This is a genomic window from Nocardiopsis sp. LDBS1602 (genome assembly GCF_035818715.1).
GTDB lineage: Bacteria > Actinomycetota > Actinomycetes > Streptosporangiales > Streptosporangiaceae > Nocardiopsis > Nocardiopsis alba.
The window spans coordinates 573,497-630,190 of sequence record NZ_JAYLVW010000003.1 but is presented as its reverse complement, the minus strand read 5'-3'; the positions used below and the strand labels follow the sequence as shown (position 1 = coordinate 630,190).

General features: G+C 70.1%; 56 protein-coding genes (2 of these 56 only partly in view). 35 read left to right on the top strand and 21 right to left on the bottom strand.

Annotated elements, in window-relative coordinates:
* From U9J66_RS14840 to U9J66_RS14795, 10 genes are all read left to right on the top strand, one after another.
* A protein-coding gene (locus U9J66_RS14840) for an aminotransferase-like domain-containing protein (RefSeq protein WP_326337949.1) crosses the window boundary here: on the top strand, positions 1-1,030 show its 3' portion. It extends 284 nt beyond the left edge of the window; the window shows 1,030 of its 1,314 coding nt (coding positions 285-1,314); the start codon falls outside the window, past its left edge; the stop codon is at positions 1,028-1,030.
* The gene (locus U9J66_RS14835) at positions 1,027-2,280 is read left to right on the top strand and encodes an ATP-grasp domain-containing protein (RefSeq protein WP_161111159.1); all 1,254 of its coding nucleotides are present in this window, start codon (positions 1,027-1,029) and stop codon (positions 2,278-2,280) included. The genes U9J66_RS14840 and U9J66_RS14835 overlap by 4 nt, the downstream gene beginning before the upstream one ends.
* A gap of 51 nt (positions 2,281-2,331) precedes the next feature.
* The gene (locus U9J66_RS14830; protein WP_326337948.1) at positions 2,332-3,444 is read left to right on the top strand and encodes an LLM class flavin-dependent oxidoreductase; all 1,113 of its coding nucleotides are present in this window, start codon (positions 2,332-2,334) and stop codon (positions 3,442-3,444) included.
* 66 nt (positions 3,445-3,510) lie between these two features.
* Positions 3,511-4,068 carry a flavin reductase family protein gene (locus tag U9J66_RS14825; protein WP_017534601.1) on the top strand — a complete coding sequence of 186 codons (558 nt, stop codon included), beginning with the start codon at positions 3,511-3,513 and terminating at the stop codon, positions 4,066-4,068.
* Between the two features lie 16 nt (positions 4,069-4,084).
* A complete protein-coding gene (locus tag U9J66_RS14820) occupies positions 4,085-5,773 on the top strand; it encodes a GH3 family domain-containing protein (RefSeq protein ID WP_326337947.1) in 1,689 nt (562 codons plus the stop codon).
* Entirely contained in the window at positions 5,770-6,666 is an 897-nt protein-coding gene (locus U9J66_RS14815; protein WP_161111157.1) for an alpha/beta hydrolase, read from the top strand. Before U9J66_RS14820 ends, U9J66_RS14815 begins: the two co-directional genes overlap by 4 nt.
* Positions 6,659-7,876 carry a mandelate racemase/muconate lactonizing enzyme family protein gene (locus U9J66_RS14810; protein ID WP_161111156.1) on the top strand — a complete coding sequence of 406 codons (1,218 nt, stop codon included), beginning with the start codon at positions 6,659-6,661 and terminating at the stop codon, positions 7,874-7,876. The genes U9J66_RS14815 and U9J66_RS14810 overlap by 8 nt, the downstream gene beginning before the upstream one ends.
* Positions 7,876-8,730 (top strand): fumarylacetoacetate hydrolase family protein, encoded by an 855-nt coding sequence (locus tag U9J66_RS14805; protein WP_042282248.1) that lies wholly within the window; start codon positions 7,876-7,878, stop codon positions 8,728-8,730. Before U9J66_RS14810 ends, U9J66_RS14805 begins: the two co-directional genes overlap by 1 nt.
* Before the next feature lie 536 nt (positions 8,731-9,266).
* Complete coding sequence (locus U9J66_RS14800) at positions 9,267-10,025, top strand: hypothetical protein (RefSeq protein WP_326337946.1); 759 nt, start codon at positions 9,267-9,269, stop codon at positions 10,023-10,025.
* 287 nt (positions 10,026-10,312) lie between these two features.
* Positions 10,313-10,960: a hypothetical protein gene (locus tag U9J66_RS14795; protein WP_014910622.1), complete on the top strand. Its 648-nt coding sequence runs from the start codon at positions 10,313-10,315 to the stop codon at positions 10,958-10,960.
* 81 nt (positions 10,961-11,041) lie between these two features.
* Here the strand turns inward: U9J66_RS14795 and U9J66_RS14790 are convergent, their stop codons facing one another.
* Positions 11,042-11,536, bottom strand: a complete 495-nt coding sequence (locus U9J66_RS14790) for a hypothetical protein (RefSeq protein ID WP_161111153.1) — start codon at positions 11,534-11,536, stop codon at positions 11,042-11,044.
* 526 nt (positions 11,537-12,062) lie between these two features.
* Here U9J66_RS14790 and U9J66_RS14785 point away from each other — a divergent pair.
* The 4 genes from U9J66_RS14785 (at position 12,063) to U9J66_RS14770 (ending at position 15,381) form a co-directional block, all read left to right on the top strand.
* Positions 12,063-12,824, top strand: coding sequence for an IclR family transcriptional regulator (locus U9J66_RS14785; RefSeq protein ID WP_161111152.1), 762 nt, complete (start codon positions 12,063-12,065; stop codon positions 12,822-12,824).
* A 5-nt stretch (positions 12,825-12,829) separates the two neighbouring features.
* Positions 12,830-13,768: a formimidoylglutamase gene (gene hutG / locus U9J66_RS14780; RefSeq protein WP_234305771.1), complete on the top strand. Its 939-nt coding sequence runs from the start codon at positions 12,830-12,832 to the stop codon at positions 13,766-13,768.
* Positions 13,765-14,964, top strand: a complete 1,200-nt coding sequence (gltS, locus tag U9J66_RS14775; RefSeq protein WP_161111151.1) for a sodium/glutamate symporter — start codon at positions 13,765-13,767, stop codon at positions 14,962-14,964. Before hutG ends, gltS begins: the two co-directional genes overlap by 4 nt.
* A 156-nt stretch (positions 14,965-15,120) precedes the next feature.
* Positions 15,121-15,381 carry a heavy-metal-associated domain-containing protein gene (locus tag U9J66_RS14770; RefSeq protein WP_014912668.1) on the top strand — a complete coding sequence of 87 codons (261 nt, stop codon included), beginning with the start codon at positions 15,121-15,123 and terminating at the stop codon, positions 15,379-15,381.
* A gap of 92 nt (positions 15,382-15,473) precedes the next feature.
* Here the strand turns inward: U9J66_RS14770 and U9J66_RS14765 are convergent, their stop codons facing one another.
* From U9J66_RS14765 to U9J66_RS14755, 3 genes are read right to left on the bottom strand one after another with little or no spacing between them, the layout of a single operon-like run.
* A complete protein-coding gene (locus U9J66_RS14765; protein WP_378757031.1) occupies positions 15,474-16,415 on the bottom strand; it encodes an ArsA family ATPase in 942 nt (313 codons plus the stop codon).
* Positions 16,406-16,687, bottom strand: a complete 282-nt coding sequence (locus U9J66_RS14760; RefSeq protein WP_014911971.1) for a cory-CC-star protein — start codon at positions 16,685-16,687, stop codon at positions 16,406-16,408. The genes U9J66_RS14765 and U9J66_RS14760 overlap by 10 nt, the downstream gene beginning before the upstream one ends.
* Before the next feature lie 4 nt (positions 16,688-16,691).
* Entirely contained in the window at positions 16,692-18,461 is a 1,770-nt protein-coding gene (locus U9J66_RS14755) for a carbon starvation CstA family protein (protein ID WP_326337943.1), read from the bottom strand.
* A 141-nt stretch (positions 18,462-18,602) separates the two neighbouring features.
* Between U9J66_RS14755 and U9J66_RS14750 the strand changes: the two genes are divergently transcribed.
* Positions 18,603-19,415, top strand: coding sequence for a hypothetical protein (locus U9J66_RS14750; protein WP_161111148.1), 813 nt, complete (start codon positions 18,603-18,605; stop codon positions 19,413-19,415).
* Between the two features lie 59 nt (positions 19,416-19,474).
* On the opposite strand, the gene U9J66_RS14745 is transcribed toward U9J66_RS14750, so the two are convergent.
* The 4 genes from U9J66_RS14745 to U9J66_RS14730 all read right to left on the bottom strand — a co-directional run bounded on the left by U9J66_RS14745 (position 19,475) and on the right by U9J66_RS14730 (position 23,607).
* The gene (locus U9J66_RS14745; protein ID WP_326337941.1) at positions 19,475-20,839 is read right to left on the bottom strand and encodes a CoA transferase; all 1,365 of its coding nucleotides are present in this window, start codon (positions 20,837-20,839) and stop codon (positions 19,475-19,477) included.
* A 166-nt stretch (positions 20,840-21,005) separates the two neighbouring features.
* Complete coding sequence (locus U9J66_RS14740; protein ID WP_042282271.1) at positions 21,006-21,737, bottom strand: DUF6882 domain-containing protein; 732 nt, start codon at positions 21,735-21,737, stop codon at positions 21,006-21,008.
* A 9-nt stretch (positions 21,738-21,746) separates the two neighbouring features.
* A complete protein-coding gene (locus tag U9J66_RS14735; RefSeq protein ID WP_042282273.1) occupies positions 21,747-22,412 on the bottom strand; it encodes a TetR/AcrR family transcriptional regulator in 666 nt (221 codons plus the stop codon).
* A 31-nt stretch (positions 22,413-22,443) separates the two neighbouring features.
* Positions 22,444-23,607, bottom strand: a complete 1,164-nt coding sequence (locus U9J66_RS14730; RefSeq protein ID WP_326337939.1) for an acyl-CoA dehydrogenase family protein — start codon at positions 23,605-23,607, stop codon at positions 22,444-22,446.
* A gap of 168 nt (positions 23,608-23,775) precedes the next feature.
* On the opposite strand from U9J66_RS14730, the gene U9J66_RS14725 reads away from it, so the two are divergent.
* Positions 23,776-24,594 carry a TIGR03084 family metal-binding protein gene (locus tag U9J66_RS14725; protein ID WP_326337938.1) on the top strand — a complete coding sequence of 273 codons (819 nt, stop codon included), beginning with the start codon at positions 23,776-23,778 and terminating at the stop codon, positions 24,592-24,594.
* Positions 24,595-24,625: 31 nt separating this feature from the next.
* On the opposite strand, the gene U9J66_RS14720 is transcribed toward U9J66_RS14725, so the two are convergent.
* From U9J66_RS14720 to U9J66_RS14710, 3 genes are all read right to left on the bottom strand, one after another.
* A complete protein-coding gene (locus U9J66_RS14720) occupies positions 24,626-25,768 on the bottom strand; it encodes a hypothetical protein (RefSeq protein ID WP_326337937.1) in 1,143 nt (380 codons plus the stop codon).
* Positions 25,769-25,868: 100 nt separating this feature from the next.
* Positions 25,869-27,068, bottom strand: a complete 1,200-nt coding sequence (locus U9J66_RS14715; RefSeq protein WP_326337935.1) for a DUF418 domain-containing protein — start codon at positions 27,066-27,068, stop codon at positions 25,869-25,871.
* A complete protein-coding gene (locus U9J66_RS14710) occupies positions 27,065-27,700 on the bottom strand; it encodes a TetR/AcrR family transcriptional regulator (protein ID WP_042282283.1) in 636 nt (211 codons plus the stop codon). The genes U9J66_RS14715 and U9J66_RS14710 overlap by 4 nt, the downstream gene beginning before the upstream one ends.
* A gap of 213 nt (positions 27,701-27,913) precedes the next feature.
* Between U9J66_RS14710 and U9J66_RS14705 the strand changes: the two genes are divergently transcribed.
* From U9J66_RS14705 to thiD, 3 genes are all read left to right on the top strand, one after another.
* A complete protein-coding gene (locus tag U9J66_RS14705; RefSeq protein ID WP_161112418.1) occupies positions 27,914-29,146 on the top strand; it encodes a flavin monoamine oxidase family protein in 1,233 nt (410 codons plus the stop codon).
* 34 nt (positions 29,147-29,180) lie between these two features.
* Positions 29,181-30,356 (top strand): amidase, encoded by a 1,176-nt coding sequence (locus U9J66_RS14700; RefSeq protein ID WP_326337934.1) that lies wholly within the window; start codon positions 29,181-29,183, stop codon positions 30,354-30,356.
* A gap of 105 nt (positions 30,357-30,461) precedes the next feature.
* Entirely contained in the window at positions 30,462-31,265 is an 804-nt protein-coding gene (thiD, locus tag U9J66_RS14695; protein ID WP_042282286.1) for a bifunctional hydroxymethylpyrimidine kinase/phosphomethylpyrimidine kinase, read from the top strand.
* Between the two features lie 64 nt (positions 31,266-31,329).
* Here the strand turns inward: thiD and U9J66_RS14690 are convergent, their stop codons facing one another.
* Together U9J66_RS14690 and U9J66_RS14685 are read right to left on the bottom strand one after the other, a co-directional pair.
* Entirely contained in the window at positions 31,330-32,400 is a 1,071-nt protein-coding gene (locus tag U9J66_RS14690; protein WP_042282289.1) for a ferric reductase-like transmembrane domain-containing protein, read from the bottom strand.
* A gap of 75 nt (positions 32,401-32,475) precedes the next feature.
* Positions 32,476-32,976, bottom strand: coding sequence for a MarR family winged helix-turn-helix transcriptional regulator (locus tag U9J66_RS14685; protein WP_017534577.1), 501 nt, complete (start codon positions 32,974-32,976; stop codon positions 32,476-32,478).
* 124 nt (positions 32,977-33,100) lie between these two features.
* On the opposite strand from U9J66_RS14685, the gene U9J66_RS14680 reads away from it, so the two are divergent.
* The 3 genes from U9J66_RS14680 (at position 33,101) to galK (ending at position 36,355) form a co-directional block, all read left to right on the top strand.
* Positions 33,101-34,057: an EamA family transporter gene (locus U9J66_RS14680; protein WP_326337932.1), complete on the top strand. Its 957-nt coding sequence runs from the start codon at positions 33,101-33,103 to the stop codon at positions 34,055-34,057.
* Positions 34,058-34,148: 91 nt separating this feature from the next.
* Complete coding sequence (gene galT / locus U9J66_RS14675; RefSeq protein WP_014912293.1) at positions 34,149-35,180, top strand: galactose-1-phosphate uridylyltransferase; 1,032 nt, start codon at positions 34,149-34,151, stop codon at positions 35,178-35,180.
* Positions 35,177-36,355 (top strand): galactokinase, encoded by a 1,179-nt coding sequence (gene galK / locus U9J66_RS14670; protein WP_326337931.1) that lies wholly within the window; start codon positions 35,177-35,179, stop codon positions 36,353-36,355. Before galT ends, galK begins: the two co-directional genes overlap by 4 nt.
* A 100-nt stretch (positions 36,356-36,455) precedes the next feature.
* On the opposite strand, the gene U9J66_RS14665 is transcribed toward galK, so the two are convergent.
* Positions 36,456-36,719 carry a GlsB/YeaQ/YmgE family stress response membrane protein gene (locus U9J66_RS14665; RefSeq protein WP_014912612.1) on the bottom strand — a complete coding sequence of 88 codons (264 nt, stop codon included), beginning with the start codon at positions 36,717-36,719 and terminating at the stop codon, positions 36,456-36,458.
* 248 nt (positions 36,720-36,967) lie between these two features.
* Between U9J66_RS14665 and U9J66_RS14660 the strand changes: the two genes are divergently transcribed.
* A complete protein-coding gene (locus U9J66_RS14660; RefSeq protein WP_042282298.1) occupies positions 36,968-37,366 on the top strand; it encodes a helix-turn-helix domain-containing protein in 399 nt (132 codons plus the stop codon).
* A gap of 64 nt (positions 37,367-37,430) precedes the next feature.
* Here U9J66_RS14660 and U9J66_RS14655 read toward each other — a convergent pair whose 3' ends face one another.
* The 3 genes from U9J66_RS14655 to U9J66_RS14645 all read right to left on the bottom strand — a co-directional run bounded on the left by U9J66_RS14655 (position 37,431) and on the right by U9J66_RS14645 (position 39,457).
* Complete coding sequence (locus U9J66_RS14655; RefSeq protein ID WP_017534572.1) at positions 37,431-38,042, bottom strand: ATP-dependent Clp protease proteolytic subunit; 612 nt, start codon at positions 38,040-38,042, stop codon at positions 37,431-37,433.
* Positions 38,039-38,686, bottom strand: a complete 648-nt coding sequence (locus U9J66_RS14650) for a ClpP family protease (RefSeq protein ID WP_026125006.1) — start codon at positions 38,684-38,686, stop codon at positions 38,039-38,041. The genes U9J66_RS14655 and U9J66_RS14650 overlap by 4 nt, the downstream gene beginning before the upstream one ends.
* Positions 38,687-38,962: 276 nt before the next feature.
* Positions 38,963-39,457 carry a MarR family winged helix-turn-helix transcriptional regulator gene (locus U9J66_RS14645; RefSeq protein WP_014911389.1) on the bottom strand — a complete coding sequence of 165 codons (495 nt, stop codon included), beginning with the start codon at positions 39,455-39,457 and terminating at the stop codon, positions 38,963-38,965.
* Positions 39,458-39,705: 248 nt separating this feature from the next.
* Here U9J66_RS14645 and U9J66_RS14640 point away from each other — a divergent pair, with 248 nt between their 5' ends.
* The 6 genes from U9J66_RS14640 to mnhG are packed head-to-tail and all read left to right on the top strand — an operon-like array spanning position 39,706 to position 46,477.
* The gene (locus U9J66_RS14640) at positions 39,706-42,660 is read left to right on the top strand and encodes a Na+/H+ antiporter subunit A (RefSeq protein WP_326337991.1); all 2,955 of its coding nucleotides are present in this window, start codon (positions 39,706-39,708) and stop codon (positions 42,658-42,660) included.
* Positions 42,657-43,487 carry a Na(+)/H(+) antiporter subunit C gene (locus U9J66_RS14635; protein ID WP_161111140.1) on the top strand — a complete coding sequence of 277 codons (831 nt, stop codon included), beginning with the start codon at positions 42,657-42,659 and terminating at the stop codon, positions 43,485-43,487. The genes U9J66_RS14640 and U9J66_RS14635 overlap by 4 nt, the downstream gene beginning before the upstream one ends.
* A gap of 2 nt (positions 43,488-43,489) precedes the next feature.
* Positions 43,490-45,148: a Na+/H+ antiporter subunit D gene (locus U9J66_RS14630; protein ID WP_187294558.1), complete on the top strand. Its 1,659-nt coding sequence runs from the start codon at positions 43,490-43,492 to the stop codon at positions 45,146-45,148.
* The gene (locus tag U9J66_RS14625; RefSeq protein ID WP_326337930.1) at positions 45,145-45,756 is read left to right on the top strand and encodes a Na+/H+ antiporter subunit E; all 612 of its coding nucleotides are present in this window, start codon (positions 45,145-45,147) and stop codon (positions 45,754-45,756) included. The genes U9J66_RS14630 and U9J66_RS14625 overlap by 4 nt, the downstream gene beginning before the upstream one ends.
* Complete coding sequence (locus tag U9J66_RS14620) at positions 45,753-46,070, top strand: monovalent cation/H+ antiporter complex subunit F (RefSeq protein WP_014911308.1); 318 nt, start codon at positions 45,753-45,755, stop codon at positions 46,068-46,070. Before U9J66_RS14625 ends, U9J66_RS14620 begins: the two co-directional genes overlap by 4 nt.
* Complete coding sequence (mnhG, locus tag U9J66_RS14615) at positions 46,067-46,477, top strand: monovalent cation/H(+) antiporter subunit G (protein ID WP_042282322.1); 411 nt, start codon at positions 46,067-46,069, stop codon at positions 46,475-46,477. Before U9J66_RS14620 ends, mnhG begins: the two co-directional genes overlap by 4 nt.
* 88 nt (positions 46,478-46,565) lie before the next feature.
* Here the strand turns inward: mnhG and U9J66_RS14610 are convergent, their stop codons facing one another.
* The 3 genes from U9J66_RS14610 to U9J66_RS14600 all read right to left on the bottom strand — a co-directional run bounded on the left by U9J66_RS14610 (position 46,566) and on the right by U9J66_RS14600 (position 49,883).
* Entirely contained in the window at positions 46,566-46,943 is a 378-nt protein-coding gene (locus U9J66_RS14610) for a DUF779 domain-containing protein (RefSeq protein ID WP_026125005.1), read from the bottom strand.
* A complete protein-coding gene (exaC, locus tag U9J66_RS14605) occupies positions 46,943-48,466 on the bottom strand; it encodes an acetaldehyde dehydrogenase ExaC (RefSeq protein ID WP_042282323.1) in 1,524 nt (507 codons plus the stop codon). Before exaC ends, U9J66_RS14610 begins: the two co-directional genes overlap by 1 nt.
* A 112-nt stretch (positions 48,467-48,578) precedes the next feature.
* Positions 48,579-49,883, bottom strand: coding sequence for a GAF domain-containing protein (locus U9J66_RS14600; RefSeq protein ID WP_042282325.1), 1,305 nt, complete (start codon positions 49,881-49,883; stop codon positions 48,579-48,581).
* Between the two features lie 468 nt (positions 49,884-50,351).
* Between U9J66_RS14600 and U9J66_RS14595 the strand changes: the two genes are divergently transcribed.
* The 6 genes from U9J66_RS14595 to U9J66_RS14570 all read left to right on the top strand — a co-directional run bounded on the left by U9J66_RS14595 (position 50,352) and on the right by U9J66_RS14570 (position 56,456).
* Complete coding sequence (locus tag U9J66_RS14595; RefSeq protein ID WP_238543895.1) at positions 50,352-51,281, top strand: hypothetical protein; 930 nt, start codon at positions 50,352-50,354, stop codon at positions 51,279-51,281.
* A 93-nt stretch (positions 51,282-51,374) separates the two neighbouring features.
* Positions 51,375-52,031, top strand: coding sequence for a hypothetical protein (locus tag U9J66_RS14590; RefSeq protein ID WP_326337929.1), 657 nt, complete (start codon positions 51,375-51,377; stop codon positions 52,029-52,031).
* 155 nt (positions 52,032-52,186) lie between these two features.
* Positions 52,187-53,239 (top strand): methyltransferase, encoded by a 1,053-nt coding sequence (locus U9J66_RS14585; protein ID WP_326337928.1) that lies wholly within the window; start codon positions 52,187-52,189, stop codon positions 53,237-53,239.
* 141 nt (positions 53,240-53,380) lie between these two features.
* Positions 53,381-54,559 (top strand): beta-1,3-glucanase family protein, encoded by a 1,179-nt coding sequence (locus U9J66_RS14580; RefSeq protein ID WP_326337927.1) that lies wholly within the window; start codon positions 53,381-53,383, stop codon positions 54,557-54,559.
* Between the two features lie 155 nt (positions 54,560-54,714).
* The gene (locus tag U9J66_RS14575; protein WP_326337926.1) at positions 54,715-55,857 is read left to right on the top strand and encodes a sensor histidine kinase; all 1,143 of its coding nucleotides are present in this window, start codon (positions 54,715-54,717) and stop codon (positions 55,855-55,857) included.
* Positions 55,854-56,456 (top strand): response regulator, encoded by a 603-nt coding sequence (locus U9J66_RS14570; protein ID WP_042282333.1) that lies wholly within the window; start codon positions 55,854-55,856, stop codon positions 56,454-56,456. The genes U9J66_RS14575 and U9J66_RS14570 overlap by 4 nt, the downstream gene beginning before the upstream one ends.
* Before the next feature lie 23 nt (positions 56,457-56,479).
* Here the strand turns inward: U9J66_RS14570 and U9J66_RS14565 are convergent, their stop codons facing one another.
* A protein-coding gene (locus U9J66_RS14565) for a hypothetical protein (protein WP_326337925.1) crosses the window boundary here: on the bottom strand, positions 56,480-56,694 show its 3' end. It continues 265 nt past the right edge of the window; 215 of the gene's 480 nt are visible here — the last part of the coding sequence; its start codon lies off the right edge, out of view; its stop codon occupies positions 56,480-56,482.

Sequence of the window (56,694 nt, the reverse complement as noted above, 5' to 3'; positions counted from 1 at the left end):
GAAGCAGGACGAGGACATCGACGTTCCGCCCGAGGCCGTCATGATCACGCACGGGTTCCAGGAGGCGGCCCTGGTCGCCCTGCGCGGCCTGATCACCTCGGCCGACGACGTCCTGCTGTCGGTCTCGCCCGCCTACGTGGGCATCCGAGGCGCGGCGCGCATGCTCGACGTCCCCGTGCACGGGATCCTCGAGGGCCCGGACGGGCTCGACCCCGAGGCGGTGGCCGAGGCCGCCCGCCGGGTGCGGTCCGAGGGCCGAAGGGCCGTGGCCCTCTACCTGGTGCCCGACTTCTCCAACCCGTCCGGCACGGTGGTCCCCCTCGCGGCCCGCCGCCGGCTGCTGGAGGTGGCCGCCGAAGAGGACCTCGTGATCCTGGAGGACAACCCGTACGGGCTCTTCGCCGCCGAGGGCGCCGCGCTCCCCACACTGAAGTCCCTGGACACCGATCGTCGGGTCGTCTACCTGGGCTCCTTCGCCAAGTCGACCTTCCCCGGGGCCCGCCTCGGCTACCTGGTCGCCGACCAGGAGGTCATCGATTCCGAGGGGAACACCCGTACCCTCGCCGAGTCCCTCTCCCCGGCCAAGGCCATGTTCACGGTCGGCTCCTCCACCCTCTCCCAGGCCGTGGTCGGCGGGATCCTCGTGGAGAACGGCTACGACCTGCGCTCCGCCACCCGTGAACTCGCCGCGATCTACCAGGAGCGACTGAGGGCGGCCCTGGACGCCCTGGCCGAGCACTTCCCCGACGGCGGTGACCACGGGGTCACCTGGAACACCCCGAGCGGCGGGTTCTTCCTGGTCCTCAAGGTCCCCTTCATCGCCGACCTCGCGGCCATGGAACGTTCGGCCCGTGACCACGGGGTGAGCTGGGCCCCCATGAGCATGTTCCACCTCGACGACGACGGCGGGCGTCGTGAGATCCGCATCGGCTTCAGCAACCTCGCCCCCGACGCGATCCGCGAAGGGATCGCGCGGTTGGCCGGCTTCATCGAGAAAACCCCGCACGACACACCTGAGGAACGGTCTTGAACCCCGAAGCGCCCACCGCCGTCGTCGTCGACGGCTACTCGGCAGGAAACTTCTACCCGGGGGCCTTCGCCTCCGTCGGCGCCCGGGTGGTCCATGTACAGAGCACCCCGGAACTCATCCCGACCATGCGCGCCCCCGAGCTCTCCGCCTACGCGGAGAACATCGTCTGCTCCGACGAGGAACGACTGGTCGAACTCCTGCGGCCCTACGATCCGATCGCCGTGGTCCCGGGTCAGGAGTCCTCGGTACGGGTGGCCGACCGGCTCAGCGCAGCCCTCGACGTGAAGTCCAACGGCACGGCGCTCTCCCCCGCCCGTCGCGACAAGTACGAGATGATCGAGACGCTGCGCCGGGCCGGGGTGCGCTGCGCCGACCAGATCAAGAGCGACGATCCCGAGCTGCTCGTCAAGTGGGCGCGGGACCGCGGCGCCTGGCCCGTGGTGGTCAAGCCGGTCGGTTCGGCCGCCTCCGACGGCGTGTTCGTCTGCGATGACGCCGAGGAGGTCCGGACCGCCGTCGAACGGAACCTGGGTTCCCGGGACATCTTCGGCTCCACCAACACCGAGGTACTGGTCCAGTCCTACCTGGAGGGGACGGAGTACATCGTCGACACCGTCGGAGCCGACGGCCACCGCCACGTCGCCGGGGTCTGGCGGTACGAGAAGAGGCCGTTGCCCTCCGGGCAGAGGGTCTACGACCGGGAGATCCTGCTGGCCCCGGACGAGGCGCCGGTCCCGGAACTCATCGCCTACGTGGACGAGGTCCTCGCGGCGTTGAACATACGGTGGGGCCCCGCCCACGCCGAGGTCATCGTCACCGACCAGGGGCCGGTCCTGGTCGAGATCGCCGCCCGTCTCAACGGTCTGGTGCACCCCGGCTTCCAAGAGCTGTGCCTGGGCGTCGACCAGGCCGGTCTCTCCGCGTTGGCCTACGTCCACCCCGAGAGGTTCGTCCGAGAGTACGGCGGTCGGACCTACCGCAAGCTCCGGTCCGCCTACAGCTACAACCCGGCCACCACGCTCGACGGTGTCCTGGAGAGCGTGGACCAGGACGTCCTCGCACGGATCAACGAACTGCCCAGCGTGTTCCTGACCAGTCCGAAGTACGGGCCGGGCGATCGGATCCGCCCCACCACGGACCTGCTCTCGGCCGCCATGCGCATCTATCTGACCTCGGACGACGAAGATCGGCTCGCCGCCGATCATGAGGCGGCCCGCGCCCTCCAGGGGTCGCTCTACCGCCTGGCCTGACCTTCGGGCCCCACCATCGCCCCGCCCCTCTCCTCTACCGGAGGCACATCCGTGCACAGTCGTATAGGTATCTTCCTGTCCCCCGTCCACGAGACGGGACAGGACCCGCATCTGGCGATCCAACGCGACCTCGACCTCGTGGAGCTCGCCGACCGCCTGAACTTCGACGAGGCCTGGTTCGGCGAACACCACACCCTGGGTTGGGGTCTCGTCGGCGCCCCCGAGACCCTGATCGCCGCCGCGAGTCAACGCACCCGGCAGATCAGGCTCGCGCACGGCGTGGTCCCGCTCTCCGGCCACCACCCCTTCCACGTCGCCAGTCGTGCCGTACACCTGCACCACCTCTCCCAGGGCCGCTACATCCTGGGCGTGGGCCCGGGCGTCCCCTTCGACGCGCCCATGTTCGGCCTCGACGGGGCGACCCAGCGCAGGCGTCTGGACGAGGCGCTGCCGAGCCTTCTCGAGCTGGTCAACGGCGAGGGTATCGTCGACCAGAAGACCGACTGGTACGAGCTGCGGAACGCCAGACTTCAGCTGCCCCGGTTCGGACCCGACCCGATCGAGGTCGCGCTGGCCACCTCCGGCACCTCGGTGACCAGCCCCCGCCTCATCGGCCGGTACGGACTGAGCATGACCTCCTTCGCCCTCCCGTTCGCGCTGATGACCCCGGGCGCCCCGGACCACATCGGCCTGGCCCAACAGTGGAAGTACGCGGAGGAGGCCGCCGAGGAGTTCGGCCGGACCCTGGACCGCGATCGATGGCGCATCGCCCTTCCGGTGCACGTCGCCGAGACCCGGAAACAGGCGTTCGACGAGGTCCGCGAGGGCTACGACCGCTGGTTGTTCGAGTACTTCGGCAAGGCGGCGGGACGCGACGTCCAGCCCCCCGGTGTCCCTCGAGAGCAGCTCCTGGAGGCCCGGGTCGAGGCCGGCGGAGCCCTCGTCGGCTCCGTGGACGACGTGGTCGCCGGCATCCGGAAGATGCAGGAGGCCACCGGCGGCTTCGGCACCCTCCTGGTCTACGCCGCGGACTGGACCACCTACGAGAACACCGACCGCAGCCTCGAACTCCTGGCGCGCCACGTCGCCCCTCGGATCAACGGTGCCGCGGACCGGCCGCGGGAGGCCGTGGACCGGGCGATCGCCGCCCGTTCCTCCCGGTAAGACCTCGATGACCCGTCACGGCCGGGCGTCCGGGAACGAACGGTGGAACAAGGGGAGAGCATCCGCATGACGCAACAGAGCACGTCGGCGCACCGTCCCCTGGACCGGCGTCTGTTCCGGGACGTCCTCGGCCGTTTCGCCACCGGGGTCGTCCTCATCACCACGCGTACGGAGGACGGCCCCGCGGGCATGGTCGTCAACTCCTTCACCTCCGTCTCACTCGACCCTCCGCTCGTCGCCTTCTGCGCGGCCCGCACCTCGACCACCTGGCCGAGGATCCGGGCGACCGGAGACTTCGCCGTCAGCATCCTCGGAGAGGGGCACGTCGACCTCTGTCGACGTTTCGGCGTCCGCGCCGCCGACCGGTTCGCCGGACGCGGCTGGACGTCCACCCCGGCCGGCCACCCCGTCCCGGCGGACGGGCTGGGCTGGCTGGACTGCGCGATCACCGTGGTCCACCCGGCGGGCGACCACGAACTGATCATCGCCTCCACCATCGACGGCGCACCGACCGGACCGGCCGAACCCCTGGTGTTCCACGGGAGCCGGTTCCGTGTCCTGGCACCCGAGAAACCCACATCGACCGAGCCCATGACCCACCGGCGTACAGGAAGACCGAGCTGAGAAGGAAGCTGACATCGTGGGCAGTACGCAGTGGCAGAAGCACTGGCGCACGCGCCGTGTCCCTTTCGCGGAGGAATGCCGGCGGGCCGGGGAGGCCTTCCTGGTGGACCTGAAGGACCCGGCCACGGCACAGAGACGGGTCCTCGACGACGTCATCGCCCTGTGCGCGGACTCGCTCCATTGGAAGGAGCGCGGTCACGACGTCCTCACGACGGCCCCGGACGCCTTCCGGGACACCCTTCCCGTGATGCGCTACGACGACTTCACCGAAGAGATCGACCGTGAGATCCGGACCAAGGGCGGAACCCTCTCCTGTAGCCCCGTCCTGCGCTGGTTGAAGACGAGCGGGACGACGGGCGTCCCCAAACGTGTCCCCTACACCCTGCACTGGCTGCTCAAGTACCGTATCCCCGCGATGCGGGCCATGTGGGGCGTCTACCTGGAACACCACCCCGAGATCCTCGCCCACCCGTACGCGGCGCTCGACACCCAGACCGTCTACGAGGACGTCGACGACTTCCTGGCCGGCGTCCCCTATCAGGCCATCAGCAACCGCCATCCGAAGATCAACGCCCGGGACTGGAACCCGCCGTGGTCCGCCGCGCCGTGGTTCGGCACCGCCGCGCCCTCCTCGCACTCCGGGCGGATGTACCACCGGATCCGCCACTTCCTCGGCGAGGACCTGCGCTTCGTCTCGGCCATCAACCCGAGCACCCTGATCTCGTTGCGCGACCTCATCGTCGAGCACGGAGAGGACCTGGTCCGCGACCTCGCCGAGGGCACGCTCGAAGGTCGGCCCCACACCGACCCCGACCCCGAGCGGGCCCGCCGCTTCCAGGCGATCCTGGACCGGGGCGAGTTCACGCTCAAGGACGTCTGGCCGTCGCTGAACACCTACAGTTCCTGGTTGTCGTCCTCGGCCAAGCTCTACCTGCCCCGGTTGGAGGCCGTCCTCCCCGGGGTGTCCGCCATGCCGTTCATGAGCTGCGGAACCGAGGGGGTGACCACCATCCCCGTCGACGACTCCCTCAACAGCCAGCCTCTGGCGGTCGGCCAGGCCTTCTTCGAGTTCGTACCGGCGGAGACGGACCTGGGCGCCCTGCTCGACGCGGGCGAGCGGGTCGAGACCCTGCTGTTCGACGAGGTGGAGGAGGGTCGCGACTATCACCTGATCATGACCCAGGCCAACGGCCTGTACCGACTGTGGACCGGCGACGTCTACCACGTCGACCGGTTCGTGGACGGAACCCCATGGGTGCACTTCGTCCACCGGGACGGGATCTTCCACTCCTTCACCGGGGAGAAGATCACCGAGACCCAGGTCACCAGGGCCATCGAACGGGCCATGACGGCGGCCGGACGTTCGGTCGGGCTCTACCTGTGCGGTCCGCGCTGGAGCGAGCCGCCGTACTACGTGATGGTCGGCGAGATCTCCGACCCCGGCGAGGAACAGGACCGTCTCCTGTCGGAGGGGGTGGACCGCGCGCTCCAGGACATCAACATCGAGTACGCCTCCAAGCGCACCAGCGGCAGACTCGCCCCGCTCACCTTCACCACCGTCCCGCACGGCGGTATCGCCGCCTACGTCGAGTCCCGCCGGCAGCGGGGCAACACCACCCAGTACAAGTACAAGCCCTTCCAGCAGGACACCGACTTCGCCGCCGACATCCTCGGCGACACGGCATCGACGGGAGCGCACCGGTGATCGAGACCAAGAGGCCGCCTCAGAACGTACGTCGAGAGATCATCACGCTGTCGGCCGACGACGGTGCCCGGCTGGCCCTCCACCTGTGGCGGCCCCGACGCCGCCCCAAGGGCGCGGTCTTCTACTTCCACGGGTTACAGAGCCACGCCGGGTGGCTGTGGGAGGTGGGGCCCCGGTTCGCGGACAACGACATCGCCTTCTTCGTCCTGGACCGACGCGGCAGCGGGGTCAGCGACGGCCCCCGAAACGAGATCCCGGACGTGGCCACCGTCATCTCCGACTACACCGTCGCCCTGACCCACGTTCGCGAGACGATCGGCGACGACGTCCCCCTGTCCCTCTTCGGGCACTGTCTGGGAGGGTCCTTCCTGGCCGCCCTGGTGCACCACGCCGACTTCACCGTCCGCTACGAGGCCGCCGTCTACTGCTCGACGTGGCTGGGACGGCTGCACTCGCTGCTCGGCGAGAGCGAACGGGCGGCCCTGGCCGCCGACACCGGAACCCAACTGTGGGACGCCGGTCTGCGGTCGGAGGACTTCACCGCGGTACCCCGTTACCAGCGGTTCATCGACGACGACGATCTCGCGATCCGGTCGATCACCCGCCGCTCCCGCGGCACCCTCCTGGAGCTGGAACGCCTCTACGTCGACCCGGACCACCCGGACCGGAGTGAACCTCCCCGTGTACCGACCGTGTTCGTGGCCGGGCTGACCGACCCCTTCCTCGACCTCGACGACAGCCGCCGCGTGTTCGACCGGATGGTCACCGAACGGGGCACGATCATCCATTTCCCGACCGATCGGCACTACCTCTTCTACACCGACGTCCGGGACGACCTCGTCGACTGGGCGTCCACCCACACCCTGCTCCAAGGCCTGGACCGGGATGTCTGAGTCCGGGGCCCGGCTGTACCGGGCGGCGCCGCCGATGCTGGTCCGGTTCGACCACCCGGCGGCCCGCCGTTCCACCGCCGACGGCCTCGTCCTGAGTCTGACCGTCGACGGCACGACCGGGGTCGGAGAATGCGCGCCGCGTTCCTACGTCACCGGTGAGACGACCGCGAGCGTGGGCGAGGCCCTGCTCCGGGTCCCGATGGACCGGTTGTTCGCCCGGTTGAGGTCCGTTCCTCCGGAGGATCTCCTGGAACGGCTACGGGAGGCGCCCTTCGAGGAGGTGTTCGCGGAGGTCCTGAGTCCCGCCGTCGCAGGCGGTGCCCCCGGACGGAACAACAACCTGATCTGTCTGATCGAGACGGCCGTGCTGGACCTGATCGCCCGCCGCCTCGACCTCCCCGCCACCGACCTCGTGCCCGATCCGATCCGAACGTCCTCGGAACCGTCGATGCTTCCGATCTCCCAGGTCCTCGATCTGGGAACCGACGTCGACACCTTTCTGAACGAGCGCGGGCCCTTCCACTTCGTCAAGGTCAAGGCCTCCACCGACCTCGAACGGGACGTCCGTACGATCACGGCGATCCGGGAGCGGCTGGGCCCGGAGATCCCCGTCATGGTCGACGCGAACATGAGCTGGACCTCCGAGACCGCCGTGCCGAACGCCCTCCGGCTGCGCGACGTCGGAGTGGATCTCCTGGAGGAGCCACTGCCCCCTCGTTCCTGGAAGGACCTTCGCGTCCTACGTCGGGAGACCGGCGTCCGCGTCATGTTGGACGAGTCGATCCTCACTCTCGCGGACGCCCGGACGGCCGTGGACACCGAGGCGTGCGACGCCGTGAACGTGCGCGTCGCCAAGAACGGCGGCCTGTCCGCCTCGTCCCGTCTGATCTCGTACGCCCGGGGCACGGGCCTGGCCTTCCAGATCGGTGTGCAGGTCGCGGAGGTCGGGCCCCTGATCAACGCCGGACGGGCCCTGGCCTTCCGCGCCCCGGACGCACTCACCGTCGAGGCCGGTCAGTCCGACCGCTTCTTCGCCGACTCCGACGTGATCGTCTCACCGCGCCCCCTGGTGGACCGCCGGACCAACACCCTGGCACCGCCTCCCGGCCCCGGCTTCGGTATGCGCCTGAACGCGTCCGCCGAACGCTGGGCCTCCCGGTCCTGGGCCCACGACCGCTGGATCCCCGCTTCCTCCGAGGTGACCTCCTGATGCCCACCCTGTACGAATGCGTCCACCGGGGCGAGCGCCACTTCGGCCTCGACTCCCCCGGGTCCACCACCCTCCACCTGTACCCGCTCGGCGATCTCGATCTCCAGGCCACCCTGCTCGCGGCGGACGGCGACGTCCCCGCCCTCACCGAGGCCCTGACCCGGGGACGTGAGGCGACACCCGTCCCCGCCTCCGACGTACGGCTCCGTCCGCCACTGCTGCCGGACTCCGTCGGCGACGCGCTGGTCGGTGGTTTCATGGCGACCCATCACGCCAAGGTCGACGCCGCCGAGAACACCATGCCCAACTGGTTCTTCAAGGGCCTCGGCGACGTCCTGAAGGTTCCCGGAGAGACGCTGCGCGTACCGTCCGGAGCCGTCGCTTTGACGGAGGAGGCGGAGGTCGTCCTCGTCTACCTCACCGACCCCTCCGGAACCCCGCGCTACGTCGGCCACACCTTCGGCAACGACCTGACCGACATCGGTCGTTTCAAGCGGAACAACGGGCACCTCTCCTACGCCAAGCTCTGCGACGCGGGGATCTCCCCCTGGCTCTTCCTGGACGCCCCGCCCCGTCACGTCACGGGCCACGTCACCATCGAGCGGGACGGCGGACCCGTGTGGCAGGGCGCCTTCACCACGGGGACCAAGGCCATCCTGTACGACGTGCCCGAGATGATCTCCGGTCTCTTCGCGTACGAGGCGCTGCTCGCTCCGGGGCGCGTGCACTACGTCTACCTCGGCGCCGACCGCAGCAGCTTCCACAGTGGGTTCTCGATGGAGGGCGGTGACCGGATCGAGATGAGGTTCGGCACCCACGACGTCCTCCTGACGAACACGGTGGCGGCCCACTGAGCCCGAGACCCCTCTGCCCGACACCGGAGAAGGCCCTGTTCGCAGGGCCTTTCTCATGTCCCGATCCCTGCGCGGGAACGACGGACCCGGGCGAACGCTCGAAAAAAATCCTCATTCGGGAGAACCTCGGCGCCCCGGCCGCCATCAGAACGCCCGAAAAGGAACAATGAGAGCACGCGGGGCGACCCGCGAAACGGAGGAGAGAAAGCGGAACACGTGACCCGGGGTTCGATATGGAGAACCCCCGGTACAGCGGTCCGATCAGCGTCCGAGAACGGTGTTCTCACCGCGGCCGGAACCGTGGAACGTCGACTGCGACGTCCATCCGATGAGACGAAGACCGAGGTCGAAGCGGATCTCGTCAAGGAACGCCGGCAGGAGCGCGCCCTCGTGAAGCGCGCCGGATCCGAATTTTTCGAAACACCGCGACCCACCCTTCGCGCGTTTCCACATCCCCCGAAAATTCCGATGCCTTCCTGGTCATGCCCGAATACCCGCAATTCAGCATCTCCTTCCGGGGGAAAGAAAGGAAGCGCATGAAGCGCGATATCCGCAACACCGTCCTGGCCCTCGCGACCTCCGGTCTGGTGGCCGTGGGCTCCGCGGCCTGCTCCTCTCAAGAGGTGATCGACGCGGTGGCGTCGTCCGACTCCGGACGGTCGGAGGCCTCCGATCGGACGGGAGAGGACGCGCTCATGGGACAACTGGAGTACCTCGCCCCGGGCGAGTTCGTCATCGACGGCCAGGCGTTCTTCGTCAGCGAGGAGACCCGCTATCTGGGCGGCCTCGACGTCTGCCCCGCCGAGGACGGGGTCGACGACGTCGGCTTCGGCGTCGTGGAATGCGACCTGGAGTCCTTCGAGGCCGCGGCCCGGGGGGAGGCCCCCGTCCACGTCAAGGCCGAGGCGGAGTCGGGTGAGAACGACGAGATCATCGCCGTGACGATCACCGAGTACGACAGCGAGACCCCGAACGACTCCGGCGCGACGGACACCCCCGAGTCGGCTCCGGTCCCCGAGGACGGCGCCGCGGACGGGGTCTCCGAACTCGTGAGCGGCGACCTGGAGTACATCTCCCCCGGTGAGTACATGGTCGACGGCACGGCGTTCTACGTGGCCGAGGACACCGTGATCCACGCGGGCCTCTACGCCTGCGCCGGGGGTGTCCAGGACCCCGACACCGGCGACGTGATCTGTGACTTCGACCGGTTCGACGCCGCCCTCGCGAACGGGACCGCCATCACGGCCGAGGTCGAGATCGTCGACGGTGTCGCCCTGTCGATCACCGAGTACTAGGAACGTCCCTCCTCGTCGACGGGGCTCCCACCAGAAGCCCGGCGGCCCATCGGTCTCGCGAAGCGTGAGGTCGATGGGGTGCCGCGGGGTTCGGGAGGCGCACTCGATCGGACTCGACGGGGGACCGATCGATCCCCGCCCCGAACACCGGAGAAGGCCCCGCCCCGCGGGGCCTTCTCTCGTGTCCGGGCTTCGGCCGCGGGCGGGCCCGACGTGTACGGCGGCACTCGTGGAAGGTGCGATAGTACGCATGACCCCCGCTCCCTTCATGACTCAGGAGTCCCCCCATGCGTCGCCCCACCGGTCCCGGACCGTTTCTCCTCGTCGGAACCGCTCTCTCACTGGCCCTGACCGCCTGCGGCGGGATCGGAGGCACGGACACCGAGGCCGCCACGGAGGTCGACACCACCGGTTTCACCTACGGTGACGTCCCCACCGAGAACCAGAGGGGCCCCTCCATCGACGAGTCGCAGATGCCGCCCGAGCCCGAACGCGGCGCTCCCCGACACGAGATCAACGCCCACAACGCCCTGGTCAAGGTCTCGGAGATGAACTGGACCGCCGACCCCGACGCCACCTCCGAGTGCCCGCCGGACGTCGACCTTCATGTGGAGAAGAGCTACAGCTGCGTCGTCACCTACATGGGCGAGGAGTTCGAGTACCTGGTCGAGCTGGACGAGGAACTGAGCTCGGAGAACCACGCGGCGGAGAGGGCCCGCCTGGTCACCGGACCGATCATCGTCGAGCAGCTGGAGCACACCATTCGGGTGTACAGCCTTCTGCCCTACGTCGATTGCGGGTTCGAGGGCGAGGTGGCGATCGCGGTCCTCGACGAGCATGTGAGCACCTGCACGGCCTTGGACGGCGCGACCGGTGAGACCAAGGAGTACGAGATCACCTACGGCCTGTCCGGTACGGCCGTCACCCCGCTCTGACCGCCGGGACGTCGTCCCATCGTCCTCGAAGAGGAGAAGGGGTCCGCCGACGGCGGACCCCTGACGATCGTTCGAGCACGGTCAACGGCCCGCCGCGACGGCGGCCTTCTCCCTGCGGTCGCGCAGCAGGGTGAGGACCCCGAGGGTCACGGTGGCGATCAGCCCCAGAAGGGGAAGACCGACCCAGGTGAGCCCCCACAGCATCTGTCGGGTGGAGGCGGTCTCGACCACGTGCATGGAGGCGACACCGAACTCGGTCTCGTCGTTGGAACAGACGAGCTTGTGGGTGCCCGGCTCGACGACCGTCAGGATGTGGACCAGGTTCCACTCCTCCGCCCCGTAGGAGACGGACGCAGCCCCTCTCATCTGCGTCTCGCCCGGGGTACCGGACGGACGGTGGAACGAGCACGCCCCACTGAACGAGCGGCCGTAGATCCCGAGTTCTCCCAGGTGTTCCTCACCGAGCTCCAGCTCGACCTCGAGGTTCCGTTCGGTCTCGGTGATGAAGTCCGGTGTGGGGTGGCGTACCCAGGGGCCCAGGGCGAGGAGGACACCGAAGACCACGACCGTGGCCACCAGGGAGATCAGACTCGCGATGTATCCACCCCGTAGACCGCGCCCTGTAGGGACCCCCGAGGCGGGTGGTGCTGCGGATGGCTGTGGGGGCTGGGGGGAAATAGACATGCCCGACATCATGTCAGTGAAGCGTGACAGGGCGCGACGAAACCTCCGCCCCCTTCCGTCTCCGTCACGGGCGGCGGGGAGCGAACGGTGTGGAGGCCCACCGAAAGCCGAGGAAGGCCCCGCCCCGCGGGGCCTTCTCTCGTGTCCGGGCTCTTCTCCCACCCGCTCCCCCGCCTTGGGGGATCCTCGACCCGCTCTTTTCCCTCGTCACCGCCCCGGCGGGCCTCCTTCCTCCGCGAGGCCCCGCCTGAGCGCAACCTCACAGAACCGATCCCTCTTCGGCCCGCGCACCGGAACATAGCCTTCTCATTGGATGAGAATTTGCCCTTTTCATCCCTTTTGTCCGATCCATAGAGTGGGCCGGCCCCGAGTCCGCACCGCAGCTCGGAGCTCGCTCGGTCCGGGAAAGGGGGGCGCCATGTCCGCCGAAGCGACACCCGCGGATCCGGCCTCCGGCAACTCGGGGCGGACCACCGATCGCCTGCTCGGCGTACTGATGGTCTTCGCCGAGGCGGAGAGGGCCACCGCCGCGCAGGTCGCCGAGATCACCGGCATCCCGGTCAGCACCGTCTACCGAATGCTGGACCGGCTCTCCTCGGCCGGGTTCGTGCAGCGTGTCGGCACCGGCCCCGACTACGGGGCGGGCCCCGTGGCGGTCCGGTTCGCCGAGAGGTACCGCAACGGCGCGCTGGAGCGCACCTCCATCGGTCCCCGACTGGAGCGGCTCTCGCACGAGTCCGGCGAACTGGCGGCCTTCATGGTGCCGGTCGGCACCGAAGCGCTGTGCGTGGACGCGGTCGAAGGGGCACGGGTGCTGCGCTGCTGCTACACCCGCGGAGCCGTGCGGCCCCTGCTGCGCGGGGCCACGGCCGAGGCACTGCTGGCCCACCTCCCCGACTCCCGACGCGAGGAGGTGTACGCCGCCTACCGCCTCCCCTCCGAACGGGTGCGGGCCCTGGAGGCCGCCCACCCCCTGGTGCGGGAACGGGGCGTGGCGATCAGCGAGAGCGCCCTCGACGAGGGCGTATGGGGCGCCAGCGCCCCTGTTCTCGACGGTTCCGGCTCCCTGAGCGGGGTCGTCACCGTGATGGCCCCGGCGGCGCTGACCGAGCGCCGACGCCCCTACTACGTCCGCCTCGTCAAGGAGGCGGCGCGTGACTTGAGTGGAGGAACGATTTGAACAGGGTGGATCCCCCCGTCTGGACCGGACGCGACGACGGCCCGGGCGCCGAGCACCGGCGCTGGCACAACACGGTGCGACCGCTCGACCGCGCCGATCGGACCGGGACCGCGATCGTCGGCTTCGCCTCCGACGAGGGTGTGCGCAGGAACAAGGGCCGCACCGGTGCCGCCGAAGGCCCCGCCGCCCTGCGCCGTGCGCTCGCACCGCTCGCCCTCCACCGGGACGAGGCTCTGTACGACGCCGGAGACGTCCGCGTGGACGACGGCGATCTGGAGACCGGCCAGCGCGCGCTGGGCTCCGTGGTGGCCGAGGCCATGAGGGCCGGGCACTTCCCCATCGTGTTCGGGGGAGGCCATGAGGTCGCCTACGCGAGCTATCTGGGCCTGGACGAGGGCCTCGGAACGGACCGGACCCGCACCCTGGGCGTACTCAACATCGACGCCCACTTCGACCTGCGCGAGGAGTCCGAGCCCACCTCCGGAACACCGTTCCTCCAGATCTCCGAGGCGGAGAAGGCCCGGGGACGGGACTTCCGCTACGCCGTCGTCGGCATCAACGAGGCCGGGAACACCCCCGTGCTGTTCGACCGCGCCGACCGGCTCGGCGTCGAGTACCTCACCGACGACCGGTGCACCGCCGCCCACCTGGAGCGGGTACTCGACTTCGTCCGTTCCTTCCTCGACACGGTGGACGACGTCTACCTCACGCTCGACCTGGACGCCCTGCCCGCGTGGGTCGCGCCCGGGGTGAGCGCCCCCGCCCCGCTCGGCGTTCCGCCCGAGGTGGTGCAGGCCGTGGTCGAGGAGGTGGCCGCCTCTGGACGGCTGGCCCTCTTCGACGTGGCCGAACTCAACCCGTCCCTGGATGTGGACGGCCGGACCGCGCGCGTCGCCGCGCGCATGGTGGACCGCGTACGCGCGGGCAGAAGGCGGAGCGTATGAACATCTCCCTGGACCTGATCCAGACCACGACGCTGGCAGTCGCCCTGCTGCTCCTGGGCGAGTTCGCCCGGCGCCGTATCGGTTTCCTCCAGCGGTTCAGCATCCCCGGTCCGGTCATCGGTGGTTTCGCCTTCGCACTGGCCGTTCTGGCCCTGCGGGAGACCGGCGTGGCACAGCTGGAGCTGGACACCACGTTGCAGGACCCCGCGATGATCGCGTTCTTCACCACCATCGGTCTGGGGGCCAGTGTCAGCCTGCTCCGCAAGGGCGGCAAGCTGCTGATCGTCTATCTGCTGGCGTGCTGGACCCTGGCGATCCTCCAGAACGTCGTGGGCATCGGTATGGCCACGGCGCTGGGCCTCGACCCGGTGCTGGGCGTGATGGCCGGTGCCGTCGCCCTGGAGGGCGGCCACGGCGCCGCCGCCGCGTTCGGTCCCACCGCCGAGGCCCTGGGGACCGACGGCGCCACCGCGGTCGCGATCGCCGCGGCCACGTTCGGCCTGGTCGCCGGTGGTCTGCTGGGCGGGCCGATGGCCTCCTGGCTGATGAAGCGCCACGGAGTGAAGGTGCCGTCGGGCGATGAGGCCGCCGAGACCGGAGCGGTCGAGGTGGAGGAGAAGGAGGAGCCGGTCGGCTACGGCCCCCTGGTGAACACCGCCGTCCTGATCGGTGCGGTGATGGTCGCCGGGGTCGCGCTGGGCACGTGGTTCAGCGAGACGACCGGGTTCGTGCTGCCCTCGTACGTGGGCGCCATGGTGGTGGCCGCCGTCGTGCGCAACGTGGGCGACCGGTTCGGCCTTCGCATGCACCAGGGCGCCCTGTCGCTGGTGTCGTCGCTGTCGCTGGGTCTGTTCCTGACCATGGCCATGATGAGTCTGAGGATCTGGGACCTGTACGCGCTGGCCCTGCCGCTGGTACTGCTCCTCGCGGTCCAGGTGATCGTCCTGCTGCTGTTCGTCGCTCTGGTGGTCTTCCGCCTGCTGGGCAAGAACTACGACGCCACGACGATGGCGGCGGGCATGGTCGGTCACGGTCTGGGCGGCACCCCCAACGCGATGGCGAACATGGACGCCTTCAACCGCCGTTTCGGGGTCCGTTCGGAGAAGGCCTTCCTGATCGTTCCGCTGGCCGGCGCGGTGTTGATCGACATCGTGGCGCTGCCGTGGATCGTGTGGTGCATCAACGCGGTGGCCTGACCGGAGACCGCCTCATGAGCGGCCCCGCGCCCTTTCCGGTGCGGGGCCGCTCCGCGTTCCCGGCCTCCCATGGTCCACCCAGATACCAGCAGGGGGTATATTCATCTCGGCCCCTCATACCTGGTAGGGGTATATGAGACCGAAGGAGACCCTTCCATGTGCACCACCTGCTCCTGCTCCACCGACTCCGCCGGTTCCACCGCCGCCACCGAGGACGCCCGGACCTATGAGGTCGAGGGGATGACCTGCGGCCACTGCGTGAACTCGGTGAGCACCGAGATCGGCAAGGTCTCCGGGGTCACCGACGTGACCGTCGACCTGGCCGAGGGACGGGTCCGCGTCGAGGGCTCCGACTTCGGCGACGCCGAGATCCGCGCCGCCGTCGAAGAGGCCGGCTACAAGGTCGTCGGCGCCTGAGCCACGCCGCGCTCCCGCCGTTCGCCACGTGAGCGGGAGCGCGCCCCGTCCCCGACCACCGGAGGAACGAGGTCCCGACCGGCTGAGGGGGGTCAGGGGAGGCGTTCGACCAACGCGCGCAGGGCGTCGGGGCCCAGGGGTTCGCGTTCGCTCAACGCCAGTTCGACGGTGCCCTGGACGGCGAAGCGTTCACGGACGGCGGCCAGGACCTCGGGGTCGGCGTCCCCGGGCACCTGGTTGATCATCACGGTGCCCAGACGGAACCCGGTCTCCGCCAGTTCCCGGGCCGCGCGGTCGGTCTCGGCCAGGACCATGCGGCGGGGCACCAGCACCAGACGGACCTCGGCGTCCTCACGGAGGCGTTCGGCGGCGCGTTCCAGCTTGCGGCGACGCGCGTGCAGTCGCTCCAGGAGGGGGTCGTCCTCGTTCTCCCCGGAGCCGCCGACCACCCCGACGGCGAAGCGGTCCGCGTCGATGGCGCGTTCGCGTTGGCGGGCCAGCCCCTGAACCCAGGGGGTCAGCAGTTCGGGCAGGTGGAGCAGGCGTAGAAGGTGGCCGGTGGGCGCGCTGTCCACCACGAGCCGGTCCCACCGTTCGGGGACCTCCTCCATGGTGTCCATGAGCAGATCGGCCAAGGCGGACTCGGCCATGCCGGGCCCCGCCGCGGCGTGTTCCAGGTGGCGGGTGACCGCCGGCAGGATCTCGCGGGGCAGGGCGGCGGCCGCGTCGTCGCCGATCCCCCGTACGCGTCGACGCAGAGCCGCGTCGGCGTCGGGTTCACGGGCCCACAGGTTCTCCGTGACCGGAACGGGGTCGTCCCCGAGGGAGAGGGCGAGGGCGTCGCCGAGGGAGTGCGCCGGGTCGGTGGAGACCAGCAGGGTGCGCAGCCCCCGGTCGGCGAGGCGGAGCGCGTGGGCGGCGGCCATGGTGGTCTTGCCGACCCCGCCCTTGCCTCCGAAGAAGACGATGCGGGGCGCGGTGGGATCGACCTTCTCGGCCGTTCTCGGCCCGCGTCGACCGAACATCAACAGCACACCCCCGGTCCACCCAGATCGTCGCGCCCCATGCGCTGGTGCCATTCGTGCAGATCGGCCACCATGTACGGGATCAGGTCGAGGGTCTCATAGGACACGGGCCCCTCCACCCCCAGGGTCTCCAGGAGCAGCAGGGCCCGCAGGGTGTCCTGCTGGGTGCGCGCCTCTCGGCGGATCTCCTGACGCCAACGAGAGGCGAAGACCGCGTCGTGGAAGGCCTCCACCCGTCTCCAGGCGTCGCGTACGCGAGAGAGCGCACCCAGCGGGGTCACGTTCCTACTTCTCCTTCGTCTCGGAGGTCTCGGTCTCTTCGGCGACCTCGTCCAAGGTCTCCTCCTCGCCTCCCGGAAGGTCGCGCTGGATCCACGCCTTGCGCAGGGCGATCCCGGCCTCGACGACCAGCCAGATGGCCAGACCGAAGATGACGAAGTCGAGCGGCGCCATCAGGAACAGGTCGATCGCCGAGTCCGAGCGCAGGAACTCGATCAGGTTGACGATCAGCGCCCACGAGGTCATGAACAGCAGGAAGACCAGCGGGACCAGGATCGCGAGCGGGTTGCGCCTGCGCTTGGTCACCCACACCGCGATCACGGCGAGCGCCAGGCCCGCGGTGAGCTGGTTGGTGGTGCCGAAGAGCTGCCACAGCGTACCGAAGGCGAAGTCGCCGGGGATGAGCGCCAGGCCCAGCGGAACGACGGTGGCGACCAGGGTGGCCAGGGTGAGGTTGCGGGCCAGCGGACGGAAGCGGACGATCTCGGCGATCTCCTGGACGATGTAGCGCTGAAGGCGCACGCCGGTGTCCATGGTGGTGGCGGCGAAGCTGACCACCACGACCACGGCGAAGATGACGCCGACCTGGAGGGGGATCCCGAGGTTGGCGGCGAACTGCCCGACACCCTCGACGAAGTTCCCGGTGGCCCCGGCCGAGGCCGTGCCGAAGTCGCTGTAGATGAGGTTCCAGTCGGCCAGCGGCGACGCCGAGGCGGCGACCACGCCGGCGGTGCAGGCGAGGATGGAGCAGACCGCGAGGGTTCCCTCGCCGGCGGCGCCCAGGTATCCGACCATCCGGGTGTCGGAGGGCTTGTCGATCTGCTTGGCGGTGGTCCCGGAGGCGACGAGGCTGTGGAAGCCGGAGATCGCACCGCAGGCCACGGTGATGAACAGCAGCGGGAACCAGGACGGGGAGTCCGAGGGGACGTCGGTGTTGATCGCGGGGGCCACGACCTTGTCCCAACCGATCAGGACTCCGAGGAAGATGACCACGAGGGCCAGCAGCATCTGGTGCAGGTTGATGTAGTCGCGCGGCTGGAGCAGCATCCACACCGGCAGTCGGGACGCCAGGAAGGCGTAGACGAACAGCAGGAGGACCCACAGCGTGTTGGGGGTCGTGCCGATCGCCTCGGCGATGCCGTCGAGCTGGATCGGGACCCGGACGCCGAGCGGGATGCACACGTACACCAGGATCAGGGCGACCAGGGAGGGCAGCAGGGCGGCCGTGCGTTTCCGGTAGACGACCTGGCCCACGCCGATGGCCAGCGGGATCGCGACCAGGATCGACAGGACCGACTCCGGGTAGGCCACGAAGAGGTTCGAGATGACCACGGCGAAGACGGCGTTGACCATGGTCAGCAGGAAGAAGATGATCACCAGGAAGAGCGTCCTGGCGCGCTTGCCGATGACCTCTCCGGTGAGGGTCCCGATGCTGCGGGCCTTGTGACGGACCGACAGCACGAGGGAACCGTAGTCGTGCACGCCGGCGGCGAACACGGTGCCGAGCAGGACCCACGCGAGCGCGGGGCCCCAGCCCCAGAACACGGCGACCGCCGGGCCGACGATGGGGGCGGCGCCGGCCACCGAGATGAAGTGGTGGCTGAAGACGACGTGACGGTTGGTGGGGACGAAGTCCACACCGTCCTTGTAGGTGTGCGCGGGGGTAACGAACCCTGGCTCCAGGGCGTACACACGGTCCGCGAGGTATCGCGAATAGTAACGGTAGCCGAGGGCGAAGACCGCTACGGACGCGAGGAGGACGAGGGCAGCGGGCATGGCCGTTGCCTACCTTTCGCATTCCGGGCCCGAATCGACGTTCTTTACCCTGGCCCTTCGCCCGGTATCACGCCGACTCGGACGATGGGTTAAAGTCACCAGAAATTAGCATGTGACTTCTCCGACTATGAAGGTCCGACCTTGAAAGACCTGATCACGGTTTGGCAGCGGTCCACCGTCGCGGAACTCTGTTGGATCTCCTCCTCCGGCCCCACAGGCGTTCCGGTGGTTCCGCTGATGTGGCGCGAGCGCCCCTGCGTCGCGCTCCCCTACTCGCTCGCGACCGCCGCCCTCACGCTCGGAGATCGTCGCGTCGCCTTCAGTGTGACCGAGGAGGGGGCGGGGGGGACCGGAGGGGTGGTCGGTGTCGGCCCGGTCGAGGTCGTCGAGGACCTGGAGGGGCGCTTCTTCGTCGACGCCCTGGTCGATCAGGAGACGCTCAAGCACCCGCCGACGCGGCTGCGGGCGAACAGCCTCATGGCCCGCCGGGAGAACTGGTGGTGGGTACCGCGCGTGATCGTGTCGCTCGCCTCGGTGGAGGTCGAGCGGGAGACCCGTCCGCGTACACGCTCCTCCGACGCCCTCCTGGTCCGCGACCGCTCCGGAGTCCCCGAGGTCGAGGTGGTCACGGCCGACGATTGGTCGGACCAATCAGGGTCGAAGACGGCATTGTGGGCCCGAAATGGAAAGTCGTTGGAAGGGTCCGACGAACCGGCGTTCGCCTTTTCCCATCAGTACAGTCCCGATTTCGAACGTTGGGAACGTTGGTCCCGTTCGGGACGGCTCGAAGGCGAATATCTGCTGGTCGAGGAGGCGGAAGGGGCACCGGTCGGCACCGCCCCCTCCGGCCCGTTGCCGCCCTTCCGTCTCTGGGAACGCTTCGGCAACCACCGATCGCTGGCGCGCGCCTGTCGACGGGGCATCGCCGAGGCCGAGGCCCGCCGTTCGGCCTGATCCCGGCCGCCCTTCGAGAAGCGTCGGGCCCGCCCGCCCCCACAGGCGGGCCCGTGCCGTCACGCCCAGGCGGCGGGGTCGGTGCCCCAGCGGCCGGCGGGGTGCCGCCAGTCCCCGGGGCCGCCTTCGTAGTGGATCGGCGGGAGGGCGTACCGCAACCGCCCATAGGGGGACGAGGTCTCGGTCAGCCACGCCTCGGCGTCGTGGTCGCCCTCCGGCACCGGTTCCGGGACGACGTCGTGCAGCAACCAGGAGGCGGTACCGGCGAGGGAGAAACGCAGTTCGCGCCCCAGACCGTCCCCCTGCCGTTCGGTGAGCGCCCTCAGCACGCCCGCGGCCACCAGGTAGCCGGTGCCGTGGTCCAGGGCCTGGGCGGGGAGGACGCCCGGTCGGCCGTCGGCGGGCGCCTCGATCGCCGCGATCCCGGTGGCGGCCTGCACGAGGCTGTCGAAGCCCCGCCGATCGGACCAGGGGCCCTCCCACCCCCAGGCGCACAGTCGGGCGACGATCAGTCCGGGGCGGCGGGAGATCAGTTCCCCCGTGGAGAGTCCGTACCGGTCGAGGGCGCCCGGACGGTAGCCGGCCACCACCACGTCGGCGGTCTCCAGCAGTCCCTCGAGGACACCGCGGCCCTCGGCCGTGCCCAGGTCCACCAGGGTCGAGCGTTTGCTCTGGCCCGTGTCGATGTGACTGTCGGGGTCCTCCGGGGTGGCGGGCGGGTCGACCCGCAGCACGTCCGCGCCGAGGAGGGCGAGCGTCCGTGTGGCGACGGGGCCGGCGATGACCCTCGTCAGGTCCAGCACGCGCACACCGGACAGGGGGAGCGGTCCCGGCCCCAGGTGTCGTCCTCCGCTCTCTCCGAGCGTTCCGATCTCGACCAGGGGCGGGCGGTCCTCGGGAGGGGATCCGCGTTCGGGGGCGGGCGCCACGGCCACGGCCAGGCCGCCCGCCGCGTACACCCGTTCCTGGACCTCGACGGCGGACGTCTCGGCCAGCGTCGCCGCGAGTGTCTCGGGGTCGTCGTGGTCGCCGAGTTCGAGCGCCTCCATCAGGCGCCGGCGATGGTGGGGGTAGTTGGCGTGGGTGCGCACCCAGCCGTCGGCCGTCCTCCAGAACCCGGAGAGCGGGGCGAAGGGCGTCGGCGCGCGGCCGTCGATCCGCAGATGCCGTTCGCTGATGAAGGCGGTGGCCACCGCGCCCGCGTCCACTCGGACACGCGGCGCCGGCCCGCCGTTCCGGGCCGCCGCGAGTTCCGCGGCGGCGAGGGAGCACGCTCCGACCGTCGCCCCGGCCGCCTCACGGACCGGCAGCGTCGCGGGCAGCACCGCTCCGGCGGAGACGCGGGAGATCGGGACAGGGGGGTCGTCCGATCCGCCGAGTGCCCTCCAGACCCGGGCGGTCGTCTCGTCCGTCTCATGGTTCATGGGGTCATGCTCGCAGAGGGGCCGCGCGAAGGCGGAGCTCGGGGCGGATCGTCGGCGGGCACAGAGCCACCGCCTCGACCGGTGTCGAGGCGGAGGGCTCCCCCGTTCGTCCACGCTCATCGATCCGACCGGCCCTTCCGAGACGGAGGGGTCCGGATATGGAGGGTCAACCGGTGGTCGACGCCCCCGACAGGTTCCCCTCGATCCCCGAGATCCGGTTGTGCTCGTCGAAGGACACCTCGAAGGTGAAGTCGGCCCCTCCGAGGGTGATGCCGCTCCGCTCCGCGTCGACGAAACGGGGAGAGAGTCCGCGCAGGCGGGCGTAGGTGTACACGGCGCGCTTGTGGTCGAACAGCCGCAGACCGGAGATCCCCTCCTGGAGGATCCGCATGACCCGGGTGGAGACGGGGGCGGGCAACCTCAGGTCGGGGTGTTCGATGATGAAGGCCACCCGGGTGCCTCCGCCCGCGTCGCCGTTGTAGGAGAACCAGCGGCCGGTGAGGAGCTTGGCCGCCTCCGTGAGGGGGTGCAGCGCCAGGTGGGCCTCCTCCGGGGATCCGGGCAGGGTGGCGAAGGGGACCTCGGGGTCGGCCAGTTCGGGTATCTCGTTGTCGCGACCGAAGTCGCGCACGGCCGCGCCGAGGGCGGTCAGTTCCTCGGGGAAGCCGGAGGGGTTGGCCCAGCCCCACATCCAGGATCGGGGGCCGGGGGCGGCGCTGCCCAGGAGGTGGAACCGTTCGCAGATCAGGGGTCGCTCGCCGGTGAACTCGAAGCGGGCCGCTTGGAGGTCCACGTGCCAGTTGTGCTCGCCGAGGAACTCCTCCAGGTGGATCTGGTGTTCCAGGGAGAGCAGGGCCGCGTCGTCGAGCATGTCGGGAAGGGTGTGTTTCTTGCTCATGCGGTGATGCTATTTCCCGTCGCGGACACCGATCTCCTCCGGGCTCCGGGGAGGGTCCTCGTAGTCCAGGCCGATGCCTCGGGCCCACAGCCGGGTGGCGGTCTCCACGACCACCTCGGGGTCGTGTTCCTCCCCGTACAGGTAGAGCATCCGGGCCGTGTGCTCCACCATCCCGCCGAGCATGCTCGCCGTGGCCGCCACGTCGATGTCCGAGGAGGCGACCCCTTCCTCCTGGAGTCTGCGGGTGCCGGCGACGATGCGTTCGACGAACAGGCCCCGGATCTCCAGGAAGAGGGACCGGAAGAGGGGGTGCCTGGGCGAGATCTGTTCGATGACCTGCATGATCCGGGCGTTGTCCCGGTAGGCGTCCAGGAACCGACCGGTGGCGTGTCTGATGCGGTCGATCGGCTCGGTGCCCGGGGGCGCCGCCGAGCGGGCCGCGTCGAACATCTCTCCGGCCACCCCCTTGGCGACCTCGTGGAAGATCGCCTCCTTGGAGTCGAAGTAGGTGTAGAAGCTTCCGTAGGCGACACCGGCCCGACCGGTGATGCCGGCGATCCGGGTGTCCTCGAACCCTCGCTCCTCGAAGACCTCCCGCGCCGCCTGGACGAGCGCGCCCCGTTTACGGCGGCCTCGCTCGGTCGGCGGTCGCCCGGTCGTCGCCCGTCCGTTCACCGGTCGCCCCCTCTCCTCCCGGTTCGAAGGGTCAACGCAGAGGGAGGAACTTCGCGATGACCTCGTTCATGATCTCGTAGGTGCCGCCTCCGATGGAGAACACCCGGGCGTCCCGGTAGTGGCGTTCCACCTCGGTCCCGCGCATGAAACCCATCCCTCCGTACAGTTGGACGGCGTCGTCGACCACGCGGTCCATCGCCTCGGTCGCGGTGTTCTTGGCCATCGCCACCTCCGCGATGAGCGGTTCCCCGTCCTGGAGCCGTTCGGCGATCCCCCGAACGTAGGCGGTGGCGACCTCGGTACGACGGTGCATCTCCACCAGCCGGTGCCGCAGGACCTGCCGTCGGGCCAGAGGGCCGCCGAAGGCCTCCCGTTCGCGCACCCACTCCAGGGAGAGGTCGACGCAGCGCCGCGCGACCGCGCAGGCCTGTACGGACAGGCCGATCCGCTCGCTCGCGAACTGATCCATGATCTGGTAGAAACCGCGGTCCACCTCCCCCACCAGCCGATCGGCGGGAACCCGGACGTCGACGAGGGACAGCTCGGCGGTGTCGGAGGAGTGCCAGCCCATCTTGTCCAGGGCACGGGTGACGGTGAAGCCGGGTGTGCCGCGTTCCACGACGAAGAGCGAGATGCCCTCGTGGCCGGTGTCGGAGGTGCGCGCGGCCACGGTCACGAAGTCGGCGCGACAGCCGGAGGTGATGAAGGTCTTGCTCCCGTCGAGCACCCACTCGTCCCCGTCGCGGACCGCTCGGGTGCGCAGTCCGGCCACGTCCGACCCGGCACCGGGTTCGGTGATGCCGAGCGAGCAGATCGACTCCCCTTCCAGAGCCGGTCGGACGTAGTCGCGCACCAGGTGTTCGCGTCCGTCGGCGACCAGGGCCGGAAGGGCGATGGTGTGGGTGAACAGCGAGGCCAGGACCCCGGTGGGCACCCCGGCCAGGACGGCCTCCTCGGAGACGACGAGCTGGTCGAGCATCTCGCCCGCCCCTCCGACGGACTCGGGCTGACCGAGGCCGAGCAGTCCCAGGCGTCCCGCGGCCCGATGCAGGTCTCGGGGGAGACGCCCCTCCTCCTCCCATCGGTCCACATGGGGCAGGATCTCCCGGGCGGCGAAGGCACGGACCGTCTCACGGAGCGCGGCCCGCTCGAGGGTGTTCCAACGGTCGGTTCTCGGGGTGTCGGTCGCGTTCATCGGCGCACACTCGCATCCGTGTTCTGGGGGCGGACCTGGGTCGGGGCCTCTCGGTCGCCCGGAGGTGCGCGCCCACCCCTGGGAGACCCGGATCACCTTTTGTTATGGTGCGCGCAACATGACATGTCGGTCAACTCCGTTGTCCGGCCGCCACCGTGAGGAGACACCGTGGTCGACGTACACGCCCTCATCGAGGATCTGCGCGCGGAACAGGAGGAGTTGGCCGGTCTGTTGGCCGGGCTCTCCCCCGACGACTGGGCCACGCGCACCCCCGCGCCCGGTTGGGACGTCACCGACCAGGTCGCGCACCTGGCCTTCTTCGATCGGGCGGCGACGACGGCCCTGACCGACGAGGAGGCGTTCGCGCGAACACTGGCCGAGGCGGCGGCCGACCCGGAGGGGTTCGTGGACTCGGCCGCCGCTCCCCTGGCGGCCCTGCCCCCCGAGGAGCTGCTCCACCTCTGGGTCCGGTCCTCGGCGGACCTGCGCGAGGCGCTGTCCCGGGCTCCGGCCGGGACACGGGTGCCCTGGTTCGGCCCGCCGATGAGCGTGGCGTCGAAGGCCACGGCCCGCCTGATGGAGACGTGGGCTCACGGTCAGGACGTCGTGGACGCCCTGGGGGCGTCCCGTGAGCCCACCTCCCGGCTCGCGCACATCGTCCACCTGGCCCTGCGGGTCCGTCCGTACAGTCACATGGTCCGGGGGCTCCCCGAGCCGGCGACCCCGGTACGGGTGGAACTGACCGCCCCGGACGGCGGCCTCTGGAGGATGGGGCCCGAGGAGGCCGTGGACGTGGTGACCGGGGACGCGCAGGAGTTCTGCCTGGTCCTCACCCGCCGTCGCCACGTGGCCGACACCGACCTGCGATCTCGGGGGGAGGCCGCCGAGGAGTGGCTGGCGATCGGACAGACCTACGCGGGCGGCCCCGGCGAGGGACGTCGTCCCGGACAGTTCGCCGAGACCGCGCGGACCGACGGGCCGAGTTGACCGCCCCGTCGACTTCGTTCGAAGGTCTCCGCTACATCAGGCTCTGGAGGAGGGGACCGAACTCCTGATCGGCGGTGTGCAGGGAGACCGACCTGGTCTCGTGGTCGACCTCGACGCGCACCTCGGACAGACGGGGAAGACCGTTCTCGGTGGTCCCCGGACGCCACCAGAACAGCTTGTCGGTGACGGGCTTGTCGGTGTCCGCGACGAAGCGCTCGGTGATCCCCTGGAGGGTCTCCATGGCCTGGATCGGGTGCGCTGTGCCCAGGACGTGGGCCATCACCACGGGCGGGGACGGGAACACCACGAGCGCGCCGTGCTCGGTCTCGCCCAGGTGACGGGCCAGCTCGTGCAGTCGGGCGTTGACGTAGAAGCCACCCTCGGAGCCGATGTGCACGATCGGCACGTCTCCCGCGTTCATGCGGGAGACGTCGACCGGTTCGCTCAGGGAGCCCTCGACCGCCTGCGCGAAGGCCTGCTCCTCGGTGAGGCCGAGGTCGGAGAGCTCGCCGCGGTTCAGCGGTCGCATGCTCTCGGGCGAGTCCGCGACCACGGTCTCCACCACCCCGGCGGCGAACGGGCGGGTCAGGAGCCGCTCCATCACCCCTTCGGGGAAGGCCGTCTCCGGGTAGAGGCGCGAGCGCAGGGTCTCGCGGGGCGGGGCCTGCCGAGAGGTCACCTGGCGCGCCCGCTCCTCGAAGGAGGCGACGAAGTCGGCCGCGGCCTTGGACGCGGTGCCCTCGTCGGCCCCTTCGAGCGAGGCGAGGAGATCCTGGACGTTCTGCCGGATCCCCGTGCCGTCGGACATCGTGACGACCAGGGAGTCCGGGAAGTCGAAGTGGGCCCCGATCCCGCGCTCGGAGAAGGCGGACAGCAGGGCGTTGCGCCCCAGGTCCGTGGAGAGCGGAGGGTAGTGGGTGCCCACGGGGACCCCTCGTGAGCGGAGCTGCCGCAGCATGCCGAAGACGATCTGCTCGGCGAACTCCGAGTGCAGCTCGGGCGGGTGTCCGAGCACCTCGGAGACGGTGTCGGCGTAGTCGATGGCCAGGGGGTCGTGGCCCGGGATCGGGATCCGCATCCCGGTGGGCGGGAGCGCTTCGATCTCCACTCCGTACCGGGCGTAGGTCGAGGCCAGCAGGTTCAGGAAGGCCGCTTGGGCGTTCTGTGGGGGCATGTTCATGATGATGCTCCGGTGACGTCCGTCGTTGTCGTTCTCTGACGATTTCTCGTGTGGAACCGGGGGGCCGGCGTTCCGTTCCTTCTTCGCACAGTGTTCAGCGTGCCCGGGCCAGGACCTTCTTCTGGAGGGCCTCCAGGGGGCCGTGCTCGAAGCGGCGCAGCCACAGTGACGCGCCGACCAGGAGCGACAGGGACAGAGCCGCCCACAGCCCCATGACCCAGCCGGGGCCGGTGTCCGCCATCCGCTCGGTCAGGCCCAGGCCGAAGCCGTAGCAGAGGAACATCAGGACCACGTTCTGTGTGACGTATCCGGTCATCGCCATCCGGCCGAGCGCGCCGAGCCCGGAGGCCAGGGGGCCCCGGCCGGTGACCCGGTCCAGTACCCATCCCACCAGACCGATCAGACCCAGGGCCACCAGCGGTGCCGCCACGTAGCGGTCCAACAGGAACCAGTCCGGGCCGGCCAGGGAGGTGATCAGCGTCAACGGGACGCCCAGGCCGATCCCCCATCTCGACAGTCGGGTCCGGATCCGCCGTCCGGTCTCGTCCGCCCCGAAGGCCCCGGCACGGAAGAGGCGCACACCCAGCAGGAACATGAACACCATCAACCCGAAGGTGATGATCGGTTCGATCCTCAGGGCCAGGGCGTTGTCCAGCCGGAAGGCGACCAGATCGGTGTAGGAACCGTGGGCGTAGAGGTCGATCGCCTCGGCGGGCACCCCCGTGTCCTCTTCGGGGAAGGCCGTCAGCGCGGCGGTCAGGAGCCCCATCGCGGCCAGGTGCAGGGAGAGCGACAGCCACATGACCGTGTTCCGCACCCGTTCCGAGCGGGTGAGCAGCCAGGCCACCAGCAGGGAGACCACGGCGTACCCCATGAGCACGTCGGCGGCGAAGACGAGGGTGAAGTGCACCGCCCCCTCGACGAAGAGGAAGAGCGCCCGCCACTTGTAGGGACCCGGCCACCGCCCCGCCCGGCGGGAGGCGGACCGGTACTGGATCGCCAGACCCACCCCGAACATGAGGGTGAGCAGGGCGAGGAACTTGCCGTTGGCGACGGTCCGCAGAAGCCCCTCCGCGAGCGTGCCCACCGAAGGGGAGTCGAGGAAGGCGGCCATGGGGGTGATCCCGTCATTGCCGTAGAGCATCACCGATTCGCCGCCGGGAGCGGTGAACAGCCAGACGTTGGTGGCCAGCGTGCCCAGGATCGCCACCCCGCGCAGCACGTCGAGCAGGGGGAGTCGCCCGCTCGTGTTCCCCGGCTCCGCCGGTCTCGTGGCTCCGACCGTTCCGGTCATCCCCGGTCCCCTTCCGTGTTCCGTTCGTCGGTGTCCTCGCCGGCCGTGAAGAGCCTGTCGAGGTGGCGCCGGAGCATGGCGCGGGAGTCGGCGTCCCCGTACAGATCGGGGTTGGTCAGTTGGTGCATGGTCAGTCCGTCGATCAGGGCGTCGAGGGCGCGCGCCTCCTCGGCCGGGTCCAGCCCCTCGGCCAGTTCGCCCCGTTCCCGCGCGGCGGCGAGGACCCGGGTGAACATGTCGATCACCGCGCGGGTGGCCTCTCCGTGCATGCGCGCCATCTCGGGGTCGGTGACGGTGGCGGGAAGGAACTCCAGCCAGACGGTGAGTTCCAGACGCCGTTCCTCGTCCTGTGGGAGGAGGGTGAGGGCCAGGCGGTAGGCGAGGTCGTGGATCGGTGGAACGGGGTCCACCGCCAGGAGCCGCTCCTCGCCCCGCCGGTAGAGGTGTTCGACACCGAAGCGCAGGAGCGCGGTCTTGCTTCGGAAGTAGCGCTGGACCAGGCCGACGGAGACCCCCATCTCGTCGGCGATGTCGGCCAGTGTGGTCCGGGCCAGGCCTTTGCGCGCGACGGTGCGCAGCAGGGCCTCGGCGACCTGGATTCGTCTCTCGTCATGGTCCGCGGTGCGTGGCATATAAAAATATTATGGGCATATTTTTATGACCGCAACCTCTCCCCGACCCGAGGGCCTCCCTGTGCCGCCCCGGTCCCCGACCGCCCCGATAATGCGGAGGCGGCGTCTCGACGGGTGAGGTGCCCACGAAGGTCTCGGGAGGCGGCGTTGACCACGGATGTCCACGGGTCGAAGGGAGGCCCTTCACCTCCGCTGAGTCGAAGATCCCTGCTGTTGGGCGGAGCCGTGCTCCTGGGAGGGGCGGTGGCGGTGGGCGCCTCGTTCCGGACTCTGGGAGAGCGGTGGGACGTCGTCGTGATCGGCGCCGGGGTGGCCGGTCTCTCGGCCGCGCGCAACCTGAGCGACCACGGCCTGTCGGTCGTGGTGGTGGAGGCCAGGGACCGGATCGGCGGCCAGTTGTACACCGACCGCGGTTTCACGTCGGTCCCGGTGGAACTGGGCGCGGGCCTGATCCACGGCCGTGACGCCTACACCTGGGAGCTCGTGGCCGAGGCGGAGGCGGAGACCGTCCTGGTCGGCCCCTCGGACCAGAGCGCCGACCCTCTGCCGACCCCCGAACCTCCCCACGACGCCGAGGACGCCGCCGCCTATCTGACCCGCCTCGGAATCCCCGAGGACGGCTGGCCCCCGGTGTCCATCGACAACGAGCCGATGCACCGGTGGAGCGCCCGGTGGATGCACGACTCCGGGCTCTTCGACTGGTGGTCGACGCCCCGGGAGAACTTCCGGGTGGTGGACGGCTACGACCGGATCCTCTCCCCGCTCGCCCATGGCCTGGACATCCGTCTCTCGCACGCGGTACGCCGGGTCCACTGGTCGGACCGGGGTGTGGTGCTGTCGGTGGACGCCCTGGAGGGGCCGACCGAGATCCGGGCCGACCGTTGTGTGATCACCCTGCCGATCGGGGTGCTCAAGTCCGGTGACGTCGCCTTCTCCCCCGAACTCCCGGACGACCACCGCGAGGCGATCCGGGCCTTGGACCGCACCGACGCCCTGAAGCTCGTCTACGAGTTCGACCGACCGGTCTTCCCCGCCGAGGAGGACGTGCTGGGGTGGGACGAGGACACGGGGTTCGTGTTCTGGTGCCTCTCCAGAGAGGATCCGGAGGTGGTGGTGGCCTGGGCCGCCGGGGAGAACGCCCGCCGGTTGACCGCCATGACGGTCGAGGACCGCTTCGCCGCCGGGCTGGCGGCCCTGGCGGAGGCGTTGGACGAGACGGTCCCGGAGCCGAGGGCCCGGACCACGCACGACTGGGCGACGGACGAGTTCAGCGCGGGCGCCTACCTGTTCGTCCCTCCGGGCGCGCACGACGCCCCCGCCGCCCTGGCCGCCCCGGTCCGCGGGGTCCTGTACTTCATGGGAGAACCCACCACCGGCGAGAACACCGTCGAAGGCGCCTACGTGAGCGGCTACGACGGCACCGATCTCCTCTTGGCCGACCTGTGAGCGAACACCCCCGCCCGAGTCCCGAGGAGGACGCGTGACCCGAAGGACCGACACCGATCTCGGTTCCCTCGGAGCCGGAGAGACCGCCGACCTGGTGCGTTCGGGACGCGTGACGGCGGTGGAGACGGTCCGCGCCGCCCTGGAACGGATCGACCGGGACGATCCCCGGCTGCGCGCCTTCACCGAGGTGTGGCCGGGATCCGCCCTGTCCCGCGCCGCCGCGATCGACCGGGCCGTGCGACGTGGCGAGGTCCTTCCCCTGGCCGGGGTGCCGTTGGCGGTCAAGGCCTCCGAAGGGATCTCCTCGGTCCAGGCCGAGCGCCTGATCGCGGCGGGGGCCGTCCCCGTGGGGGCGGCCTCGATCCCCGGCCCGGGGACGGACTGGCGGACCTGGGGGGACACCCCTCGGGGGCGCACGGTGAACCCGTGGTGCTCCGACCTCTCCCCCGGCGGCTCCTCGGCAGGGTCGGCGGTGGCGGTCGCCGCCGGGCTCGTCCCGATGGCCACCGCGAGCGACGGGGCCGGATCGACCCGGATCCCCGCCGCGTGGTGCGGGGTCGTCGGCTACAAGCCGACCAACGGGCTGTTGCCGGCCCGCGACCGGGCCCGGCTGAACTCGGGCGGTCCGATCACACGCTCCCCCGCCGACGCCGACCTGTATCGCAGGGTCGTCCTCGGCGGTCCCGCGGTGAAGGCCCCCGTCACCACGCTCCGGGTGGGCTGGTCCGCCGACCTCGGGTTCGCCGACACCGACCCGGAGATCGCGCGCGTGGCCCGTGACCGACTACGGGCCTGGGAGGAGCGCGTGCCCGGCATGGAGGTGGTGGACGTGACGCTCGTGCTTCCCGACCCGGCCTCCTCCTGGTCGGCCCGGCGGAGCGGAGACGCCCCGACGCGCCACGGCGGCCGATACGCCCCTTCGGCCCTCGACGCCCTCCTCTCCGAGGTGGACCTCCTGGCCACCCCCACGACCCCGAACCCGCCGCATGGGCACGAGGGCCCGGGTGACACCATGAGTGTGGCTCTGACCTGGGCGTTCAACCTGACCGGACATCCGGCTCTCAGCCTTCCGGCGGGCTTCGACCGGAACGGTGCGCCCGTAGGTGTTCAGCTGGTCGCCGACCACCATCGCGACGGTGATCTGCTCGCCGCCGCCCGTACCTTCGAGGACGTCGGCGCGCTGTTCTCGGCGCCCCCGTCGGACGACTGATATGCCTGAAATGACCAGTTGTGATGCAATGTCCAGTGGGTTCGTGACCCGTCAGGGCCCCGACACCGCGCAACAACACAACGAACAGAGGGAGGTTGGTGTTCGATGACCAACCGCGCGTACGTGATCGCAGGGTCGGAGGCCACCGGCGGAGCCGGGATCCAGGCCGACCTCAAGGCCTTCCAGGAACTGGGCGTCTACGGTGTCGGAACGATCACCTGCATCGTCTCCTTCGATCCCGCGAACTCCTGGGGACACCGCTTCGTCCCGGTCGACCCGGGCGTCATCGCCGACCAGATCGAGGCCGCGACGTCCTGCCACGACCTGGACGTCGTCAAGATCGGCATGCTCGGCACCCCCGACACGATCGACGTCGTGTCCAAGGCCCTGCGCGAGCAGGAGTGGCGTCACGTGGTCCTCGACCCGGTCCTGATCTGCAAGGGCCAGGAGCCCGGAGCCGCGCTCGACACCGACAAGGCCCTGACCGCGCAGATCCTGCCGCTGGCCACCGTCATCACGCCGAACCACTTCGAGGCCCGCACGCTCGCCGGGATGGAGAGCCTGGAGACCGTGGACGACCTCATCGAGGCCGCCCGTCGGATCCACGAGCTCGGCCCGCGGCACGTGATCGTCAAGGGCGGGACCGAACTGCCCGGCCCCGACGCCGTCGACGTCCACTTCGACGGCGAGGAGGTCACCGTGCTGAGCGCCCCCAAGATCGGCGAGGAGCGGGTGAGCGGCGCCGGCTGCACCTTCGCGGCCGCGATCACCGCCGAACTGGCCAAGGGCGCCGAGGTGGGCGACGCGGTCCGCACCGCCAAGACGATGGTCCGCGCCGGGATCACCGAGCGGCTGACCACCCACGCCCCCTTCGCCTCGGTGGTGCCGATCGCCCCCACCGAGGCCTGACGGCCCGGGTCGGGGCGGACGTTCCGCCCCGACCCGGAGTCGTGGTGTCACGGGAGGGGACCCGTCAGCGGGTCCTCTCCCTCTCTCGTGCCGCTCCGCCTCGGGACGGGCGTGACCACGCCATGGCCACCGCCGTCCCCAGGATCAGGAGCAGGACGACCAGACCGCCCCAGACCATGCCCTGGTCGACCAACATCTCCCCGGCAGGCACGTCCGGTGAGCGACCTCCATCGTTGCCGGTCGCGACCACCCCCACCAGGAGCACGAGGGTGCCCGCGAGCGCCAGACGCGCGCCGGCCACGCCCAGCGCCCGGGCCCGTCCGAGGAGGTCCTCACCGCTCCACCGGAACCGTTCCTCCCGACGCAGCGGGGCCAGGAGACGGGCGAGCAGGAGCGCCGCCACCGGGATCTGGAGGAGCCACACCACCGTCCGGAACCAGCCGTCGAACCACACGTTGGTCCCGTACAGCAGGGTGTGCCAGACGCTCAGCACGTACACGACGATGACGAAGCGGTGCAGTACCCGCCATACGCGGGGGCCGGTCCAGGAACGGACGTAGTAGGCCAGGCCGAGCGGGATGGCGAGGTAGAAGGCGATCAGACCGATCAGGATCGCCACCTGGCCGGTCCCGGTCGAGTATCCACCGGGTACGAACACGTCCACGAAGGCGGAGAGGAGTCGGCCGCCCGGGCCGAGACCCTCCTCGTCGGCGCGGACCAGTTCGATGAAGAACGCGAGCATGTGCGCGAACATCAGCCCGATGGTGGTCAGGGAGGTGACGCGGTGCCAACGTTCCCACCGCGCGTGCGTGATCGGGGACCCCGATACCGGGGCCGAGGAGCGGATCAGGCCGAACATGATGGTGATCCACGCCCAGAGCAGCGCCGACCATCCGAAGGCCTGACAGACGATGTAGAGCCAGTACTCGCGCAGGTCGGCGAGGAACGGCATGACCATGATGGTCTGCGACGTGCCGGCCTCGATCCGGACGCAGAGGATCGCGAAGATGAGCGCCGTCACCACCAGCGCGGCGCCGGTGTCCGGTATCAGACGGCGGAGGTCGGCTCGGAGCGTGGCGCGATCCACCCGGGATCGTCGGCGCGCCGCCGACGCGGGTTCGGTTGTTTCGGACATGGGGGACCTTCCGTAGCGGGAACCACCATGACAGCGGATCCGGCCACGCGAGGCCACCCCCGTAACGGAGCGGGACTATTCGGGCGCGCCATCTCCCAGGGAGAGCAGGAGTTTGCGCAACAACCCGACCAGCCTCTCCTGTTCGTCGGGGTCGAGCCCCTCCAGGAGAACAGCTTCGCCGGCGACGTGCCCCTCCACGACGCGGTCGACCGTGGCCAACCCCTCGTCGGTGAGCCCGACCAGGACACGACGCCGGTTGTCCGGATCGACCTCTCGGTGGACCAGGTCGCGTTTGACCAGCCGGTCCACACGGTTGGTCATCGCGGAGGAGCCCACCATCGTCATCCGCACCAGGTCCCTGCCGGTGAGCCGGTAGGGGGCGCCGGCCCGGCGCAGGGTCGCCAGAACGTCGAACTCCCAGCGTTCGAGCCCCTCCTCCGCCAGGAGGTCGCCGATGCGCCGCCCGAGGATCTGTTGCAGGCGGCCGGTCCGGCCGATGATCGCCATGGGCGAGACGTCGAGGTCGGGACGTTCCCGGGCCCACTGCGCGAGGAAGAGATCGACGGCGTCGTTCATCCGGCGATCATAGCGACGCGCGCTTGACGGTCTCGTGAGCACGAACATAATCTTTCGACATCGAAATATTCGATATCGAAAGGTAAGCCATGACACCCCCCGCCCGAAGACGGGAGGTCCTCCGGTGAACGGCCGGGGACGGATCGCCGTCGACTCCCTGCTCACCGCGCTGGCCCCCGTCGTCTGGGGCAGCACCTACCTGGTCACCACGGAGTTCCTGCCGCCCGACCGCCCGCTCCTGGCCTCCCTCGCCCGCGCGCTGCCCGCGGGCCTGATCCTCCTCGCCCTCTCCCGTGCCCTGCCCACCGGTATCTGGTGGTGGCGCTCCCTGGTCCTGGGCACCCTCAACATCGGCGCCTTCTTCTACCTGCTCTTCGTCGCCGCCTACCTGCTCCCCGGCGGGGTGGCCGCCCTCGTGCTCACGATCCAACCCGTCATCGTCCTGGCCCTGTCCTCCCTGCTCTTGAGCGAACGGATCCGCCCCGCCCACCTCCTGGCCTGCCTCCTGGGCGCCGTCGGCGTGGGGCTGCTCGTCGTGGGTCCCGAGGCCGCCCTCGACCCGATCGGCGTCCTGGCCGGAGTGGCGGCGGCGATCTCGATGGGGACCGGCCTGGTCCTGACCAAACGCTGGGGACGCCCCGAAGGGGTGGGCCTGCTGGGGATCACCGGTTGGCAGCTCACCGCGGGAGGGATGGTCCTGCTGCCCGTCACCCTGCTGGTGGAAGGGGTGCCGAGCACGATCTCGGCGGTCGAGCTGGCCGGGTTCGCCTACATGAGCCTGATCTGCGCGCTGCTGTCCTACGTCCTGTGGTTCCGCGGCCTGGAACGGCTGCCCACACTGGCGGTCTCCTTCCTCTCCTTCGCCAGCCCGGTCACCGCCACCCTGCTCGGCTACCTGGTCCTCCACGAGACGCTCACCCCGATCCAGGGGGCCGGGGCCGCGGCCGCGATCGGGGCGGTCCTGCTGGTCCAACTGACCGCCCACCGACCACCACCGCGACGCGCCCCGAAACGGCGCGCCTCATCGGTCGTCGGGGCACGGTCCGGTGGTTTCAGGGACGAATCCCCCCACGACCTTTGACAGGGTCACGGTGGCCCTTCAGACTCTCCTCCGACAGGACCGGACCACCCGCGGAAGGGCGCGGTCCGGCCGCACGACGTCGGGAGCCCGGATGAGGAAGACCAGCGCCCGTCTGGCCGATGGCCGGGAGATCGTCTACTACGACGAGTCCGACCACGGCGACCGCGCGCACGTCGACCCCCGGGCCCTCCCCGCACGCCCCGCCGGCTCCGAGATCCGCCTGGACCCCTTGACCCGGGAACCCGTGGTGGTCGCCGCGCACCGGCAGGACCGCACCCACCTGCCGCCCGACGACCGCTGCCCCCTGTGCCCCTCCACCCCGGAACGACACACCGAGATCCCCGCGCCCTCCTACGACGTGGTCGCCTTCGAGAACCTCTTCCCCGCGCTCGCCGGAGACCGGGGTCGCTGCGAGGTGCTCTGCTTCTCCGACGAGCACGACACCTCCCTGGCCCGTCTGGGCCCCCGGCGGATCCGCACCGTCGTCGACGCCTGGGCCGACCGCAGCGCCGTGCTCTCGGCACTCCCCGGCATCGAGCAGGTGTACTGCTTCGAGAACCGCGGACCGGAGATCGGGGTGAGCCTGCACCACCCGCACGGCCAGGTCTACGCGCTTCCGTTCGTCACCCCGCGCACCCGCGACGTCCTCGCCTCCGCCCGCGCCCACCGCGAGGAGACCGGCGGCGACCTGTTCGAGGACGTCCTCGCGGCCGAACGGGCGGGCCCCCGGGTGGTGCTGGAGAACGGCCACTGGACCGCCTTCGTCCCCGAGGCGGCCCGCTGGCCCGTCGAGGTGCACCTGTACCCGCGCCGCCCCGTCGCGGACCTCCCCGACCTCGGCGACGCCGAACGCGACGCCTTCGCCGAGCTGTACGCCGACCTCCTCGCCCGGCTGGACCGACTGTTCGACCTGCCGCTGCCCTACATCGCCGCCTGGCACCAGGCCCCGCTCCACGACGCCGAGGCCCGCTCCCTGTCCCGGCTGCGGCTGGAGGTGTTCTCCGTTCGCCGTGCCCCCGACCGCCTCAAGTACCTGGCGGGCACCGAATCCGGCATGGGCGTCTTCGTCAACGACGTCGCCCCCGAGACCACGGCGCGACTGCTCCGGAAGGCCGGCCGGTGAACGCCGACGACGGGCCGCCGGGACCGACCGTCCGGGCCGAACGGGCCGCGGAGGGGTTCCGGAGGGCGTTCGGGCGTTCCCCCGAGGGCGTGTGGGAGGCGCCCGGAAGGATCAACCTGATCGGTGAGCACACCGACTACAACGACGGCTTCGCCCTGCCCCTCGCCCTCCCCCGTACCCTGACCGTCGCCGCCGCCCGCCGCACGGACGGTGTGTGGCGGTCACGGTCGCCGCGCTTCTCCGAGACCGTCGAGACGGACGGGGAGGCGGCCCCCGGTTCGGTCGACGGCTGGGGCGCCTACCCCGCCGGCTGCCGGTGGGTCCTGCTCGACGAGGGACACGACGTCGGCGGGATGGACCTGTTCGTGGACGGCTCGGTCCCCATGGGCGGCGGACTGTCGACGTCGGCCGCGTTGTGCTGTGCCGCGCTGCTGGCCGCCACCGATCTGTACGGGATCGACGCCGATCCCGGGGAGGTGGCGCGGTGGGCCCGTCGAGCGGAGAACGACTTCGTCGGCGTCCCCTGTGGCGCCATGGACCAGCTCGCGGTGATGGCCTCCCGCGAGGGACGGGCCCTGTTCCTGGACTGCCGTTCCCTGACCACCGAGCCGATCCCCTTCGCACCGGACGAGCACGACCTGTCCCTGCTGGTGGTGGACACCCGCGCTCCGCACCGGCTGGTGGAGGGCGCCTACGCCGAGCGTCGGCGCTCCTGTGAGAGGGCCGCGCGCGCCCTCGGGGTACCGGCGCTTCGGGACGTCGACCTCGCCGGGCTGCCCCGGGCCCTGGACCGGCTTCCCAACGACCGGGCGCGCGCCCGGGTCCGGCACGTGGTGACCGAGAACGCCCGTGTGTTGGAGACGGTGGCGCTCCTACGTGAGGGGCGGGTCCGCGAGATCGGCCCCTCGCTCACCGCCTCGCACGTCTCGCTGCGCGACGACTACGAGGTGAGCGTGCCCGAGGTGGACACCGCCGTCGAGGCCGCCCTGTCCGCCGGCGCGTTGGGCGCCCGGATCACCGGGGGCGGGTTCGGCGGCTGCGTCATCGCCCTCGTGGACACCGACCGGGTGGCCTCCTGCGTACGGGAGGTGCGCTCCGCCTTCGCCGAGCGCGGTTTCGGGGAGCCGTCGTCCTTCGCCGCGCCCCCATCGGACGGGGCCCGGAGACTGCGCTGACCTCCGTCTCCCGGTCCGGAGACGAACGTCCGAGGCCGCCGGAGCGACTCCGGCGGCCTCGGATCGGGTCTTGGGCGCGACTGTGCGGTGGCGAGGTGGATCAGGCGGTACGTCCGGTGTTCTTGGAGTACATCCCGTCCACGAGGTAGACGATCCCCGCCGCCACCAGGACCTGGACGATCAACACGAACCAGAAGGCGTCCCAGATCATGGTGCCGATCCATCCGCCGATGAACGCGGCCACGATGCCCAGGACCAGGGTCAACCAGATCGGCAGATGCTGTTTACCCGGAATGACGAGTCGTCCCAGAGCGCCGATGATCAATCCGACGATGAGCGCGCTGATGATGCCGGTGATCTCCACGGGACCTCCCCCAGTAGACGCCCTCCCCTCGTTCCCCGTCACATGGGCCGGAACACCGGTTTCCTTCCCGACCTACGAACCTTTTGCCATGATTTGAGTGCCATGAGCACTCCGGCGTCTCCCGTCCGGATGTCCCGGCGTCACGGGGTTCTGCCGTGCGCAGAAGGGCGGACCGCCCCCTCCCTCGGGACGGGGCGTCGGGCGTAGGGTCGAAGGGACGGAACGATCCGACCGCCCTGGAGGCACCCATGAGCGAGAGCGTCCTGCGCTCCTTGGACGATGCCCGCAGGGGCGAGCGTCCCGCCGAGCCCGCGGAGGAACCGCTCATGCGCGACCTCGTCGGCGAGCTGCTGCGGCGCACCCGTCTGGAACGAGGGCTCACCCTCCGCGAGGTGGCCGAGGACTCCCAGGTGTCCCTGCCCTACCTCTCGGAGATCGAACGCGGACGCAAGGAGGCCTCCTCCGAGGTCCTCGCCGCGGTCTACCGTTCCCTGGGACTGAGCATCGCCGACGTGCTCGGAGAGCTCTATCGGCGTACCGCGCTCGCCCGTTTCGAGCGTGTGGGCGACCGGTCGACGGTCCTGACCCCGACCTCCGCCCCGTCGACCTCCGCCCACAGGACCGTGGTCCTGTCCCTGGCGGCCTGAGGCGCTCCCCTTCCGCATCGGGGTGGAGCGACCTCCGTCGCCCCACCCCGTCGACCGTCTCGGCTCAGCCGGCCGGAGCGACCTCGCCCCGACCGGAGATCACGTTGTCCACCAGCCCGTACTCCCGGGCCTGGTCGGCGGTGAAGATCTTGTCCCGGTCGGTGTCGGCCCGCAGGCGTTCCCGGGGCTGACCGGTGTGCCGCGCGAGGATCTCCTCCACCTGGGAACGGACCCGCAGGATCTCCGCCGCCTGGATCTCCAGGTCGGCGGCCTGCCCCCGCCCCTCCCCGGAGGGCTGGTGCAGGAGCACGCGGGAGTGCGCCAGGGCGGCCCTCTTGCCGGGAGCGCCCGAGGCGAGCAGCACCGCGGCGGCCGAGGCCGCCTGACCCATGCACACCGTGGCCACGTCGGCCCGGACGAAGCCCATGGTGTCGTAGATGGCGGTCAGCGCGGTGTTGGATCCCCCCGGAGAGTTGATGTAGAGCTGGATGTCCGTCTCGTGGCTCTCGTGGTCCAGGTGCAGCATCTGCGCCATGACCACGTTGGCGACGTCGTCGTCGATCGAGGTCCCGAGGAAGATGATCCGTTCGGACAACAGTCGACTGAACACGTCGAAGGAGCGCTCCCCGTTCGGGGTCCGCTCGATCACGGTCGGGATCGTGTAACGGCCGCTCATCGGGCGCCCCCTCCTCGGACGAAGCCGGGTGCGGTCCCGCCGAGACGCAGGCCGCCGCCCATCTGTTCGGCACTCTCGATCACGTGGTCGATGAAGCCGTAGTCCCGGGCCTCCTCGGCGGTGAACCAGGCGTCCCTGTGCTGGTCGGCCGCGATGGTCTCCTCGCTCTGCCCGCTGTGTCGGGCGATGAGCTCGATCATGGTGCGCTTGGTGTGCGCGAGGTTCTCCGCCTGGATCGCGATGTCCGCGGCGGTCCCGCCCAGCCCGCCCGAGGGCTGGTGCATCATGATCCGCGCGTGGGGCATGCTGTAGCGCTTGCCCGGTGCGCCCGTGCAGGCCAGGAACTGTCCCATGCTGGCCGCGAAGCCCATGACCAGTGTGGAGACGTCGTTGGGCACGAAGTTCATGGTGTCGTAAATGGCGAGTCCGGCGGAGACGACCCCGCCGGGGCTGTTGATCGCCAGGGTGATGTCCTTGTGCGGGTCCTCGTCCGCCAGGAGCAGGATCTGCGTACAGACCCTGTTGGCGCTCTCCTCGTCCACCTGGGTGCCCAGCAGGACGACGCGGCTGCGCAGCAGGCGCGCGGAGAGCTGGTCGTCGAAACTCCCGCTCGGTGGGGTCTCCGCGGCGTATGTGGTCGGCATCGGCACTCCTCGGTCCGGCTCTCTTCCCGGGGGCGGACCGTGTGTCCGTCCGGGCCGGTGCCTTCAGCCTGCGCCGGGATACGCCGCGGTCTCCACCTTTTCGGCCGGGGGCAGATCTGCCCAGGGCAGAGGGGCGGACGAGCCGAGGGACGATGCTCGAAGGGCGTCGGTGGGGAGCCGGGCCCGTGATCGTTCCGTGTGTTCCTCGACACCCTCGTTCCGTCCGAGGGAAGGGCGGGCCCGGGTTCTGGGGGCCCGTGTCGTCGAGGCGCTGGATCAGCTCTCGTCTATGGCGGACCTCAGGTCGCGCAGGACGTCGAGGACGATCGGCCGTAGTGCCGGCCTGATCGCGTCGAAGACCTGTCGCTGTTTGTGCTCCATGGATTTGCGGCGCTCGGCCAGGACGCGCTCACCCTCGCAGGTGAGGGCGACGACGGTGCTGCGTTCGTCACGTTCGGACCGGCGCCGGACCATCATCCCCTTGCGCTCCAACTGCTGGATCATCCGGGTCGCGGACGGCGACGATACGCCGACGATGTGAGCGACGGCACCGACACTCGGTCCGTCCATGCCGCGTACCGCCTCCATGAGCAGCGACTGTGTCAGTGTGATCTCCTCGGCACCGCGATGCCCATGTCCGCCCCGGGAGCGGGCGTGGAGCGCCGCGTTGATGAGTTCTGTCCACACACGCTGGAACTCCTCGAGTTCCACCTCGTTCGAATCGGTGGATACCCGCTGCTCAGAGCGGGTCTCAGGGGTCTCGTCGAGCACGAAACGGTCCTCGCAGGATGGGCTCTGCGCGCGGGTCCCCGACCCGCGCGGTGGTTTGACGCATGTGTAGTCTAGCTATTAAATAGCTTGCGCACGCAAGTTCAAGTAGATCCATGCCCTCTCAAAACGGTAGCGACACCCCCGTCCACTGATCCGGTTGTGGGCGGCTGTCTGCTGCGAGGGCAGTGGACGTCCGTCCGAACACCCGGGCGGGCCCGGACCGGTCCGGGAGGGGCGCATTGACAACAGTGCTGGTCGCGCATTTCATCACCGCTGCGGTCGCACCGTTACTGGTGCGTCTGTGGGGGCGTAACGGCTTCTATGCCCTGGCGGTGGTCCCTGGACTGTCCACCGTGTGGGCCCTCTTCCAACTCCCGACCATCCTCGCCGGAGGCACCCTCTCCGAGTCCGTGGCGTGGGCCCCGCAGTTCTCGCTGCGGCTGGGCCTGTACATGGACGCGCTCGGCCTGGTCATGACCCTCATCGCCGCCGGTGTGGGCACGTTGATCCTGGTCTACTGCGCGCGCTACTTCGGCGACTCCGAATCCGGGCTGCCGCGCTTCGCGGGCGTGTTCGTCGCCTTCGCCGGCGCCATGCTCGGGCTCGTACTGGCCGACGACCTCATCCAGCTCTTCATCTACTGGGAGCTGACCACGGTCTTCTCCTACCTCCTGGTCGGGCACAAGGCCGAGTCCCAGGAGAGCCGCCGGGCGGCGATGACGGCCCTGACCGTCACCACCTTCGGCGGTCTGGCGATGCTGGTGGGCATGATCATGCTCGGCGAGACCGCCGGGACCTACGTGATCTCCGAGATCGTCGCCGACCCGCCCGAGAGCGGAGCGGTGGTCACCTCGGCCCTCGTGCTGATCATGATCGGCGCGATGTCCAAGTCGGCCCTGTTCCCCTTCAGCCTCTGGCTTCCCGCCGCCATGCAGGCTCCCACGCCGGTCTCCGGCTACCTGCACGCCGCGGCGATGGTCAAGGCCGGTGTCTACCTGGTCGCCCGCCTCACGCCCGCCTTCGGGGACGTCCCCGTCTGGCAGGTCATGGCGGTGACCTTCGGTGTGGTCACCATGATCTTCGGCGGCTGGAAGGCGCTCCGCCAGTTCGACCTCAAGCTCGTCCTGGCCTACGGCACCATCAGCCAGCTCGGTTTCCTCATCGCCCTCCTCGGCACCGGAACCCGCGCCGCCGCCCTCGCCGGTCTCGCGATGGTCGTCGCGCACTCCCTCTTCAAGGCCCCGCTGTTCCTCGTGGTCGGCATCATCGACCACAGCACCGGAACCCGGGACCTGCGAGAACTCTCCGGTCTGCGCAAGTCCATGCCCGGCGCCTTCTGGGTCTCGGTCGTCGCCCTGGCCTCCATGGCCGGGCTGCCCCCCACCGCGGGCTTCGTCGCCAAGGAACTGGCCTTCGGCGCCTACACCCACGGTGGTCGGTTCGACGCCCTGATCCTGACCGGCATGGTCCTGGGCTCCATCTTCACCGTCGGCTACAGCCTTCGGTACCTGTGGGGCGCCTTCTTCGACAAGGAGGGCGTCTCCCCCACCCTGGTCCACGCCCCCGGAGCGCTCTTCCTCGCGCCCGCCGTGGTCCTGGCCGGGCTGAGCCTGCTCGGCGGCCTGTTCTCCAACCCGGCCGACCCGCTCTTCGCCACCTACGCGGACACCGTTCCGCAGGGTCCCGGCGAGGAGTACCCCACGTACCTGACGCTGTGGCACGGCTGGGAACTCCCGCTGCTGCTGTCGGCGATCTGCGTCGTGGGCGGTCTGGTGCTGTTCTACTTCCGCCACGGGGTGGCCTGGCTCGGCAATCGCACGGCCCTGTTCAACCCCGAACGCAACTACCGACGCATGATGGCCGGGCTGGAGACGTTGGCGCTCCAGGTCACCGGTAGCACCCAGCGTGGTTCGCTGCCGGTCTACCTCGGCACCATCCTGGTCGTCATGGTGGTCTCCGCGACCATCCCGGTGTTCACCGGACGCCTGTGGGAGCTTCCCGCCCCGCAGATCCGTCTGTGGGACACCCCGGTGCAGATCATCCCCGCCGCGATCATCATCGTGACGTCGCTGCTGATCCTGTTCGTCCGTCGCCGCCTCTACTCGGTCATCCTGGTGGGCATCGGCGGATACGGCGTGGCCTGCATCTACTACCTGTTCGGCGCCCCCGACATCGCGCTCACCCAGTTCCTGGTCGAGACCGTCAGCCTGGTCGTCTTCGTCCTGGTGCTCCGGCGCTTCCCGACCTACTTCTCCGCCCCCGCCCTGCGCGGGCGTCGGACCTGGAACATGGTCATCGGAGCGGCCAGCGGTGTGCTGGCGGCCGTGATGACGTGGTTCGCGCTGGTCGGACGACAGGCGCCGTCGATCTCCGAGCACTACCCCGAGGCGGCCGAGCGGGCCGGCGGCGAGAACATCATCGCCGTCCTGCTGGTCGACGTCCGTACCTGGGACACCATGGGCGAGATCTCGGTGCTGGCCGCGGCCGCGGCCGGTGTCGCCAGCCTGATGTTCGTGCGCCGCCGGGCCCAGCCCCGCAAGGCCCCCGGTGGTGTGATGGCGCTGTCGGTCACCAAGCCTCCGGCGCCCTCCACCGAGGGCCGGGTGGACCTGGGCGAACTCCGGTTCGCGCCCAAGGACATCCGCGTCAAGCCGGTCTGGAACCGCACCTGGCTTCCGGGGGCGGCCGCGCTGCCGACCGAGCGCCGATCGGTCATCTTCGAGGTGGTCTCGCGCTTCCTCTTCCCGGTGATCATGGTGCTCTCGGTGTACCTGCTCTTCACCGGCCACAGCGACGTCGGCGGCGGTTTCGCCGGCGGCATCGTGGCGGGTGTCGCCTTCATCGTCCGCTACCTCGCGGGCGGCAGGTTCGAGCTCTACAACACCGCGTGGGTCCAACCGGGCGCCCTCATCGGCGCCGGTCTGGCCCTGGCCACGGGCACGGCGATCGGAAGCGCGATCTTCCTCGGCGACGTCCTCGCCGGTGCCCACGGATACGTCGACTTCTGGATCTTCGGCAAGGCCCACCTGACGGTCTCGATGATCTTCGACATCGGTGTGTACCTGCTGGTGATCGGCCTGATCCTGGACATTCTGCGCAGTCTGGGCGCCCGTATCGACGAACAGATCGAACGGGACGCCGCCCTCGCCGAGGAGACCGAGGGTCCCGAGGCCCGCGCGCGAGCCGAGGAGGTCACCTCGTGAACGAGTCCCCCAGCCTGACCCTCGTCGTCGTCATCGGGGTCCTCGTCGCGGTCGGCGTCGTCCTCCTGTTGGAGCGCAGCCTCACCCGTGTGCTGTTGGGCTTCATCGTGATGAGCAACGGCGTCAACCTGATGATCCTCGCCATGTCCGGTACCCCGGGCAAGCCGCCGATCCTGTGGTTCAGCGACGGCGAGGAGATGAGCGATCCACTGCCACAGGCGATGATCCTGACGGCGATCGTCATCACCCTGGGCCTCACGGCCTTCCTGCTGGCGCTCGCGTACCGGAGCTGGCAGTTGGAGGGCAACGACGAGGTCCAGGACGACGCCGAGGACCTCAGGATCGTCCAGGGCGAAGGGCGTCGCGCCGTTCGCCAGCGCTTCCTCAAGGAGCGACGCAAGCTGCGGGCGGACATCCGTCGTCAGCGCGCCGAACTCCAGGCCACCATCGCCGCGGCCGACGCCCAAGAGCTGGCCGAACAGGCTCGCATCAAGGCCGAGATCGCGGCGGCCCAGGCCGAACTCGCCAGGTTCGAGGTCGAGGCCGAGGACGGCGAGGCCGACGAACGGTCGCAGGAGACCGTGCGTCGTCTCACCTACCGCCAACAGAGCATGGTCAACCAGGTGACGGAGCTGCGCGGCCGGATTCGTCTGGGCCGCAAGCGGCTTCGCGAACACCGACGCGCCGACCGTGCCGCCGAGCGCGAACTGTGGCGCGAGCTGCGCCGCCGGATCCGCTCTCAGCGGCGGCAGGCACGGCAGACCATGCGGGCAGAGCGCGAACGCCTGGCCCGCGCTGAGGACAGCGACCTGCAAGGGAACGACTGACCATGGGATGGGACTACTTCGCCGGAATCATGCACTACCTCATCCCGCTGCCGGTGGTGCTGCCGCTCTTCGCGGCCGGGGTGAAACTCGCGCTGGGCATCCGCTGGCCCCGGGTCCAGCAGTGGCTGAGCGTCATCTCCCTGGCCCTGGTGCTGTTGATCGGTGCCGCCCTGATGGTGGGCGCCCACATGTTCGGTCCGCAGGTCGTGGCGGTCGGCGGCTGGGAGGCCCCGGTCGGCATCACCCTGGTGGCCGACCGGTTGTCCGCGCTGATGGTGACGGTCTCGGCCGCGGTCACCCTGGCCGTGCTGGTCTACTCGATCGGTCAGGGCATGGCGGGCAAGGCCGAGGTCGCGCCGCTCTCGGTGTACCAGCCGACCTACCTGATCCTGGTGGCCGGTGTCTCCAACGCCTTCCTCGCCGGTGACCTGTTCAACCTGTACGTCGGGTTCGAGATCCTGCTGACCGCGAGCTACGTGCTGCTGACCCTGGGCGGGACGCAGTCGCGGATGCGGGCGGGCGCCATCTACGTGGTGGTCTCGCTGCTGTCCTCGGTCCTGTTCCTGATGGCGATCGCGCTGATCTTCGGCGCGACCGGCACGGTGAACATGGCCCAGCTCGGCGAGCGGCTTCCGGAGATCCACACGGAGCTGCGGCTGGTCCTCGAGGTGATGCTCGTACTCGCCTTCGGCATCAAGGCGGCGGTGTTCCCGCTGGCCGCCTGGCTGCCGGACTCCTACCCGACGGCGCCGGCACCGGTGACGGCGGTGTTCGCCGGCCTGCTCACCAAGGTGGGCGTGTACGCGATCATCCGCGCCGAGACCCTCATGTTCCCCGGGACCCAGCTCAACACCATGCTGATGTGGGTCGCGCTGGCCACGATGATCATGGGCATCCTGGGCGCGGTGGCGCAGACCGACATCAAGCGTCTGCTGTCGTTCACCCTGATCAGCCACATCGGCTACATGGTGTTCGGCGTGGCCCTGGGGACGGAGCTCGGCCTGGCGGGCGCGGTGTTCTACATCGCCCACCACATCACCGTGCAGACCACGCTCTTCCTCATCACGGGACTGATCGAACGCAGGGGCGGATCCACGTCACTGGACCATCTGGGCGGTCTGGCCAAGATCGCGCCGCTGCTGGCCATCCTGTTCTTCATCCCGGCGATGAACCTGGGCGGCATCCCACCGTTGTCGGGCTTCCTCGGCAAGATCGGTCTGCTCCAGGCCGGTGTGGACGTGGGCACCCCGCTGGCCTACACCCTGGTCGGCGCCTCGGTGCTCACCAGCCTGCTGACCCTGTACGTCATCGCCCGGGTGTGGAACTACGCCTTCTGGCGGACCCCCTCCGAGGGCACGGTGGCCGAGCCGGGCACCGTCCTGGAGGACAGTGAGGACGACGACACCTCGACCGCGGCCCTGGGCCCGGGCGAGGCCGTCGGCCCGTCCTCCCGTCTGGGCGCCACCTCGACGGTGGACACCCCGGTGGTGACCTCCGTCGTCCTGCCCAAGAGCATGGTCGGCGCCACGGTGGCCCTGGTCGCCTTCGGTCTGGCCATGACGGTCTTCGCGGGGCCGCTCATCGCCTACTCCTCGGACTCCGCGGTCGAACTGTTGCAGCGCACGCCCTACATCGAGGCGGTTCTCGGAGGTTCCCAGTGAACGACCTGAAGACCCGGAAGAAGGCGGGGGTGAACGCTCTACGTCGACGTCTGGGCAAAGTACAGATCCCGGTCGCGCTCGGGATGACGCTGGTGTGGATGATGCTCTTCAAGGGCTTCCAGCTGCGTCCCGAGGCACTCGGTACAGCGGCCGTGGGGTTCCTGGTGTCCGTGGGCATCATGATGCTCTTCCCGCTGCCGCCCATCTCTCCCGGTTTCCGTTTCTGGCCCCTCCAGTGCGTCCGCCTGTTCTTCTACGTCCTCGGCAAGATGGTGGTCTCCAGCTTCCAGGTCACGGTCCAGGTGTTCCGCCCCGGCCCTCCGGTCAAGAGCTCCGTCGTGGCGGTGCGGCTGCGCACCGACGCCGACCTGATGCTGGTGTGCACCGCGATCACGGTGACGGTGATCCCCGGCAGTGTGATCATCGAGGTCGCCCAGCCGGAGAAGATCCTCTACGTCCACGTCCTGGGCGCCGAGGACGAGGAAGAGGCGGAGAAGGCCAAGGAGAGCATCCACATGCTGGAGGAGCGCATCGTCCGGGCCCTGGGCACACGCGAGAACATCGCCGATCTGGAGGCCGCCCTGGCCGCCGGGAAGGGGAGCGCATGAACATCCTCTGGACCATCGTGGCGGTCCTCCTCGGTGCCGCCGCCCTGCTGGGCACGGCCCGTCTGCTGATCGGCCCCAGCATCCTGGACCGGGCCCTGTCCGTCGACGTGCTGCTGGCCTCGGCCCTGACGGGGCTGGGCGCCTACGCGGCCTTCAACCGTGACCCCACGGTGCTGCCCACCCTGCTCGTCCTGTCGATCCTGGGTTTCGTCGGTTCCATCAGCGTCTCCAAGTTCGTCGCCCGACGTCCCGAGGAGCACGCCGACAACCCCGTGGAACCCACTGAGGACTCCGGAGAGAGGAGGACGTCGTGAGCGATCAGCTCGTCACCGTCCTGGACTGGGCCGCGATCCTGTGTCTGCTGGCCGGTTCCCTGCTCTCCTTCGTCGCCGCGGTCGGCCTGATGCGCTTCCCCGACCTCTTGTCGCGCATGCACACCGCGGCCAAGCCGCAGATCCTGGGCATGCTGCTGGTGTTGGTGGGGATCGGGCTGCGGATGCTGCCCGTGGAGGAGACCGGCGTGTTCGACTTCGGCACGCTGATCCTGGTGGGCCTGTTCCAGGTGGTCACCGTCCCCGTCGCCGGTCACATCGCCGCGCGGGTGGGCTACCGCACCGGCCGGATCCGGCGTGATCTCGTGGTCACCGACGAACTGGCCGAACGTCTGGACTCCAAGCGCCGGGCGAACGAGGGCTCCGAGGCGGGCCCCGCCCAGGGCTGAGCCCCGAAGCCACGGAGGACACGGGCGGGCCCGTCGGGAGTACTCCCGACGGGCCCGCCCTTTCCCCTCTGGCATGGGACCTCGTCCATCACCCCCCGTCGTCCATCAACCGGGACCTGACCAGGAACCGTCTCCCGGTCGGAGACTCCAGCGAGAACCCCGAACCGCGCCCGGGGACCACGTCTATGGTCAGGTGGGTATGACGCCACAGCTCGAACTGGGAACGCGACATCCACACCGGCACCGGCTCGGGCAGACCGACCTCCAGGTGCCCGAGGAGCACGTCGGCGGAGCCGACGCGGAACTCCCCCGCCGGATAGCACATCGGCGCGCTGCCGTCGCAACAGCCACCGGACTGGTGGAACATCAGCGGACCGTGCTCGGCGTGGAGCTCCCGGATCAGGTCCGCGGCCTCGTCGGTGACCGCCACTCGCTCCACCGCCCCGTCCCCTTCCGGGGGCCGCATCAGAACAGCCCCATCGCCTGGTCCGAGTAGCTGACCAGAAGGTTCTTGGTCTGCTGGTAGTGGTCGAGCATCATCTTGTGGTTCTCCCGGCCGATCCCCGACTGCTTATAACCGCCGAAGGCCGCGTGCGCGGGGTAGGCGTGGTAGTTGTTCACCCACACCCGACCGGCCTGGATGTCGCGTCCGGCCCGGTAGGCGGTGTTGCCGTCCCGGGACCACACCCCCGCGCCGAGCCCGTACAGGGTGTCGTTGGCGATACCGATGGCGTCCGCGTAGTCGGCGAAACGGGACACCGACACCACCGGGCCGAAGATCTCCTCCTGGAAGATCCGCATCGTGTTCCGACCCTCGAAGACGGTCGGTGTGACGTAGTAGCCGCCGGCCAGGTCGCCCTCCATCTCGGCCCGCTCCCCGCCGGAGAGCACCTTCGCCCCCTCCTTGCGGCCGATGTCGATGTAGGACAGCACCTTCTCCAGCTGGTCGTTGCTCGCCTGCGCGCCGATCATGGTCTCGGTGTCCAACGGGTCCCCCTGCCGGATCCGACCGACCCGGGCCAGGGCGTCGGCCATGAAGCCGTCGTAGAGGGAGTCCTGGATCAACGCGCGCGAGGGACAGGTGCACACCTCGCCCTGGTTGAGGGCGAAGAGGGTGAAGCCCTCCAACGCCTTGTCGTAGAACGCGTCGCGTTCGGCCGCCACGTCGGCGAAGAAGAGGTTGGGGCTCTTGCCGCCCAACTCCAGGGTGACCGGGATGAGGTTCTCGGAGGCGTACTGCATGATCAGCCGCCCCGTGGTCGTCTCACCGGTGAAGGCGACCTTGCGCACGCGCGGGTTGGCCGCCAGCGGCTTGCCGGCCTCGACCCCGAACCCGTTGACGACGTTGACCACGCCGGGCGGCAGCAGGTCGGCGATGAGGTCGATCAGCACCATGATCGAGGTGGGCGTCTGCTCGGCGGGCTTGAGGACCACGGCGTTGCCCGCCGCCAGCGCGGGGGCGAGTTTCCAGACCGCCATGAGGATCGGGAAGTTCCACGGGATGATCTGGGCGACCACGCCCAAGGGCTCCTGGAAGTGGTACGCGACGGTGTCCCCGTCGATCTGGGAGGTGTGACCCTCCTGGGCCCGGATCGCGCCGGCGAAGTAGCGGAAATGGTCGATGGCCAGCGGGATGTCGGCGGCCAGCGCCTCGCGGACCGGCTTGCCGTTCTCCCAGGACTCGGCGACCGCGAGCCGCTCCAGGTTCTCCTCCATCCGATCGGCGATCCGGTTGAGGATCAGCGCCCGCTCCGCCGGCGAGGTGCGTCCCCAGGCCGGAGCGGCCGCGTGGGCGGCGTCGAGGGCGAGTTCGACGTCCTCGGCCCCGCTGCGGGCGGCCTCGGTGAAGACCCGTCCGGTGACGGGGGTGGGGTTCTCGAAGTAGCGTCCCCCCACCGGCGCGACCCACGCGCCGCCGATCCAGTTCTCGTAGCGCGACGCGTACTCGACGACGCTTCCGGGCGTGCCGGGCGGAGCGTAGATCGTCATGCGGTTGCCTCCTTCGATCCGGGCGCCGATGCTCGCGCACCGGCTCCGCGTGCCCACGGAACAAGAGGTCGTGACGCTAGTCACCCGGAGGTTGCGACCACGTTGCGCGCTCTCAGAGGCCGAGCCTGCGCAGCCGCCCCCGCAGGACCGCGTGACGTGGCGCGTCGGGTTCGACCGCACCGAGCGCCGCCTCGATCGCCCGGGGATCGTCCCGCCACTCGGGTCGCTCCACCCACTCCGCCAAGGCCCGGGGGTCGGCCCGCGCCGTGAGGACCTCGCACATCTCGGCGCGGAGCTCCTCACGCGCCTCGATCACCCCGGGCGCCTCGGAGCCGGGCAGGACGTGCCCCTCGTAGAGCTCGACGGCGCCCCGATCGTCGCCGTCGAGGAGGCACCGCCGTACCCGGTCGACGTCGGTGTCCAAGGGGTGGAGCAGGCGATAGGGCCGGGAGGCCAGCAGACCGGGTCCCAGCAGGCGACGGAGACGGGACATCTCCGCCCGGACCGTCACCGGGGCGACGCCCCGCTCGTGCAGCAGGGCGCCCAGAGCCTCACCGGTCAGCCCGCGCGGATGCCGGGTCAGCAGCAGGAGGATCTCCGAGTGACGCGCGCCGAGCTCGATCGGTCGCCCCTCCGTTTCGAGTCGCCCCCGGTCCCGACCGAGAACGCACAACCGGGTCGGGGGCGGGGCTGCGTTCGCTCCCGCGGGCCCCGCCTCGTCCCCGTACGGGGAGAGCCCGCTCCGGGCCGGCGAGGTCGAGCGTCGGACGCGGATCTCCATCTCGGCGGCGGTCGCCGCCGCCCGGACCAGGGCCAACGCCTGCGGAGAGGCCAGATGATCGTCGCCGGTCAGGTCCAGGACCCCCAGAAGCTCCCCCGTGTCAGGATCGCGCAGAGGCGCCGCCGAACAGCTCCAATGCTGAACGCCCCGGCTGAAGTGCTCACTGGCGAAGACCCTCACCTCGTGGCCGAGGGCGAGGGCGACCCCCGGGGCGTTGGTCCCGGCCGAGCGCTCGTGCCAGTTGGCGCCCTCCACGAAGTGCAGTTCCTCGCCTTTGGAGCGCAGGCCGTGGTCGCCCTCCACCCACAGCAGACGTCCCGACGCGTCCCCCACCGCGAGGAGCTGCGGCCCCGGAGCGTTCTCCAGGAGAAGACGCCTCAGCAGCGGCAGGGTCACGGCCAGAGGGTGGCGCTCACGATGACGGAGCAGGTGGGAGCCGGTGAGTTCGAGCGGCGGGAGGGTCCGGTCGGGGTCCACCCCGTGCAGGACGCTGCGCCGCCAGGACTCGCCCACCATGGGGCGCACGGCGTCTCCGAGGCGTCCGGAGCCGGTGAAGCGCTCGTGCGCGACGGCCACGTCCCGGCGCACGGTGTCGGGATCGGTCCCCCAGGACCACGCCTTCCATGAGCCCGCCATCGGCGTCCCTCCGTCACGGTCTCCCAAGACCCGATTGAAACCGCGCGGAGGGCATCTGACAAGGGGGTTCGGCCGGTTCTACCGGCGAGTCGCCCCGTTCTCTCCCCCTCTGTCCGAACCGCGTCTCATGGACGCGAAGGCCCGCGCCGGAGCGGCCGCGCGAAGCGTCGGGCTTCACCCGATTCACGCCCTGTCAGCGGATTCTGCGACACTGCGCACATGGCACATCCCCCTCCGCGACCACCCATGCCCCGAGGTCCCTCCCGGCGGGTGCCCGGACCCGAAGGATCCGGTACGTGGGCGCCTCCCCGTGCGCGGAGAGGCCTCGTCCCACTGCTTCCGCTCACGGCCGTCGTGGTCGGGGTCGTCACCGCGCCGCGGCGCAGGGCACCTCACGCGTAACGGCCCCCGAAACCCCGAACGACACGGAACGGCACCCCGATGAACCACCCCCCTGAGTACCCGGCCATGTCCGAGACGCCCCCCGCTCCGCACGCCCCGCCCCCGGAACCGGATCCGAAGACCGTCCGACCGAGCCGGCGCTGGTACTGGATCGGCGGCTCCCTCCTGCCCGCGGCCCTCCTCTTCACCGTCGTGGTGCTGACCCTCACCGAGTGGTACGACGTGCCGTTCTGGGTCGGTCTCATCTGCATCGTGCTCCTGGTCCTGTCGGTCCCCGCGAGCCTCGGCGTCGTCATCACGACGTACGCGGTCCGCGCCAACAGGATCTCGAGGGCACGGGCCGAGCGCGCACGCGTGATCAACGCGCCCCACGGGTACCCCTCCCCGATGGCTCCGCCCGTCGGCCCGCCCGTCCCCCGTACCCCGGCCATCCCCTCCGCCGACGTCCGGCCTCGGCGCCGTTGGTTCCTGTTGGCCCCGTTCTTCCCCCCGGTCCTCGTCGGTGTGGCGCTGCTCCTGCTCTCCCTGTTCGGGATGAACGCCTTCACCTCCACCGAGACGCCCGGCCCCCGGTCCGACGAGGTCGAGGGGTACGGCTCGACCACGTTCGTCGTCGACTCCGAGGACCTGGACTCACTGGGCCTCTACGTCTCCCCGCGCGACGCGGAGGAGGTCACCTGCTCGTTCGAGGAGTCCTACACCCTGATCCGCTTCGCCGAGCGGCCCGTCGGCCACAGCTGGGACGACCGACGGCTGATGTACTCGTTGGAGGTCTCCTCCCCCGGCGAGTACACGATGACCTGCCAGGGCCCCTCGGAGGCCTCGTACGTCGTCGCCGAGACGCGCACCGCCCACGAGGACGATCGCCGCGGCGCGACGACCTTCCTCGCCCTCATGGCCGGAGCCGGCCTGGGCGTGCTGGCGATGATCGCGACCGTCATCACCATCGGGGTCCGTCGAGGCACCTACAGGGAGCGGATGGCCCGCGGGGCCTGAGCCCCGCCCGGCCCGGTGGAGACGCCCACGCGCAACGAAACCGGGCCGGCGGGCATCCCAAGGGGTATCGGTCGTCCAGCGAGGAGGAGCCCCGTGAGCGTTCCGTACCCCCCTGCGCAGGGGCCCTACGGCCCCGCGCCGATCCACATCGATCCGAAGGAACTACGTCCCGGACGCGTCTGGTACATCGTGGGCGCCCTGGTCCTGGTCTGCGCTTTCGTCACCGCCCTCGTCGGCTTCGTGTTCTCGATGTTCTCCACCGTGGCCCTGCCCGACTTCGAGGCCCGGGTGAACGCGGGCGAGGAGGTCGTCTTCACCGTCGACGAGACCGACTTCCAGCTCGGCCTCTACGCCTCTCCCACCGGCGACCAGGGCATGTGCTCGCTCGTCCTGCCCGACGGCACCGAGGAGAGGTTCGGATGGCCGGGCTACAGCCACTACGTGGAGGTCGGCGGCGAACGCTGGGAGCTGGTGGGATCTCGAGGGATCGGTGAGGCCGGAGAGTACACCCTGACCTGCGAAGCGGAGCCCGGTGTCGACACGTTCGCGGTGGCCGACATCGGTGACGGCGGGGCCGGGTTCGCTCGAGGCCTGCTGTCCTCGTTCCTATGGGCGCTCGGCGCGCCGCTTCTGGGGATGGCGATCGGACTCCCGATCCTGATCGTCACGGGCACCCGCCGCAGCCGGCACAAGCGTCGTCTGATGACCGAACGCCGCCAGTGGCCCCACGGCGGTCCCCACCCCGCCTGAACCCGGTTCTTCTTCCGATCGGCCCCCGGAGCCGTGCGGATCGACGCTCCGGGGGCCACGTCCGCGATAGGCCGGGGCCCCTTGTACTCGGAGGGCGGATTCCTGGGTAGGGCGTCATCGGAAACGACCGTGGACGAACCCGCACAGGGGGCCCGATGGACGGAACGAACGCGCGCGCCCGGACCGGTGAGGTCGACCCGAGAGAGGCGGCCGACCGTCTCTGGGCACTGGCCAGCCCGGTCACGCCGATGGCGATCCGCGCGATCGCGACGCTGCGGGTCGCCGACCATCTGAAGGACGGGCCGCGTACCGCCGCCGAACTCGGCGCCTCGGTGGGGGTCGACCCCGAGGGGCTGGCCCGGGTGCTGGGGTACCTGGTCCGTGAGGGCCTGTTCACGCGGGACGGCGACCGGTTCTCCCTCACCGAGGTGGGCGCGGCGCTCCGGTCCGACCACCCGCACTCCCGGCTCGGTTGGTTCACCGCCGACGGCGCGCACGGGCGGGCCGACCTGTGCCTGGCCGACCTGGCCGAGGCCCTGCGCAGCGGAGAGAGCGCCTACTCGCTGCGGTTCGACGGTTCGACGTTCTGGGCCGATCTGTCCGACGACCCCGCGCTGTCCCGTTCCTTCGACGAGCTGATGGCCTCCCGGATGGCCGACCTGGCCCGGACCCTGGTCGGACTGTACGACTGGGACGCCTTGGAGCACCTGGTGGACGTGGGCGGTGGCGACGGCACTCTGATGCGGGCGCTGTTGCGGCGCGCGCCGCGGTTGCGCGGGACCGTGGTGGATCTGGCCAGCCCGGTGGCTCTGGCGGGCGAGGCCTTTCGGGCCGCGGGCGTGGCCGACCGGGCCGACGCCGTCGAGGGCGACTTCTTCGAACCGCTGCCCGTCCACGGAGACGCCTACCTGTTGTGCTGGGTGCTGCACGACTGGGACGACGACGCGGCCGTCGAGATCCTGCGACGCTGCGCGGAGGCGGCCGGGGTCGGAGGTCGGGTACTGGTCGCCGAGTACGGCGACGAGGGCCGGAAGGGCCGTGGGAACCGGGTGAGCGAGCTGGACCTGCGCATGCTGGCCTATTTCAACGGGCGGGAGAGGGACACGCGCGCCCTGTCCGATCTGGCCTCGAAGGCGGGGCTCCGCCTCGTGTGGAGCGAAGAGGAGAACGGGGCCGCGCTGCTGGAGTTCACCCCGAAGGGAGAGTGATCCACGCCACACTTACACCTGTCACCACGAGTGACTCCACCGCCACACGAATCATCCCCCTTACCCCCATTGACGTGCGCTCGTGTTCCTGGCTCCATGGGGCCCACCTCTTCGAACCCGCTACTAGAGGAGAGAACGAACATGATCGACCGCAGGCTCTTCCTGGGTGGAGCGTCGCTCGCCGCCGCCACCCCCCTGCTGGGCGCCATCGCCGCCCCGGAGGGTTCCCGCCTCCTCCGACCCGCCTCCGCCACGACCAATCTGGGAGCGCTCCCGGTCAGCGTGACCAACGACAGCGGCCGCTACGGAGACGACGAGGTGCTGGTGTACATCGTCGGTACCGACCTGACCACGGGCCGGCACTGCCGGGTCGACGCGGACGGGGCCCCGCACCCCGTGAGCCTCGACGACAACACCGACGACGGATACACGGACTACTCCATCCCCTTGGGCGCGCTGCCCGACGACATGACGCTCCCCTACATGTCCGGGCGGATCTACCTGGCGCTGGGCGGAAAGCTCGGGATCCGGATCGTCGAGGACGGTGACGGGAACCCCGCCCTGCAACTGCCCGCCGGTTGGGTGGAGGACGACGACGCCTTCGACGTCCTGCACGACACGGTGGAGTTCACGCACAACGAGGACGGGATGTTCTGCAACACCTCGATGGTGGACCAGTTCAGTGTCCCGATCGGTATCCGGCTGACCGGCGACGCCGACCAGAGCACCGGCTTCCTCGTGCCCGGCGGACGGGACGCGATCTTCGAGACCCTCTCCGCCGACCCCGTCTTCTCCCCGCTGGTCTTCGACGACCACCGTGTCATCGCCCCCGGTCACGGGCTCGACGTCGGACTCTTCCCGAACGACTACTTCGACCCCTACGTGGACCGCGTGTGGTCGCGCTACACGGACACCGACCTGAGGGTCACCACCAACGCGGGCACCTTCACCGGACGGGTCCAGGGCGACGAGCTGCTGTTCGACGGAGGCGTGGCCCCCATCCCCAGGCCGACCACGCGGGACGTGTTCTTCTGCGACGGGGCCCTGGCCGCCCCCAACGACGGGATCACCGGACCGGTCGCCGCCATCGTGGGCGCCGCGCTCAACCGTTCCACCCTGGCGGACATCGCCGAGCAGCCCACCGACGACCCGGCCGGGTTCTACCTGGACGAGATCGCCAACCACTACGCCGCCGTCTTCCACGAGCACACCGAGGACGGTAAGGCCTACGGGTTCGCCTTCGACGACGTGGCCGACTTCGCCTCCTACGTGCAGGACCACGCCCCCGCCGGCCTGGAGATCACCCTGACCCCGTTCTGATCGGATACCGCCCCGTCGTCCGCCCACGAGCGGGCGACGGGGTTCCGGTGTGACGTGGAGAGGCCCGGAACGATGACGCCACGTCACTGGTCGGCGCCCATCGGCGAGAGAATACTGAGGGTCGATCCCCGCAGTTCGACCGAGAAGAGCCGCACGTGACCACCGAGCCGGTCGAGACGACGCGGAGCCGTCTGCACGACCTGAACCTCCACATCGTCTCCGCCTCCCTCTCCTCGATGGGCGCCCTGCTGGCGGCCGTCGACGCCAAGACCTGGTGGCAGGCCCTTCTCCTGGCGATCGGGCTGACCGCGGCGCTGACGGCGGTCTCACGACGGACCGCGGGACGTCTCTCCGTCCTCCTGCCCTGCCTGATCGTCACCACGGCCCTCTGGTTCCTCGGGACGACGGTGGCGGACTCCCCGACGGCGGCCTACGGTTTCGCGATCGTGAGCGCGGTCGTCGCCTACCGGCTGCCGGCCCACCGGAGGGCGGTGACCCTGGGCGCGTTCCTCGTCCTCCTCCTGGGGATCGCGGTCCGACCGCTGTTCTCCGACGAGAGCCTCGTCGACCAGATGCTCGGTTATGTCGCCGTCCCCCTGAGCGTGGCCCTGACCGGGGTCATCATGGTCCACCTCAACCAGGTGATCTCCGAGCTCGTCACGGAACTGGACCGGGCCCGCGAGCATGAGGCGGAGCTGGCCGTGGCCCGGGAGAGGGTGCGGTTCGCCGGCGACCTGCACGACATTCAGGGCCACACACTGCACGTGGTGAAGTTGAAGACCACGCTGGCCCGCAGGCTGGTGCACGTCGACGCCGAGCGGGCGGAACGGGAGCTGGAGGAGATCCACTCCCTGGTCGGCGACACCATCCTCCGTACCAGGGAGCTGGCCTACGCCCAACGTCGGCTCAACCTGTCCGTGGAGCTGGAGAACGCCAAGAACCTCTTCGAGGCGGCCGGGATCCGGGTGGAGGTCGACCGTGAGGGCGAGGTGGACGTACGGGCGGGCGAATCGCTCGGTCAGGTCCTCAGGGAGACCACCACCAACATCCTCCGCCACTCCGAGGCCGAGCGGGTATGGATCTCACTGTCGGAGTCGGGGATCCGTGTGGTCAACGACGGTGCCGGTCCGGGCCCCACTCCTGAGCTCGGCGGGCTCGCCGTCCTCAGGGAAAGGCTCATCGACCAAGGGGGCGAACTGACCGTGGAGCGGGAGAACGGGCGGTTCACGACCGCGGCCTCCCTCCCCCGGTCGCTCTCCGACGACATCTCCACGACGACCGAGAAGGACCGTTCATGACCACCGTCGTACTCGTCGACGACGAGGCCCTGCTGCGTAAGGCGTTGGCCGCGCTGCTCCCTCTCGAAGGGGAGATCACCGTTCTCGCCGAGGCCGAGGACGGCGCGCGGGCCGTGGAGGCCACGCTCTCCCACCGGCCCGACGTGCTCGTCATCGACCTGGAGATGCCCGGGATCGATGGGCTGGGGGCGGTCGAGAGAATCCGTCGGGAGCTTCCGGACCAGGTGGTCCTCATGCTGACCCGGCATGCCAGGCCCGGTGTGCTCCGCAAGGCGTTGCGGCTGGGTGTCCGGGGGTTCGTCGGCAAATCCGCTGAACCGTCGCATATCGCCACCGTGATCGCGACCCTGCACGAAGGTCGCCGATGGATCGACCCGGAGGTGTCCGCGCTCGCCGTCATCGACGACTGCCCGTTGACCGAGCGCGAGATCGACGTGCTGCGGGAGACGGGCGAGGGGTACTCGGTGGCCGAGATCGCCGCCCGTCTCCATCTGGCCGAGGGCACGGTGCGCAACTACCTGTCGAACGCGATGAGCAAGACCCGGACGCGGACCCGGCACAAGGCGGCCCGGTACGCGCGCGAACACGACTGGCTCTGACCCCTCTCGGGGGCCGGGAGGGGTCAGACGGCGCCGGGGCGCGGGGCCGGGTACTCGGTCTCCCGGTACCAGTCCTCGGCCGAGGCGCTCTCGTTGAGCACCAGCACCACGATCATGAGGATGAGAAGAGGTGCGAAGTCCCCTCCGGAGAACAGGGCCAGAGCGGCGCCGACACAGCCGAAGACCGCCGTGATCCGTACGAGCAGGCGGGTTCGACGGCCGCCACGCCCCAGGGTCG

Bases quoted from the DNA above. Each gene is read 5' to 3' on its own strand.
- U9J66_RS14825 (WP_017534601.1), top strand. From the start codon at position 3,511: ATGACGCAACAGAGCACGTCGGCGCACCGTCCCCTGGACCGGCGTCTG.
- U9J66_RS14785 (WP_161111152.1), top strand. From the start codon at position 12,063: ATGTCCGCCGAAGCGACACCCGCGGATCCGGCCTCCGGCAACTCGGGG.
- U9J66_RS14630 (WP_187294558.1), top strand. From the start codon at position 43,490: ATGGGATGGGACTACTTCGCCGGAATCATGCACTACCTCATCCCGCTG.
- U9J66_RS14800 (WP_326337946.1), top strand. From the start codon at position 9,267: ATGAAGCGCGATATCCGCAACACCGTCCTGGCCCTCGCGACCTCCGGT.
- U9J66_RS14580 (WP_326337927.1), top strand. From the start codon at position 53,381: ATGATCGACCGCAGGCTCTTCCTGGGTGGAGCGTCGCTCGCCGCCGCC.
- thiD (WP_042282286.1), top strand. From the start codon at position 30,462: ATGACCAACCGCGCGTACGTGATCGCAGGGTCGGAGGCCACCGGCGGA.
- U9J66_RS14730 (WP_326337939.1), bottom strand. From the start codon at position 23,607: ATGAACGCGACCGACACCCCGAGAACCGACCGTTGGAACACCCTCGAG.
- U9J66_RS14600 (WP_042282325.1), bottom strand. From the start codon at position 49,883: ATGGCGGGCTCATGGAAGGCGTGGTCCTGGGGGACCGATCCCGACACC.
- U9J66_RS14685 (WP_017534577.1), bottom strand. From the start codon at position 32,976: ATGAACGACGCCGTCGATCTCTTCCTCGCGCAGTGGGCCCGGGAACGT.
- U9J66_RS14620 (WP_014911308.1), top strand. From the start codon at position 45,753: ATGAACATCCTCTGGACCATCGTGGCGGTCCTCCTCGGTGCCGCCGCC.
- U9J66_RS14805 (WP_042282248.1), top strand. From the start codon at position 7,876: ATGCCCACCCTGTACGAATGCGTCCACCGGGGCGAGCGCCACTTCGGC.
- U9J66_RS14585 (WP_326337928.1), top strand. From the start codon at position 52,187: ATGGACGGAACGAACGCGCGCGCCCGGACCGGTGAGGTCGACCCGAGA.
- U9J66_RS14755 (WP_326337943.1), bottom strand. From the start codon at position 18,461: ATGCCCGCTGCCCTCGTCCTCCTCGCGTCCGTAGCGGTCTTCGCCCTC.
- U9J66_RS14650 (WP_026125006.1), bottom strand. From the start codon at position 38,686: ATGCCGACCACATACGCCGCGGAGACCCCACCGAGCGGGAGTTTCGAC.
- U9J66_RS14570 (WP_042282333.1), top strand. From the start codon at position 55,854: ATGACCACCGTCGTACTCGTCGACGACGAGGCCCTGCTGCGTAAGGCG.
- U9J66_RS14795 (WP_014910622.1), top strand. From the start codon at position 10,313: ATGCGTCGCCCCACCGGTCCCGGACCGTTTCTCCTCGTCGGAACCGCT.
- gltS (WP_161111151.1), top strand. From the start codon at position 13,765: ATGAACATCTCCCTGGACCTGATCCAGACCACGACGCTGGCAGTCGCC.
- U9J66_RS14715 (WP_326337935.1), bottom strand. From the start codon at position 27,068: ATGACCGGAACGGTCGGAGCCACGAGACCGGCGGAGCCGGGGAACACG.
- U9J66_RS14770 (WP_014912668.1), top strand. From the start codon at position 15,121: ATGTGCACCACCTGCTCCTGCTCCACCGACTCCGCCGGTTCCACCGCC.
- U9J66_RS14690 (WP_042282289.1), bottom strand. From the start codon at position 32,400: ATGTCCGAAACAACCGAACCCGCGTCGGCGGCGCGCCGACGATCCCGG.
- U9J66_RS14610 (WP_026125005.1), bottom strand. From the start codon at position 46,943: ATGCGGCCCCCGGAAGGGGACGGGGCGGTGGAGCGAGTGGCGGTCACC.
- U9J66_RS14595 (WP_238543895.1), top strand. From the start codon at position 50,352: ATGTCCGAGACGCCCCCCGCTCCGCACGCCCCGCCCCCGGAACCGGAT.
- U9J66_RS14655 (WP_017534572.1), bottom strand. From the start codon at position 38,042: ATGAGCGGCCGTTACACGATCCCGACCGTGATCGAGCGGACCCCGAAC.
- exaC (WP_042282323.1), bottom strand. From the start codon at position 48,466: ATGACGATCTACGCTCCGCCCGGCACGCCCGGAAGCGTCGTCGAGTAC.
- U9J66_RS14710 (WP_042282283.1), bottom strand. From the start codon at position 27,700: ATGCCACGCACCGCGGACCATGACGAGAGACGAATCCAGGTCGCCGAG.
- U9J66_RS14810 (WP_161111156.1), top strand. From the start codon at position 6,659: ATGTCTGAGTCCGGGGCCCGGCTGTACCGGGCGGCGCCGCCGATGCTG.
- U9J66_RS14745 (WP_326337941.1), bottom strand. From the start codon at position 20,839: ATGAACCATGAGACGGACGAGACGACCGCCCGGGTCTGGAGGGCACTC.
- U9J66_RS14740 (WP_042282271.1), bottom strand. From the start codon at position 21,737: ATGAGCAAGAAACACACCCTTCCCGACATGCTCGACGACGCGGCCCTG.
- U9J66_RS14660 (WP_042282298.1), top strand. From the start codon at position 36,968: ATGAGCGAGAGCGTCCTGCGCTCCTTGGACGATGCCCGCAGGGGCGAG.
- galT (WP_014912293.1), top strand. From the start codon at position 34,149: ATGAGGAAGACCAGCGCCCGTCTGGCCGATGGCCGGGAGATCGTCTAC.
- U9J66_RS14720 (WP_326337937.1), bottom strand. From the start codon at position 25,768: ATGCCCCCACAGAACGCCCAAGCGGCCTTCCTGAACCTGCTGGCCTCG.